General features: G+C 66.7%; 53 protein-coding genes and 1 pseudogene. 25 read left to right on the plus strand and 29 right to left on the minus strand.

Annotation, left to right across the window (positions count from 1 at the left end; translation table 11 throughout):
• Positions 1 to 4: 4 nt before the first annotated feature.
• Positions 5 to 385 carry a nuclear transport factor 2 family protein gene (locus ACFXNW_RS05100; protein WP_379415965.1) on the minus strand — a complete coding sequence of 127 codons (381 nt, stop codon included), beginning with the start codon at positions 383 to 385 and terminating at the stop codon, positions 5 to 7.
• Positions 386 to 520: 135 nt separating this feature from the next.
• On the opposite strand from ACFXNW_RS05100, the gene ACFXNW_RS05105 reads away from it, so the two are divergent.
• Positions 521 to 1537, plus strand: coding sequence for an RNA polymerase subunit sigma-70 (locus ACFXNW_RS05105; protein ID WP_379415966.1), 1017 nt, complete (start codon positions 521 to 523; stop codon positions 1535 to 1537).
• Positions 1538 to 1559: 22 nt separating this feature from the next.
• Positions 1560 to 1967, plus strand: coding sequence for an alpha/beta hydrolase (locus ACFXNW_RS05110; protein ID WP_379415967.1), 408 nt, complete (start codon positions 1560 to 1562; stop codon positions 1965 to 1967).
• A 22-nt stretch (positions 1968 to 1989) separates the two neighbouring features.
• On the opposite strand, the gene ACFXNW_RS05115 is transcribed toward ACFXNW_RS05110, so the two are convergent.
• The 5 genes from ACFXNW_RS05115 to ACFXNW_RS05135 form a co-directional block, all read right to left on the minus strand.
• Positions 1990 to 3156 (minus strand): hypothetical protein, encoded by a 1167-nt coding sequence (locus tag ACFXNW_RS05115; protein WP_379415969.1) that lies wholly within the window; start codon positions 3154 to 3156, stop codon positions 1990 to 1992.
• A gap of 128 nt (positions 3157 to 3284) precedes the next feature.
• On the minus strand, positions 3285 to 4541 hold the full coding sequence (locus ACFXNW_RS05120) for a sensor histidine kinase (protein WP_379415971.1): 1257 nt from the start codon (positions 4539 to 4541) through the stop codon (positions 3285 to 3287).
• Positions 4542 to 4758: 217 nt separating this feature from the next.
• Positions 4759 to 5481, minus strand: coding sequence for a response regulator transcription factor (locus ACFXNW_RS05125; RefSeq protein WP_379415972.1), 723 nt, complete (start codon positions 5479 to 5481; stop codon positions 4759 to 4761).
• A 118-nt stretch (positions 5482 to 5599) separates the two neighbouring features.
• Positions 5600 to 5986, minus strand: a complete 387-nt coding sequence (locus ACFXNW_RS05130) for a hemophore-related protein (protein ID WP_379415974.1) — start codon at positions 5984 to 5986, stop codon at positions 5600 to 5602.
• A 120-nt stretch (positions 5987 to 6106) separates the two neighbouring features.
• Positions 6107 to 8182: an AMP-binding protein gene (locus ACFXNW_RS05135; protein ID WP_379415975.1), complete on the minus strand. Its 2076-nt coding sequence runs from the start codon at positions 8180 to 8182 to the stop codon at positions 6107 to 6109.
• Between the two features lie 317 nt (positions 8183 to 8499).
• Between ACFXNW_RS05135 and ACFXNW_RS05140 the strand changes: the two genes are divergently transcribed.
• The 6 genes from ACFXNW_RS05140 (at position 8500) to ACFXNW_RS05165 (ending at position 16277) form a co-directional block, all read left to right on the plus strand.
• Positions 8500 to 12216 (plus strand): ATP-binding protein, encoded by a 3717-nt coding sequence (locus ACFXNW_RS05140; RefSeq protein ID WP_379415977.1) that lies wholly within the window; start codon positions 8500 to 8502, stop codon positions 12214 to 12216.
• A complete protein-coding gene (locus ACFXNW_RS05145; RefSeq protein ID WP_036533017.1) occupies positions 12213 to 12632 on the plus strand; it encodes a roadblock/LC7 domain-containing protein in 420 nt (139 codons plus the stop codon). The genes ACFXNW_RS05140 and ACFXNW_RS05145 overlap by 4 nt, the downstream gene beginning before the upstream one ends.
• Before the next feature lie 7 nt (positions 12633 to 12639).
• A complete protein-coding gene (locus ACFXNW_RS05150; RefSeq protein ID WP_379415978.1) occupies positions 12640 to 13014 on the plus strand; it encodes a DUF742 domain-containing protein in 375 nt (124 codons plus the stop codon).
• The gene (locus tag ACFXNW_RS05155; protein ID WP_379415980.1) at positions 12995 to 13597 is read left to right on the plus strand and encodes an ATP/GTP-binding protein; all 603 of its coding nucleotides are present in this window, start codon (positions 12995 to 12997) and stop codon (positions 13595 to 13597) included. The genes ACFXNW_RS05150 and ACFXNW_RS05155 overlap by 20 nt, the downstream gene beginning before the upstream one ends.
• Positions 13597 to 15288 (plus strand): carboxyl transferase domain-containing protein, encoded by a 1692-nt coding sequence (locus ACFXNW_RS05160; RefSeq protein WP_379416307.1) that lies wholly within the window; start codon positions 13597 to 13599, stop codon positions 15286 to 15288. The genes ACFXNW_RS05155 and ACFXNW_RS05160 overlap by 1 nt, the downstream gene beginning before the upstream one ends.
• 134 nt (positions 15289 to 15422) lie before the next feature.
• A complete protein-coding gene (locus ACFXNW_RS05165) occupies positions 15423 to 16277 on the plus strand; it encodes an aldo/keto reductase (protein WP_379415982.1) in 855 nt (284 codons plus the stop codon).
• 21 nt (positions 16278 to 16298) lie between these two features.
• On the opposite strand, the gene ACFXNW_RS05170 is transcribed toward ACFXNW_RS05165, so the two are convergent.
• Complete coding sequence (locus ACFXNW_RS05170) at positions 16299 to 17504, minus strand: NAD(P)-binding domain-containing protein (protein ID WP_379415983.1); 1206 nt, start codon at positions 17502 to 17504, stop codon at positions 16299 to 16301.
• Between the two features lie 273 nt (positions 17505 to 17777).
• Here ACFXNW_RS05170 and ACFXNW_RS05175 point away from each other — a divergent pair, with 273 nt between their 5' ends.
• The 5 genes from ACFXNW_RS05175 to ACFXNW_RS05195 all read left to right on the plus strand — a co-directional run bounded on the left by ACFXNW_RS05175 (position 17778) and on the right by ACFXNW_RS05195 (position 22672).
• Entirely contained in the window at positions 17778 to 18503 is a 726-nt protein-coding gene (locus tag ACFXNW_RS05175) for an enoyl-CoA hydratase (RefSeq protein ID WP_379415985.1), read from the plus strand.
• Positions 18503 to 19645, plus strand: coding sequence for an MBL fold metallo-hydrolase (locus tag ACFXNW_RS05180; RefSeq protein WP_379416309.1), 1143 nt, complete (start codon positions 18503 to 18505; stop codon positions 19643 to 19645). The genes ACFXNW_RS05175 and ACFXNW_RS05180 overlap by 1 nt, the downstream gene beginning before the upstream one ends.
• 37 nt (positions 19646 to 19682) lie before the next feature.
• A complete protein-coding gene (locus tag ACFXNW_RS05185) occupies positions 19683 to 19916 on the plus strand; it encodes an antitoxin (protein ID WP_379415987.1) in 234 nt (77 codons plus the stop codon).
• A gap of 67 nt (positions 19917 to 19983) precedes the next feature.
• Positions 19984 to 22290 carry an ATP-dependent DNA ligase gene (locus ACFXNW_RS05190; protein ID WP_379415988.1) on the plus strand — a complete coding sequence of 769 codons (2307 nt, stop codon included), beginning with the start codon at positions 19984 to 19986 and terminating at the stop codon, positions 22288 to 22290.
• A 202-nt stretch (positions 22291 to 22492) separates the two neighbouring features.
• Positions 22493 to 22672, plus strand: a complete 180-nt coding sequence (locus ACFXNW_RS05195) for an antitoxin (protein ID WP_280234876.1) — start codon at positions 22493 to 22495, stop codon at positions 22670 to 22672.
• Positions 22673 to 22803: 131 nt separating this feature from the next.
• Here ACFXNW_RS05195 and ACFXNW_RS05200 read toward each other — a convergent pair whose 3' ends face one another.
• The 5 genes from ACFXNW_RS05200 to ACFXNW_RS05220 all read right to left on the minus strand — a co-directional run bounded on the left by ACFXNW_RS05200 (position 22804) and on the right by ACFXNW_RS05220 (position 27590).
• A complete protein-coding gene (locus ACFXNW_RS05200) occupies positions 22804 to 23454 on the minus strand; it encodes an ammonium transporter (protein WP_379415989.1) in 651 nt (216 codons plus the stop codon).
• A gap of 232 nt (positions 23455 to 23686) precedes the next feature.
• Positions 23687 to 23998, minus strand: coding sequence for a WXG100 family type VII secretion target (locus ACFXNW_RS05205; RefSeq protein WP_379415991.1), 312 nt, complete (start codon positions 23996 to 23998; stop codon positions 23687 to 23689).
• Positions 23999 to 24077: 79 nt separating this feature from the next.
• Entirely contained in the window at positions 24078 to 24605 is a 528-nt protein-coding gene (locus ACFXNW_RS05210) for a YbaB/EbfC family nucleoid-associated protein (protein ID WP_379415992.1), read from the minus strand.
• A 115-nt stretch (positions 24606 to 24720) separates the two neighbouring features.
• Entirely contained in the window at positions 24721 to 25461 is a 741-nt protein-coding gene (locus ACFXNW_RS05215) for an energy-coupling factor transporter transmembrane component T family protein (protein WP_379415993.1), read from the minus strand.
• On the minus strand, positions 25458 to 27590 hold the full coding sequence (locus ACFXNW_RS05220) for an ATP-binding cassette domain-containing protein (protein ID WP_379415994.1): 2133 nt from the start codon (positions 27588 to 27590) through the stop codon (positions 25458 to 25460). Before ACFXNW_RS05220 ends, ACFXNW_RS05215 begins: the two co-directional genes overlap by 4 nt.
• Positions 27591 to 27657: 67 nt before the next feature.
• Here ACFXNW_RS05220 and ACFXNW_RS05225 point away from each other — a divergent pair, with 67 nt between their 5' ends.
• The 3 genes from ACFXNW_RS05225 to ACFXNW_RS05235 all read left to right on the plus strand — a co-directional run bounded on the left by ACFXNW_RS05225 (position 27658) and on the right by ACFXNW_RS05235 (position 30360).
• Entirely contained in the window at positions 27658 to 28572 is a 915-nt protein-coding gene (locus ACFXNW_RS05225) for a cation diffusion facilitator family transporter (protein ID WP_379415996.1), read from the plus strand.
• 26 nt (positions 28573 to 28598) lie between these two features.
• A complete protein-coding gene (locus ACFXNW_RS05230) occupies positions 28599 to 29654 on the plus strand; it encodes an AraC family transcriptional regulator (protein ID WP_379415997.1) in 1056 nt (351 codons plus the stop codon).
• A gap of 277 nt (positions 29655 to 29931) precedes the next feature.
• The gene (locus tag ACFXNW_RS05235; protein ID WP_379415998.1) at positions 29932 to 30360 is read left to right on the plus strand and encodes an SgcJ/EcaC family oxidoreductase; all 429 of its coding nucleotides are present in this window, start codon (positions 29932 to 29934) and stop codon (positions 30358 to 30360) included.
• 249 nt (positions 30361 to 30609) lie between these two features.
• Here the strand turns inward: ACFXNW_RS05235 and ACFXNW_RS05240 are convergent, their stop codons facing one another.
• Positions 30610 to 30978, minus strand: a complete 369-nt coding sequence (locus ACFXNW_RS05240; protein WP_379416000.1) for a DUF397 domain-containing protein — start codon at positions 30976 to 30978, stop codon at positions 30610 to 30612.
• A gap of 5 nt (positions 30979 to 30983) precedes the next feature.
• Complete coding sequence (locus ACFXNW_RS05245; protein WP_379416001.1) at positions 30984 to 31844, minus strand: helix-turn-helix domain-containing protein; 861 nt, start codon at positions 31842 to 31844, stop codon at positions 30984 to 30986.
• A gap of 291 nt (positions 31845 to 32135) precedes the next feature.
• Here ACFXNW_RS05245 and ACFXNW_RS05250 point away from each other — a divergent pair, with 291 nt between their 5' ends.
• The 3 genes from ACFXNW_RS05250 to ACFXNW_RS05260 all read left to right on the plus strand — a co-directional run bounded on the left by ACFXNW_RS05250 (position 32136) and on the right by ACFXNW_RS05260 (position 33398).
• Positions 32136 to 32333 carry a hypothetical protein gene (locus ACFXNW_RS05250; RefSeq protein WP_379416003.1) on the plus strand — a complete coding sequence of 66 codons (198 nt, stop codon included), beginning with the start codon at positions 32136 to 32138 and terminating at the stop codon, positions 32331 to 32333.
• A gap of 32 nt (positions 32334 to 32365) precedes the next feature.
• On the plus strand, positions 32366 to 32638 hold the full coding sequence (locus ACFXNW_RS05255) for a hypothetical protein (protein ID WP_379416005.1): 273 nt from the start codon (positions 32366 to 32368) through the stop codon (positions 32636 to 32638).
• A gap of 259 nt (positions 32639 to 32897) precedes the next feature.
• Positions 32898 to 33398: a hypothetical protein gene (locus tag ACFXNW_RS05260; RefSeq protein WP_379416006.1), complete on the plus strand. Its 501-nt coding sequence runs from the start codon at positions 32898 to 32900 to the stop codon at positions 33396 to 33398.
• A gap of 14 nt (positions 33399 to 33412) precedes the next feature.
• Here ACFXNW_RS05260 and ACFXNW_RS05265 read toward each other — a convergent pair whose 3' ends face one another.
• The 10 genes from ACFXNW_RS05265 to ACFXNW_RS05310 form a co-directional block, all read right to left on the minus strand.
• Positions 33413 to 33721, minus strand: a complete 309-nt coding sequence (locus ACFXNW_RS05265; RefSeq protein ID WP_379416008.1) for a hypothetical protein — start codon at positions 33719 to 33721, stop codon at positions 33413 to 33415.
• A gap of 196 nt (positions 33722 to 33917) precedes the next feature.
• On the minus strand, positions 33918 to 35390 hold the full coding sequence (locus tag ACFXNW_RS05270; RefSeq protein ID WP_379416009.1) for an ATP-binding protein: 1473 nt from the start codon (positions 35388 to 35390) through the stop codon (positions 33918 to 33920).
• A 179-nt stretch (positions 35391 to 35569) separates the two neighbouring features.
• Positions 35570 to 36031, minus strand: a complete 462-nt coding sequence (locus ACFXNW_RS05275) for an SRPBCC family protein (protein WP_379416011.1) — start codon at positions 36029 to 36031, stop codon at positions 35570 to 35572.
• Positions 36032 to 36035: 4 nt separating this feature from the next.
• Positions 36036 to 37433 carry a cytochrome P450 gene (locus tag ACFXNW_RS05280; protein WP_379416012.1) on the minus strand — a complete coding sequence of 466 codons (1398 nt, stop codon included), beginning with the start codon at positions 37431 to 37433 and terminating at the stop codon, positions 36036 to 36038.
• The gene (locus ACFXNW_RS05285) at positions 37430 to 38422 is read right to left on the minus strand and encodes a Rieske 2Fe-2S domain-containing protein (protein ID WP_379416014.1); all 993 of its coding nucleotides are present in this window, start codon (positions 38420 to 38422) and stop codon (positions 37430 to 37432) included. The genes ACFXNW_RS05280 and ACFXNW_RS05285 overlap by 4 nt, the downstream gene beginning before the upstream one ends.
• Before the next feature lie 288 nt (positions 38423 to 38710).
• Entirely contained in the window at positions 38711 to 39496 is a 786-nt protein-coding gene (locus ACFXNW_RS05290; RefSeq protein ID WP_379416015.1) for a metallophosphoesterase, read from the minus strand.
• Between the two features lie 277 nt (positions 39497 to 39773).
• The gene (locus ACFXNW_RS05295; protein WP_379416016.1) at positions 39774 to 40550 is read right to left on the minus strand and encodes an RluA family pseudouridine synthase; all 777 of its coding nucleotides are present in this window, start codon (positions 40548 to 40550) and stop codon (positions 39774 to 39776) included.
• A gap of 105 nt (positions 40551 to 40655) precedes the next feature.
• Positions 40656 to 41663 (minus strand): adenylate/guanylate cyclase domain-containing protein, encoded by a 1008-nt coding sequence (locus ACFXNW_RS05300; protein WP_379416018.1) that lies wholly within the window; start codon positions 41661 to 41663, stop codon positions 40656 to 40658.
• Positions 41664 to 41733: 70 nt separating this feature from the next.
• Complete coding sequence (locus ACFXNW_RS05305) at positions 41734 to 43803, minus strand: CocE/NonD family hydrolase (protein ID WP_379416019.1); 2070 nt, start codon at positions 43801 to 43803, stop codon at positions 41734 to 41736.
• Positions 43804 to 44050: 247 nt separating this feature from the next.
• Positions 44051 to 44647: a class I SAM-dependent methyltransferase gene (locus ACFXNW_RS05310; protein WP_379416020.1), complete on the minus strand. Its 597-nt coding sequence runs from the start codon at positions 44645 to 44647 to the stop codon at positions 44051 to 44053.
• 91 nt (positions 44648 to 44738) lie between these two features.
• Between ACFXNW_RS05310 and ACFXNW_RS05315 the strand changes: the two genes are divergently transcribed.
• Positions 44739 to 45323, plus strand: a complete 585-nt coding sequence (locus ACFXNW_RS05315) for a helix-turn-helix domain-containing protein (protein WP_379416021.1) — start codon at positions 44739 to 44741, stop codon at positions 45321 to 45323.
• Here ACFXNW_RS05315 and ACFXNW_RS05320 read toward each other — a convergent pair whose 3' ends face one another.
• The 3 genes and pseudogenes from ACFXNW_RS05320 to ACFXNW_RS05330 all read right to left on the minus strand — a co-directional run bounded on the left by ACFXNW_RS05320 (position 45324) and on the right by ACFXNW_RS05330 (position 48400).
• Positions 45324 to 46490: a thiolase family protein gene (locus ACFXNW_RS05320; protein ID WP_379416022.1), complete on the minus strand. Its 1167-nt coding sequence runs from the start codon at positions 46488 to 46490 to the stop codon at positions 45324 to 45326. It abuts the gene before it with no gap.
• 100 nt (positions 46491 to 46590) lie between these two features.
• Positions 46591 to 47468 (minus strand): annotated as a pseudogene (locus ACFXNW_RS05325) (universal stress protein).
• A complete protein-coding gene (locus ACFXNW_RS05330; protein ID WP_379416023.1) occupies positions 47465 to 48400 on the minus strand; it encodes a universal stress protein in 936 nt (311 codons plus the stop codon). The pseudogene ACFXNW_RS05325 and the gene ACFXNW_RS05330 overlap by 4 nt, the downstream one beginning before the upstream one ends.
• Positions 48401 to 48661: 261 nt before the next feature.
• On the opposite strand from ACFXNW_RS05330, the gene ACFXNW_RS05335 reads away from it, so the two are divergent.
• The 3 genes from ACFXNW_RS05335 to ACFXNW_RS05345 all read left to right on the plus strand — a co-directional run bounded on the left by ACFXNW_RS05335 (position 48662) and on the right by ACFXNW_RS05345 (position 51490).
• The gene (locus tag ACFXNW_RS05335; RefSeq protein WP_379416024.1) at positions 48662 to 50041 is read left to right on the plus strand and encodes a glutamate decarboxylase; all 1380 of its coding nucleotides are present in this window, start codon (positions 48662 to 48664) and stop codon (positions 50039 to 50041) included.
• A gap of 322 nt (positions 50042 to 50363) precedes the next feature.
• Positions 50364 to 51101: an HD domain-containing protein gene (locus ACFXNW_RS05340; RefSeq protein ID WP_379416025.1), complete on the plus strand. Its 738-nt coding sequence runs from the start codon at positions 50364 to 50366 to the stop codon at positions 51099 to 51101.
• A gap of 77 nt (positions 51102 to 51178) precedes the next feature.
• Positions 51179 to 51490, plus strand: coding sequence for a pyrimidine/purine nucleoside phosphorylase (locus ACFXNW_RS05345; protein WP_379416026.1), 312 nt, complete (start codon positions 51179 to 51181; stop codon positions 51488 to 51490).
• 63 nt (positions 51491 to 51553) lie between these two features.
• Here ACFXNW_RS05345 and ACFXNW_RS05350 read toward each other — a convergent pair whose 3' ends face one another.
• Positions 51554 to 52765 (minus strand): PucR family transcriptional regulator, encoded by a 1212-nt coding sequence (locus ACFXNW_RS05350; RefSeq protein WP_379416027.1) that lies wholly within the window; start codon positions 52763 to 52765, stop codon positions 51554 to 51556.
• A 482-nt stretch (positions 52766 to 53247) separates the two neighbouring features.
• Between ACFXNW_RS05350 and ACFXNW_RS05355 the strand changes: the two genes are divergently transcribed.
• Both ACFXNW_RS05355 and ACFXNW_RS05360 read left to right on the plus strand, forming a co-directional pair.
• Positions 53248 to 54963, plus strand: coding sequence for an aldehyde dehydrogenase family protein (locus ACFXNW_RS05355; RefSeq protein WP_379416028.1), 1716 nt, complete (start codon positions 53248 to 53250; stop codon positions 54961 to 54963).
• 29 nt (positions 54964 to 54992) lie between these two features.
• Entirely contained in the window at positions 54993 to 56582 is a 1590-nt protein-coding gene (locus ACFXNW_RS05360) for a GMC family oxidoreductase (protein ID WP_379416029.1), read from the plus strand.
• A gap of 88 nt (positions 56583 to 56670) precedes the next feature.
• Here the strand turns inward: ACFXNW_RS05360 and ACFXNW_RS05365 are convergent, their stop codons facing one another.
• A complete protein-coding gene (locus ACFXNW_RS05365; RefSeq protein ID WP_379416030.1) occupies positions 56671 to 57330 on the minus strand; it encodes a Uma2 family endonuclease in 660 nt (219 codons plus the stop codon).
• Positions 57331 to 57378: the final 48 nt, after the last annotated feature.

Genomic DNA, 57378 nt, shown 5'->3' on the forward strand with positions numbered 1-57378 from the left:
GGGTTCAGGATGCCGGATGATCCGCGGCGGCCGCGCGCGCGGCGTCGAACGGTGCCCGGTCGAAAATGATCCGGACGTGGGTGATCTGTCCGTCGACGACGGTGTACAGCTCCGCCGCCGGTGCATGCGGCACCGGGATCGTGGTGGTGTCGTACATCAGCAGCGCGGTGTCGTCGTCGCCGAACGCGGCGAGCAGTTGCGAACTCGTCATGATCTGGCTGAACGGTTCCATGAAGGCGCGGAAATCTGCCAGGCCGGTGATCTGTCCGGATGGCGCTGCGCAGACGAGGTCAGCGGCGAGGAAGGAGCTCGCGCGTTCGAAGTCGTGGCTGGTCCAGGCGCGGTGGTAGGCCAGCGCGGTCTGCAGGGCACTGCTGGTGGTCATGATGTCCTCCCGGGGTCGATGGGCCGCCCGATGCCGCCCTCAGTGGTTGTGACACCGCGGCGGGCACGAACGGAACGCGGCGGACGGTCCCGCTCGTATCGCGCCGCGGCCCCTCCCCGATGGCACGATGGCGGGGTGGAACCGACCGTCCTCGAACGGGCCCGCGCAGGCGACGAGCGAGCCTTCGGTGAACTGACCGACCCGTACCGCCGGGAACTGCTGGTGCACTGCTATCGCATGCTCGGATCGTTGACCGACGCCGAGGACACACTCCAGGAGACATTGTTCGCGGCCTGGCGCGGTCTGCCGGAGTTCGAACAGCGGTCCTCGCTGCGAACCTGGCTGTACCGGATCGCGACCAACCGTTGCCTCAACGTCCTGCGCTCGGCGCGACGCCGTCCGCCGGAGCCGGTGCCGCCGTTCCGTCCACCCGAGCCGACTCGTCGGGATTCGATCACCTGGCTACAGCCGGCACCCGACGATGTGCTGGCCGGCGTCGCGGATCCGGCGGCGGGTCCGGAGGCCGATCATCAGGCGCGGGCCACGGTCGAACTAACCTTCGTCGCCGCGCTGCAACGACTTCCGCCGCTGCACACCGCGACCGTCGTACTGCGCGATGTCCTCGATTTCCCGACCGCACAGGTCGCGGACCTGCTCGACAGCACACCGACAGTGGTCAAGGGCACTTTGCAACGTGCGCGGGCGACCCTGCACCGGGAGCATGGCAGCATCGACGTGACCCGCCCGGGCTCCGCCACGGAACAGGCACTTGCACAACGTTTCGCGGCCGCGTACCTCGCAGGCGACGTCGACGGGGTCGTCGCGTTGCTCACCGATGACTCTTGGCTGACGATGCCGCCCGCGCCGCACGAGTACCACGGCCCGGACGCCATCGCCGCTTTCCTACACGCCTCGTTCGGCTACCGCGGCACCCGGCGAGCGCACCTTACGGCGACAAGCGCCAACACCCAGCCCGCGTTCGCGAGCTACCTAGATGATCAGGAGGAACCGTCCGCGTCCCCGGCCGGGTTGATCGTGCTGACCTGTGCGGGCGAGCGGATCGCCGCGATCACCAGGTTCCATCTGGACACCCTCTACGCGCGCTTCGGTATGCCCGATCGGCTACCGGTGCCGGCGGAGAATGGCCGGTGACCTGACACGTTACGACCGGCCGGTGAGATCGGCCGGCGACCTGCGCTTGCGCTCGAGCGCGGTGGTTGTCGCGCACAGCCTCGGCTGTTTGGCGGTGCTGCGCCGGCTCGCTGCCCGCATCGGTTCCTGGCGGCTCGGGCATCTGGTGCTGGTGAGCGGCTTCCTCGAGCGGTTGCCGGTCCTGCCGGAGCTCGATGCTTTCATCGGGGACGGCTGCGCGGTCGACGGTCTCCGGTCGTCGATCGATCAGGTCAGCGTCATCCGCTCCGACGACGACCCGATCGTGCCCGCCGGTCACACTGATCGGCTGGCAGCGCAATTCGGTGTTCGGCCGACGATCGTCCCGGGAGCCGGGCATTTCCTCGCCGCCGATGGCGTCACCACCCTTGCCGCGGCACGGGATGCGGTGCTGGCGCCTGCGTTCGACTGAACGGCCGGTTGCTCGGTCCGGGTCACTCCCGCACGATCTCCACCGGATCGGTGAGCGCGAGCGCCACCGCCGACTGCTGCGCCTTGCCGCGTTGCGGAAGGGCTTCCAGGGCCTTACCGGTCTGGGTGTTCAGATTGGTGACGATGCCCTGAAGCTGCCCGATGCCGGTCTCGATCATGCCGATGGCGGCCAGCAGTTGCGCACCGCCCTCTTCGGCGAGCTTGGGCAGGGATTCGGCGAGTTGGGCGCCCTGGGCCAATTGATCGCTCGCGCTGGTCAGTCGGGCCACTACGGTGCGCAGCAGGGTGCCGAGGTCGGTGTTCGGGTCCACGGCGGCGCCGGTCAGCGTGCCGAGGCCGGTGAGTTGGGAACCGGCTTGACCGGAAACGTCACGCAACGCTTGTAGTTTGCCGATGACGTCGGCCACCTGCGGATCCCCGGCGAACGGCAGCCCACGCAGCAGCGGCAGGATCTGGTCGAGCCCCGAACTCATCGTATTCGCCGACTGCTGCACCTGGGCGATGGTCAGATTGGTCGAATCCAAAGCGGTGGCCAGCTGTTCGGCCTGCGCAGCCGCGCCGTCGACGGTGTTGTTCAGCAACTCGATCGCCGAAGTCAACTGCGCGGACCCGTTTTTGGCCATATCCAGAAACCCGAGCAGCTGATCGGCGCCCGCGGTGAACTGATCGGCACCGGCGACCGCTACGTTCACCCCCGCGTTCAACAGCTGAGCAGTGAACTGCACACTCGTCATCTCCGACCTGGCGGCGGCCGTGGCCGACAACGCCGCATCCACACCCACCGCGCCGATGTGCTGAGTCACCGTAGCGACCGCCCCGTTCACCAGACCGGCGTCCGCCCCCGAATTCGTCACCACCGTAACCTTCGCCCGGCGCGGGTCCGGCTCCGCCAACGTGCCCATGGACTCCGTCAAGTCGGCGGGAAGCGTGATCACGGCCGCATAGTCGTCGCTATCAGCCTCACCTGGCGCGACGGCTGCCCATTCATAACCACCGGCCTGCTGAACTGCCTCCACCACGCGCTCCCCGGTCGGCCCGGAATCAGCGTTGACCAAGGCGATCCCGCTCGGCGCCGCCGCCGACCGCCCACATGCAGCAAACCCACCCACCGCCCCGACCCCGACGACAACAGCAGCGAGAAGTGCCCAGCGGGCGCGTATTCCGATCACAGCGCCGAGGCTAGATCCGCCTTATGCTGCGATTGTTGGTGATTCTCTGAGGTTTCGGTAAGGACCGGCACGGCGCTGAATGTGCGAGTGCGTACCGGTGCGGCGGTCACGCATGGAACTTGCGTCGGTCAGGTCACCTGTGCAGGGCGTGCGGGGAGATCGAGGACCAGTCGAATTCCGCCGAGCGTCCCGTCGTCGAAAAATGCTTGACCACCATGCAATTGCGCCTGCTGGGCGACCAAGGCGAGCCCGAGCCCGGAACCGCCCTTGGTGGCCTGACTCCCGCGGTAGAACCTGTCGAAGACGGCTTGGCGTTCCTCGGCCGGAATCCCGCGCCCGTTGTCGTCGATCGAGACGACGATGTGCCCGCCCGGTGCTCGGTGGGCCGAGACCAGAGCTTCGGTGGCGCCGCCGTGTTTGACCGAGTTGGCCAGGGCGTTGTCGACGGCTAGGCGTAGGCCGGCAGGTAGGCCGCGGGTGACGAGTTCGGCGTCGGTGTCGATGCGGACGGTGAAGCCGGGGAAGTGGCGCATGGCGTCGTGGGCGGCCTGGTCGCACAGGTCGCCGACGTCGGTGTCGACGTGGTCGCGTTCGTGGGTGAGGTCGCCGGAGGCGAGGCGTTCGAGCGCGGACAGCGTCGCTTCCACGCGGCCCTGGCTGCGGTGCAGGTCGTCGAGGATTTCGGCGCGCTGGGCGTCGTCCAGGTCGAGGGTGCGCAGGACCTCCAGGTCGGTGCGCATGGCGGTGAGCGGGGTGCGTAGTTCGTGCGCGGAGACAGCGGCGAAATCGCGGGCGGTTTCCAGCGCGGCCGCGGTGTCGCCCTGGGCTTGATCGACCCGCGACAGCATGGTGTTCACCGCATCGGCGAGCTTTTCGGCCTCGAGCACACCGGAGCCGTCGACCGGTTGTGGTGGCTGGTCCGGATCGCGATAGCCGCTGCGCGCCCCTACTTGACGGGTGAGGTCGACGATCGGCCGCACCGCGCGTCCACCGAAAAGCCAGCCGAGCCCCGCCGAGGCGGCGATGGCCAGCAGGCCACCACCGAGCACCCAGCGCTGCTGTTCGGCGGTGGCGCGGGCGGAATCCGCGTTCGGAATGCCCATCGAGACGGTCCGGCCGGGTTGCTGATTTTCGGTCGTGGTGAGGACGCGATACGACGCGCCGTCCACCGTGACAGTCCGCGAACCTGGTGGCAGATCGGGAAGTTCGATCGCGGTGGTCGCGGACAGTGCGCCGTTGTCGCGCACGGTGAGCGCCATGTCCTCGTTCGGACCGATGATGTTGACCAGGCCGACCGCGATCACCGGATCGATCAGTACCAGCCTGGACGCGAGAGTGAGTTGCTGATCGGTCTGTTCGACGTTGACCCGCTCGATCGCCTGCAAGGTGATGACGCTCAGGATCGTGATGATGAGAATTGCGCCCGCCGCTGCCGCGCCTGCGACCCTGGTGCGCAGCGAGTAGGCCCGTCTACGAGGGCGATTCGCAGTGCCGGATGGAGATGTCCGGCCCGGCGTGCCGGTTTCTCGCGGTCGCGAGATTTCGGCTCCGCGCGGTGGGCGGGGCCGATCCGGCGCCGAGCCGGCGCTCACCTCTGCCCGATCATTTCGGCGCCCGCAAAACGAAACCCACCCCGCGGATCGTGTGCAGTAGCCGCGGCGTGGCCTCGACTTCCAGCTTGCGCCGCAAGTAGCCGACGAATACGTCCACCACATTGGTGTCGGCGACGAAGTCGTAGCCCCACACCAACTCCAGTAACCGTTCCCGGCTCAACACCACCCCGGCATTGCGGGCCAGCGTGGACAGCAATTCGAATTCCCGTTTGGTCAGGTCGACTTCGCGGCCGTTGAGCAGCGCCCGATATCCGGCGACGTCCACTTCGAGCGGCCCGACGGTGACCGCCCCCGGCGTGGCAGGCGCCGGCGTATCGGAACGACGACGCAGCAGCGCCTTGATGCGCGCCACCAACTCGGCGAGCACGAACGGTTTCACCAGGTAATCATCGGCACCGGACTCCAGCCCGGCGATCCGGTCGTCGACCGAGCTGCGGGCGCTGAGCACACAGATCGGCACCTCGTTGCCCATTGCCCGCAGCGCCGTCACCACACCGGCGCCGTCGAGCACCGGCATATTCATATCGAGCACGATGGCGTCGGGGGAGTGCTCGTTGACGGCGCGCAGGGCCGCGCCACCGTCGCGGGCCACCAGAACCTGGAAGCCGGACAGGCGCAGCCCCCGCTCCACCGAGGCGAGCACGTCCTCGTCGTCGTCGACGACGAGGACGGTCGGGTTCGTAGTTGTGCGATCGGCGCTCACGTCGTTCATTCTGCCGTCGCTTCCCGGCGCGGCCCCGGCACGACCCGGGCCGGATCACCTCGGCGGCGGCAGGCCCGCGACCGAAAAACGGATCGGCCGCGGCCCGTGGCGGCGAACACCGGCTCGGTCAGTAGTTGTGGCAGGTGTCGGCCACGCCCTGGATGGTCTGGCTCAGCCCCGAGGCGCGGGGATCGTTTTCGGCCTGCTGCGCGGCTTCGGGGTTCTCGTCGATGTAGCGCTGGAGTTCGGCACGGCGCTGCTCGACCGGCTGTTCGAACTTGGCCTGCAGTTCCGCCTTGACCTCTGGATTCGCGTCCAGCATCGCCGCCAGTTGCGGGGCCTGGTCGTGCAGCGCGGCATCGACCTGGGCGAACGAACAATCGGATTCGAGCAGCGGTGTGGCCAGCTCCATCGGACCAGCGGACGCGACCGCGGGGCTGAGGAAGGCGGTCACGGTGGCGGCCCCGGCCACGGTGAGTGCCGCGAGGGTGGCCCTGCCACGAAAACGGTTCATATTGCTGCCTCCTACAAGATCGGTGACGGACGCCTCGACGCTATTGCCCGGGGCTGGCACGAGTGTGAACCGTTCCTGTGAAAACTCTGTGGACGGGCGCCGCCTGCGGTGCGGATGCCTCTACTGCGCAATCGGATCCGAATCCGCCACGACCTCGCCGGAGTTCCCATTCGCCTCACCATCGGCCGGACGGCTGGTGAACAACTCCGGTTGCGCGGCAAGAATCTGATCTTCCAGCGCGACCAGCACCGAGGAGTCCTCGATAGTGGACGGCACCTCGTATTCCTCACCCGCGGTGATCTGGCGGATGGTCTTGCGCAGGATCTTGCCCGAACGGGTCTTGGGCAATCCAGCGACGACGACCGCATCGTGCAGGGTGGCGATGGCCCCGATCTGGGTGCGCACGCGCTGGATCAGCTCCTCGCGCAACTGCTCCTTGTCCACCTCGACCCCGGTCTTGAGAACGACATACGCGATCGGACGTTGCCCCTTGAGCTCATCGGGCAGGCCGATGACCGCGCATTCGGCGACCGCCTCATGGCCCGCGATGGCGGCCTCGATACTGCCCGCCGACAGCCGGTGCCCGGCCATATTGATCACGTCGTCGCTGCGACCGAGGACGAACAGGTAACCGTCGTCGTCGAAATAGCCGGAGTCACCGGTCAGATAATGGCCGGGATAAGCAGATAGGTAGGAACGTTTGTACCGCTCGTCGTCGTGCCACAGTCCGCTGAGCGCACCCGGCGGCAACGGCAGCCCGATGACGATATTGCCCTCGACATTCGCCGCGACCGGATTGCCCGACGAATCCAGCACTCGCAGCCGATACCCGGGCACCGGCACCGATGCCGACCCGGGCTTGATCGGCAGCTGTTGCAACCCCAGCGGATTGGCGCAGATCGGCCAACCGGTCTCGGTCTGCCACCAGTGGTCGACCACCGGGCAGTCCGGCCGTTCGGCGAGCAGGGTGTCCACTGCCCAGGCGTAAGTCGTCGGATCGAGTCGCTCACCCGCGCAGAACAACGCCCGCAGCGAGGACAGGTCGTAGGTGTGGGCCAGGGTGGCGTTCGGATCGGCACGCCGGATGGCGCGCATCGCGGTCGGCGCGGTGAACAGCACGTGCACCCCGTATTCGGCGACCACGCGCCAGAATGCGCCCGCATCAGGGGTGCCGATCGGCTTGCCCTCGTACAGCAGCGTGGTGGCACCGACCAGCAATGGCGCGTAGACGATGTAGGAGTGGCCGACGACCCAGCCCACATCGGAGGCCGCCCACATCACCTGGCCCGGACCCACGTCGTAGATATTGCGCATCGACCAGCTCAAAGCGACCGCGTGCCCGCCGTTGTCGCGGACCACGCCCTTGGGCCTGCCGGTGGTGCCGGAGGTGTAGAGGATGTAGAGCGGATCGGTCGCGGCGACCGAAACCGGATCGGCGAGTGGGGCATCGCGGACGGCGTCCTCCCAATCCAGCCAGCGGGCGGCGACCGTCTCGGCCGAACTCGGCATCGATTCGGTGGCGGGTAGCTGCTCGGGGAAGGGGATCGTCGGAAACGCGGTCCGCTGCTTGACGATGACGTTGCGTGGCGCGGTGGTCTGCGCCAGGTCGAGCGCCTCCATCACGATCGGCGGGTACTCGATCCGGCGCCCCGGCTCCAGCCCGCCGGAGGCGGTGATGATCAGCACCGGCTCGGCGTCATCGATGCGGGCGGCGAGTTCCGGCGCGGCGAACCCACCGAAGACCACCGAATGCACCGCGCCGATGCGCGCGCAGGCCAGCATCGCGATAACGGCCTCCGGGATCATCGGCAGATAGATCACGACCCGATCACCCTTGGCGACACCGAGCCGTGACATCGCGCCGGCGAACCGTGACACTTCGGTCAGCAGTTCCGCGTAGCTGTAAACCCCCCTGGCACCTGTCATAGCCGAGTCATATATAAGGGCGGGCTGGTCGGCTCGGCCGCCCGTGCCCTCGGCGCCTTCGGGCAGTTCGCGCACGTGCCGGTCGAGCGTGTTGAACGAGGTGTTGAGTCGCGCGTCGGGGAACCAGCGCGCGGCGGGCCTGGCCGTGGTATCGATCACCTGGTCCGGGGGTATCTCCCAGTCGATGGCAGTGGCAGCATGGGCCCAGAACTCGGCGGGATCGACGAGGCTGGTCTGGTAGACCGGTCGGTACTCGTTCCTCGCGTTCAACCCGTGCTCCCTAGCCTCGCTTCGATGCCCGCCTCGATAGATCAGCACGATTGTGGCAGACTTCACGCGACGCCCGGGTGGGTGCCGCGACCTTTGGTTTTGCCTGGAACGGGCTGGTCACTGGCGGTGTGCCGATGCGGGGTCTACCAAGAAGTTATTGATCCGTTAGAATCTGATGTCACTTATTCGGTCCGTCGTAGACGCAATTTCTCGGCCAGCCGCAGTTCTCGGCCAGCACTGTCTGTCGAGCCAGCATGCGATTGTGGAGGTTCCGCTGATGGCGCGTGGCTGGGGCCAGTTTGGAAAGTGAGTGGGAGATGCGTGACGCCGCTAGGTCCGGCAGAAAGCGCTGGGCGCTCAGCAACTGGGACCTGCGCTGGAAGGTTACGGCGGTGCTCGCCGTGCCGCTGGCGGTCGCGGTCGGACTCGGCGTGTCCAAGATTTCGTCCGAGTGGAGCGAGGCCAACAGGCTGGCTTCGGCCGCCGACAACGTCGAGGTCATTCCGGTCGTTACCGGTCTGAGTGCCGCGACCTCGACGGTCGCGGGTTCCCAGGTCATCAACATCGGTGGCCGGTCGCTGGTGACCGAGGAAAACCTGGTCGACCTCGACAAGGCCATTGCCGAGACCGAGCAGGCGATCGGCGCACTCGCCGACCTGCCGAGTGCGCAGCAGCCGCTGCAGGAGATGCTCGACCAGGCCAAGCAAGTGCGCACGCTGGGCCTGTCCCCGACGTCGCTGCCGCCGCTCGAGGCGCGTGATCAGATCGACCGCTACCGCAGCAACGGTGTCGAGGCCGTCGAGCAGATCGTGGCGCAGGTCAGTGATCCGCAGATCGATGCGGCGAAGCTGCGCCTGGTCGACGCGCTGAACATGCGCTCCACCATGCTCGGTGAGGTCGTCGGTCTTGCGGTGTACCTGCAGGACCGCGAAGTGGGCACCCAGACCTATCTCGTCGCCACCAATACCGAACGTGCGCTGCTCGCCCTGCTCGCCGAGCGCTTCCCCGCCGACGACCGCAACATCAACGACCTGCGCCAAGGCATCGAAGCCCGTGAAGGCATGCTCACCGGGCCTGCGGCCGAATCCGGGCAGCTGCCGCTCGGCGAGGCTCGCCAGTCGATCCTGTCCAGCCTCGATACCACCGAGGCGCTGGTCGCGTTCTCGACCGACGACATCGTCGGCGGTGTGCGCGACCTCGCCGATACGGCCCGGTCCGACGCCATCATGTACAGCATCGTGGTGCTGCTGACCATCCTCGCCGCACTGCTGCTCGCGGTGTTCGTCGCACGGTCGATGATCGTGCCGCTGCACCGCCTGCGCCTGGCCGCGCTGCGCGTCGCCGAGAGCGACCTGCCGCACGAGGTGGCCCAGCTGCGTAACGGCGCTTCGCCCGAGCAGGTGCCGCTGGAGCCGATGCCGATCCGCTCCGAGGAGGAGATCGGTCAGCTGGCCCGCGCCGTCGACGACATCCACGGTCAGGCGCTGCGCCTGGCCAGTGATCAGGCGCAGATGCGTACCCAGGTCAACGACATGTTCGAGACCCTGGCTCGCCGCTCCAAGTCGCTGGTCGATCATCAGCTCACGCTGATCGAGGCGATGGAGTACGACGAGAAGGACCCGCGTCTGCTGGAGAACCTCTTCCGGCTGGACCATCTCGCCGCCCGTATGCGCCGAAACGGCGACAACCTGCTGATTCTGGCCGGTACCAAACAGCGCCGCTCCAAGTCAGCGCCGGTCGAGATCGCCGACGTGCTGCGTGCCGCGATCTCCGAGGTCGAGGACTACGAGCGGGTCAAGCTGGGTGCCACCCCGCGTGGTTCGCTGAAGGAACCGTCCGCCTCCGACCTCGCGCATCTGTTCGCCGAGCTGCTCGACAACGCGCTGCGTGCCTCGCCGCCAGAAACAGATGTGAAGTTCACCTTCGCCCAGGCGCACGACCAGGGCCTGCTGATCGAGGTCGCCGACCGCGGTATCGGCATGCCGCCGACCGAGATGGCCGAGATCAACCGCAGGCTCGAGACCACCGCCGAGCCCGGTCCGGATACCGCCCGCCACATGGGTCTGTTCGTGGTCGGCCGGTTGGCCGAGCGGCACGGACTCACCGTGCGGCTGCGCCCCACCTTCGATACCGCGCGCGACCCGGGCGTCACCGTCACGGTGCACGTGCCGGTCGGCCTGATCGTCCCCGACAAGAACGGTTCCGGTCCCCTGGTACCGCAGCCGTCTCCGGCTCCGGCCGCCGAGCCGCAGCGGCCGTCGGCTCCGTCGTCGATGCAGATGCGCTCGGTCAGCCGCACCCCCGGCGGCAACATGATGGTCACCGTCGATCCCGGCGTGAGTGGTCCGATTCCGGCCGGTGCCGAGGATCGTGCTGCGGCGGCGAACGCGGCGGCAGGCCCGGCCACCCCGGGGGGTGGACTGCCGCAGCGGCAGCCCGGCTCGGCGATGGCCTCGGGTCTGCGCGGTGAAGCCGAGCAGTCCGGTGCCACACTTCGACCCGCACCGGGTCAGCAGGGCACCGGCCCGCAGCGCGGCAAGCTCGCGGCGGCGAGCATGCCCAAGCGCAATGTCGTCCCCGGCGGTCCCGTACCGCCGCGTCCGGGTGGCCCGCAGGCCGAGCGGCCCGTCGCTGCTCCGCCGTCGCGCGATCCGAACGGCGGTCTTCCGCAGCGTCAGCCCGGCACGAACGGTGTGTCGCAGCCGACCGGTGGTCTCCCGCAGCGGGAGCCCGGCGCCGGTGGCGTACCCCAGCGTGAGGCGAACGGCGGCCTGCCGCAGCGCGGCCCGAGTGGGCTGCCGCAGCGTGAGTCTGCCGCGGGTGGTCTGCCGCAGCGTCAGCCGGGTCAGGCCGGACCGGGTGGATTGCCGCAGCGTGAGCCCGGCCAGAGCGGTCTGGCACCACGTGACGCGGGTCCGAGTGGTCTGCCGCAGCGTGAGCCGTCCACGGGTGGTTTGCCGCAGCGTGACGCGGGTCCGAGTGGGCTGCCGCAGCGTGAGCCGTCCACGGGTGGTTTGCCCCAGCGTGACGCGGGTCCGAGTGGCCTACCGCAGCGTGAGCCCACCGCCGGTGGTCTGCCGCAGCGTGAAGCAGGCCCGAACGGCTTGCCGCAGCGTGAGCCGTCGGCCGGTGGTCTGCCCCAGCGTGAGCCAGGCCAGAATGGTCCGGCGCCGCGTGAGGCGGGTCCGAGTGGTCTGCCGCAGCGTGAGCCCGGTCAGTCCGGCCTACCGCAGCGTCAGCCCGCGGCGGATCGGTCCGGCGAGATCGAAGCCGTCGGTGGCCTGGCCAACGGCAGCGCGCAGCCGGGGCTACCGCCCCGTCGCCCGGATGTCACCCAGCGTCACACGGAGCTACCCCAGCGTCAGATGGATCTACCCCAGCGTTCGACCGAACTACCGCAGCGCCAGACCGACCTGCCCCAGCGCGCGAGCGGCCCAGGCGGGCTGCCGCAGCGTCAGCCGGGTGGCAACGGCCTGCCGCAACGGGTCGAGAACGCACCGGGCGTCGCACTGCCGCAGCGGGACAACGATGTGGCCCAGCCCGTCGCGAGTGGCGAGCACGCGGAGTCGAACGGCCTCGGTGACGCCGGACGCGATCGGGGCAGGCACAGCTACCGTGCCAACCCGGAGCGGACCGCCTCGTTCTTCCAGACCCGGTTGCAGCCGGCCGAGGAGAGCGGCGACCCGATAATGGGCGGAACGCCGATCTTCGCCGAAATGATGTCGGCCTGGCTGTCGGATCCGAATGCGGACCGATCCCAAGCGGCCGCCTCCTTCGAATCACCGGGTGACGAAGGCTGGCAGGCTGCCCAGCGGGCCAGCGAAGCCAAGCCCACTGCAACAACGGCAGCCGGTCTGCCGCAGCGTAATCCGGGCGGACGACTCGTGCCCGGCGCCGTCAGCGGCGCCGTGGATCGGGCACCGAGTCGCGATCCCGAAACGATCCGGTCCAGCTTGAGTCGTCACCAGCAGGGCGTCCGGGATGGCCGCGCAATGAAGGCAATGAACCTAACCGGAGACAAAGGAGACCGATGAACCCCGATCTAGGTGGTAGTGGTACGAACCGTCAGCTGGATTGGCTGGTTTCGAACTTCGCCAACGAGGTTCCTGGCGTAGCCCATGCCGTGCTGGTCTCGGCGGACGGTCTGCTGATGGCCGCGAGCGCGCAGCTCCCGGTCGATCGTGCCGAACAGCTATCGGCCGTCACCGCGGGGCTCGCCAGCCTCTCGGTGGGTGTGTCGAATCTGTTCGAGGGCGGCACCGTGCTGCAGTCGGTAGTCGAGATGGAACACGGCTACCTACTGCTCATGGCTGTCGGCGACGGCTCGTATCTGGCGGTCCTGACCAACACCTCGTGTGATATCGGTCAGGTCGGCTACGAGATGGCGTTGTTGGTCGAGCGTGTTGGCCAGACAGTTCAGGCCACTCCACGCGTCACGATGGGTTCCTGATGGTGGGATGGACATAGAAGATCATCGTGTGGGGAGCACCGAGCCGAGCCTGGTTCGCCCGTATTCGCTGACCGCGGGTCGTACGCGGCCCGCGGTCGAGCTCGCGCTGGAGGCCCTCGTCGCATCGCATCCGGTCGCCCCTGAGCGGCAGTTCGAACTGACCAACATCGAAACGTCCATCGTGGAGTTGTGCAGAGAATCGCCGTCCGTGGCTGAACTTGCGGCTCGATTGGGTATACCCATCGGGGTGGCGCGCGTGCTCGTGGCAGATCTCATCGAAGCGGGGCACGTGCGCGTTTCCGCCACATTGAAAGACGACTCCAGCGACGATGAACGTCGCGAGCTGATCGAAAGGGTTCTCAGTGGACTCCGGCGTATTTGATTCGACGGCGCAGGTCGATACCCGTACTGCCAAGCCGACTTCGGCCAAGATCGTGGTCGCGGGTGGTTTCGGTGTGGGCAAAACGACATTGGTCGGCGCCGTCTCGGAGATCGTTCCGCTGCGCACCGAAGCGTTGGTCACCAACGCGAGTGCCGGAATCGATAACCTGACCGGCATTCCGATGAAGTCCACCACCACGGTGGCCATGGACTTCGGCCGAATCAGTCTCGCGGACGACCTGGTGCTGTACCTGTTCGGTACGCCGGGCCAGTACCGGTTCTGGTTCATGTGGGACGACCTGATCAAAGGCGCTATCGGCGCCGTCGTGCTGGTCGATACCCGCAGGCTCGAGGACAGCTTCGCGGCCGTCGACTATTTCGAAGCGCGCAACCTACCCTTCCTGGTGGCGCTCAACGAATTCGACGACGCGCCGCGGTACCCGATCGAGGACATCCGGCAGGCGCTTGCCGTCTCCGGTGATGTGCCGATCATGTCCATCGACGCCCGTCGCCGTGAGCCGGCCAAGCAGGCGCTGGTCGCGCTCACCGAGTACGCCTTGCGCAAGGTGATGCAGGGCTATTGATCGGCCCCGGCGGGCAGCAAGCCAGCGGTTCGGCGGTAGGCGTCGGCGCGGGATCGGGGAGGATCTGCGCCGCCGATCTACTCGAGGCGTTGCTCGATCCGGGCTCGTTCCATAGCTGGGACCGACCGCCACTGGCGGTGAGCATGTCCTCGCGATACCGCGATGAGTTGCGCGTTGCGGCCGAGCGGGCGGGTACGGATGAATCGGTGTGCACCGGCGAAGGACTGTTGCGCGGCCGCCGTGTGGCTGTGATCGCCTGCGAATTCGGTTTTCTCGCGGGGTCCGTCGGCGTGGCGGCGGCCGAACGGATCGTGACCGCAGTCGAGCGGGCCACCGAACTCGGTCTACCGCTGATCGCTTCGCCGACCTCCGGCGGTACCCGGATGCAAGAGGGCACCGTCGCCTTCGTGCAGATGGTCAAGATCGCCGGGGCGGTCGCCGCACACAAGGCAGCAGGCCACCCCTACCTGGTGTATCTGCGCGACCCCACTATGGGCGGGGTGTTCGCGTCCTGGGGTTCGCTTGGCCATATGACCTTCGCTCAGCCCGGCGCCATGATCGGCTTCCTCGGGCCCCGGGTGTACCAGGCCCTCTACGACCGCCCGTTTCCCAGCGGTGTGCAGACCGCCGAGAATCTGTACCGGCACGGCGTCATCGACGGTGTGGTCGGTCTCTCCGTATTCCGTCGCATCGCTCACCGGGCCTTGAGCGTGCTCAGTGGGGTACCGGATGAGGATGCGGCCTCACCGGCGGCAGCGGACATCCGCGCAGTGTCGGCCCAGGTCCGGTTCACCTCGGGCGCCGGAGCGAACTCGCCCGATCGCACGGCAGCTGAGGGACGAGCCGAGCCGACTTCGGGCGATGCCGAGGTGCCCTCAGGTGGTGAGGCGCACGATGTCGAGGACGCCCCCAGAAATCCTGCGTGGCAGTCGGTTCTGAGCTCGCGCCGCACAGACCGTCCCGGATTACGTGAGCTGTTACGTCATGTGACCCAACGGGTTCCGCTCAGCGGCACCGGTCAGGGCGAAACCGACCGGACCGTGGTGCTTGCATTGGCGCGTTTCCGCGGCCACCCGTGCGTGGTGTTCGGTCACGACCGGGCGGGTCAGGTGGGGGAGAACACCATGGGCCCGGCCGCATTGCGGGAGGCTCGGCGCAGTATGCAGCTCGCTCAGGAGTTGCGGCTGCCGCTGGTGCTGGTGATCGACACGGTCGGTGCGGCCCTGTCGAAGGAGGCCGAGGAACGCGGTCTCGCTCCCGAAATCGCCCACTGTATCTCCGATCTCGTCACTCTGGATACCCCGACAATCTCTGTTCTGCTCGGCCAGGGCACCGGCGGTGGTGCACTCGCCCTGCTACCGGCGGACCGGGTCCTTGCCGCAACGCACGGCTGGCTCGCCCCGCTGCCGCCCGAAGGCGCCAGCGCGATCGTCCACCGCGATACCGCGCACGCTCCAGAACTGGCGCAGTCCCAGGGAATTCGCGCCGCAGACCTGCACGCATCCGGCATCGTCGACCGCATCGTCGACGAAAACCCGGACGCGGCAGACGAACCCATCGAATTCGCCCGCCGCATGGTCGTGGCCATCGCCACCGAACTGGCCGGGCTGCGCGCCACACCGGTCACCGAGCTGTTTGCCACCCGACACCTCCGCTACCGCCGGCTCGGCCTCCCGCGCACGGCGGGCTGAGCGTCTGACGCCCGGCGCCTCGGCTCGGGGGAGTGTCCTGCCGATGCCCGCCGTCCGTCGCGAGAGCCCCGCACACCGAGACACGTACCGCCTGCTCGTTGACCATGCGGCTCGGCGCTTCTACCTTCGAAACGGTGACCTTCAGAAGCGAGACCAGCGCAGTTCCCTCGATCGTGCTGAACGACGGGAACGTGATCCCGCAGCTCGGGTTCGGGGTGTTCCAAGTTCCGGCCGATGATGTCTTTCCCGTGGTCACGGCCGCTTTGGAGGCCGGATACCGCAGTATCGACACCGCGGCGATCTACGGCAACGAGGAGGGAACCGGCCGGGCCATCCGCCAGTTCGGCCTCCCGCGTGACGAGGTTTACGTCACGACGAAGCTGTGGAACTCCGAACAGGGCTACGACTCCACGCTGCGCGCCTTCGACGCCAGCATGGAACGCCTCGGCCTGGACTATCTCGACCTGTATCTGATCCACTGGCCCGCGCCGTCGGCAGATCGCTTCGTCGACACCTACAAGGCCTTCAAGGCGCTCGAGGCCGACGGCCGGGTGCGCTCGATCGGAGTGTCGAATTTCCGGGTCCCGGATCTGGAGCGGCTGATCGGGGAGACCGGCCAGATCCCCGCGGTCAACCAGATCGAACTCCACCCCCGGCTCACCCAGCGTGAGCTACGCGAATACCACGCCGAGCATGCGATCGCGACCGAAGCGTGGAGCCCGCTCGGCCAGGGCACCCTGCTCGACCACCCGGTGATCACCGAGATCGCCGCCGCGGTGGAGCACACACCCGCTCAGGTGATCATCCGCTGGCACCTGCAGCTGGGCAATATCGTCATCCCGAAGTCGGTGACGCCATCGCGGATCGTGTCGAACTTCGACGTCTTCGGGCTCGAACTGTCCGGCGAGCAGATGGCCGCGATCAGCGCACTCGACGACGGCGGTCGCATCGGCCCTGATCCGTCGACGTTCGCCGCTGGTCTGGACTAGCGGTCCGGCAGCCCACCCGCGTCAGCGGCCGCCCACACCCAGGTGCTCGGTGAGTTCGACCGCGGCCGCCCGCCCGGCCCGATTCGCGCCGATGGTGCTCGCCGACGGTCCGTACCCGATGAGGTGGATGCGCGGGTCGACGGCGACCTGGGTGGCCAGCCGTCCGGTCATGGTGATGCCGCCGCCCGGCCCGCGCAGCCGCAGCGGCGCGAGGTGGTCGAGTGCGCTGCGGAAGCCGGTTGCCCACAGGATGACCTGCGCGGGCTGGAAGGTGCCGTCGGCCCAGCGCACTCCCTCGGGTTCGATGTGATCGAACATCGGCAGGCGGTTCAGCGCGCCGCGATCGCGTGCGGCGCGCAGCCGGTCATCGAGTGGGAGGCCGGTCACCGAGACCACCGAACCCGGCGGCAGACCTCGCCGTACCCGCTCTTCCACGATGGCGACCGCGCGCCTGCCCTCGTCCTCGACGAAAGGGGTCTCTCGAAACCGCGGTTCCGTTCGAGTCACCCACGTGGTCGTCGTGACCTGGGAGATCTCGTCCAGCAACTGCACCGCTGAGATGCCCCCACCCACAACGACCACGTGCTTGCCCGCGAACTCCGCGGCCGAGTGATAGTCGCGGGTGTGCAGCTGACGCCCGGCGAAGGTCTCCGAGCCCCGATAGCGCGGGATGAACGGGCGCTCCCAGGTGCCGGTGCCGTTGATCAGACCGCGGACCCGAATGGTGCCTGCGGAATCGGTCTCGACGTGCAGCAGCCCGTCGCGCTCGGCACCATCGGCCGGGTTCGAAGCTTCGCTGTGGTGATCCGAACCGTCGCCCGCCGGCCCGTGCTCTCGGCGGTCGCAGACCACAGTGACCCGCACTTGCCGCTGCACCCGCAGGTCGAACCGCTTTTCATAGAGCTCGTAATAGTGCGGGACCGCAGTGGCCGCAGGCGCCGATTCCGATCCGGGCGGCAGTTTCTCGGCGAATGACATCCCTGGCAGATCGTGCACCCGATTCACCGTGGTCAGCGTGAGCGACGGCCAACGGAACTGCCAGGCGCCTCCGGGGCCGGGCGCATGATCGACGATCAGGAAGTCTTTTTCCGGGACCAGCCCGCGCCTGCGCAGGTGATAACCCGCCGACAATCCGGCTTGGCCGGCACCGATGACGAGGATCGGGTAGTCCGCGGTGATCGGGTCGGAGTCGGCGTCGCCGGGTGTTGTCGTGTGGTCGGGCAGCACAGCTCTCGATGCTATGCGCACCTGCATTGGCGGTCGGCCCTGCGCGATCGCCGGGCGGGCTGCGGGGTGTGCTCGCAGACACCTTCGCGCCGGCTGCGGCGGCTGCGGACGGGATGTTCCTCGGGAATGCGCCGGGCCTGCGATCCGCCGGCAGCGCCGGCACCTACCGCTCGCACCACTGTGACCACGCACGTTCGCGCCGTCGCGGGTCTGTGTCAGCTCCTGTGGCAGCATGAACTCAACAGTCGGATTTCGTTCAGCTGGGGAGGAAGAATGCTCGGTGTCAGCCGCGATGGTGATGTCGTCACCATCGAACTACAGCGCGAGGACCGTCGGAATGCTCTGAACTTCGAGCTGGTCACCCAGCTGCGTGATGCGGTGCTCGATGCCGCCGAGCAGGCGCGGGTCATCGTGCTCACCGGACGCGGGCCGATCTTCAGCGCGGGCGCCGATCTGGGCGGGGTGTACGCCGAGGATTTCCTCGGTGCTCTGCTGGAGATGCTGCACACCATCGAGTCGGCGCCGATTCCGGTGATCTCGGCGATCAACGGCGCCGCGATCGGCGCGGGCGTGCAGCTGTCACTGGCCTCAGACCTGCGGGTTCTCGCCCCGGACTCCTACATCGCCATTCCGGCGGCCAAGCTCGGCATTACCGTCGATCGGTGGACCACGCGGCGGCTGGTATCGCTGATCGGCGGCGGACCGGCCCGCACCATGCTGCTCGGCGCGGAGCCGATTTCGGCGGCCGACGCCTACGGCTTCGGTTTCGCCAACCGGCTCGGCACCCTCGCCGACGCGCAGGCCTGGGCCAAGTCCATCGCGGAACTGGCGCCGCTGTCGCTACGGCATCTGAAACTGGTGCTCAACGACGACGGCACCCGTGAGCCGGATAACGCCCAGCAGCGCGAGGCGTTGGAAGCTGCCTGGACCAGCGCCGACGCCCAGGAGGGCCGCCTGGCCAGGCAAGAGAAGCGCGCAGCGAAGTTCACGGGGCGATGATGCGCATGCGACGGATCGCGACAGGAGCGGCGGGCGCACTCGGCATCACCTGGGTGGCGCGGGCGCTGTGGGGCCTGCCCTCGGCGATGGGCGCCTCGATCTCGGCGATCCAGCCGTACGCGACCGGGGCCACCAGCTACCGCAACCGTCAGTTCCACAACACCGAGCCCAGTAGCCAGATCACGCCGGGTGCGGCGCCGTCGCTGCTGCGCTCATTTCTCACCCAGCGCAATGCCGGTCGCCCGGGCAAGCCGGTGCCGCTGGTGGAGCCGCAGCTTCCCGCGGAGGCGGCCGATCTCGCCGTCACCTGGTTCGGGCACGCGACCGCATTGATCGAGGTCGACGGCTACCGCATCCTCACCGATCCGGTGTGGAGCGAGCGGGTGTCGCCGTCACCGCTGGTGGGTCCCGCACGGTTGCATCCGGTGCCCGCGCCGCTATCGGAGCTGCCGCCGGTGGACGCGGTGATCATCTCCCACGACCACTACGACCATCTCGACGCCGCCACCGTGCGCGCGCTGGTGGCCGGGCAGAGTGCCCCGTTCGTGGTGCCCGTCGGTATCGGCGCGCATCTGCGGCACTGGGGTGTGCCCGATCATCGGATCGTCGAATTGGACTGGGGCGGTTCGATTTCCCTGTCCGCGCTAGGACGTGATCGCCACGGTACGGATCTGACGATCACCTGTGTGGAAGCCCGGCACTTCTCCGGCCGTGGTCTGGTCCGCAACACAACGCTGTGGGCGTCGTGGTCGCTGGCAGGCCCCACCCGGCGCGCCTACTTCGGTGGCGACACCGGGTATACCAAGGCCTTCGCCGAAGCGGGCGCGAAACTCGGTCCGTTCGATCTGACGCTGTTGCCGATCGGCGCCTACGACGAGCGCTGGACCGATGTGCATATGAACCCGGAAGAGGCGGTGCGCGCCCACGCCGATCTGTGCGTCGGCGATCCGGGCCACGGCCTGCTGGTGCCGATCCACTGGGCGACGTTCAACCTGGCCTTCCACGGGTGGTCGGAGCCGGTGCAACGGATGGTGACAGCGGCTCGTGCGGCGGGCACCATCGTCGCGGTTCCCAAGCCGGGCGAGCGTCTGGATCCCGATGACCTGCCGTCCGGGCAGTTGTGGTGGAAAGATATCGGGTGAACACCTCATCGAAGGCACAGGGAAGGACGTAGGGCATATGAGCTTGATGGACACCTTGAAGGGCCTGGTCGGCAAGGGTCAGGACGCCGCTGCCAAGAATGCGGACAAGATCAATCAAGCCATCGACAAGGGTGGCGACTTCATTGATCAGAAGACGAAGGGCAAGTACTCCGACAAGATCGAGAAGGGCAAGGAAGCGGCCAAGAAGGCCGTTCCCCCGGAGCAGCCCGGTCAGCCGGGTCAGCAGCCGGGCCCCGGCCCGCAGGCCTGAGTAGCCTTCCCAGCCGAGACCGCCCGCAGGGCATGATCGTCCGCAGGCCGCCCGCGGCGGGGACCAGTTGAACGCCGGTCCCCGCCGCAGGGTCGCGGACAACGGGTTGCGCCGCAGCTTCCGAGACGCGGCGGGACGACCTGATATCGAGATAGAACTGAGCAACCTCGACAAGGTGCTGTACCCGGACTCCGGGACCACCAAAGGCGAGGTCATCGCCTATTACACGGCGATCGCACCCGCGATGCTGCCGCACGTCGCCGGACGTCCGGTCACCAGGAAACGCTGGCCCAACGGTGTCACCGAATCCTCGTTCTTCGAGAAGAATCTCGCCGCGCACGCACCCGACTGGCTGGCGCGGCGGTCGATGCGTCATTCCGACCGCACCGTCACCTATCCGCTGATTGATTCCGAGGCCGGTCTGGCCTGGCTGGGGCAGCAGGCCTCCTTGGAAGTCCATGTGCCGCAATGGCGTTTCGACGGTGACGAGATGGGTCCGGCGACCAGATTGGTCTTCGACCTCGATCCTGGCCCCGGCGCCGGGCTGGCCGAATGCGCGACGGTGGCTCTCGAAGTGCGGGATATGGTCGCGGGCATCGGCTTGCGAGCGTTTCCGGTCACCAGCGGTAGCAAGGGAATTCACCTGTATGTGCCGCTGGATCGGGTGCTCAGCCCCGGCGGTGCTTCCACGGTTGCCAAACAGGTCGCCACCAATCTGGAGAAGATGCATCCGGAACTGGTCACCGCGACGATGGCGAAGAAGGTGCGCGCGGGCAAGGTTTTCCTGGACTGGAGCCAGAACAATCCGGCCAAGACCACCATCGCGCCGTACTCCATGCGCGGGCGCGTCGAACCGAATGTGGCCGCGCCGCGTAGTTGGGCCGAGATCGAGGACCGGGAATCGCTGCGTCATCTGCGATTCGACGAAGTCCTGGCCCGATACCAAGCCGACGGCGATCTGCTGGCCGAACTCGATCCGCCGCTCACCCATCAGGATTCATCGCGTCCGGATGCGCTGACCGTCTACCGATCGATGCGTGACCCCTCCCGCACACCGGAGCCCGTTCCCGCGCAACCGCCGACCCCGGGGCCGGGGAATCGGTATGTCATCCAGGAACATCACGCGCGCAGACTGCATTGGGATGTGCGGCTCGAACGTGACGGTGTGCTGGTGTCCTGGGCGGTGCCGAAGGGGCCGCCGACGAATACCAAGGACAACCGCCTCGCCGTGCACACCGAGGACCATCCGATGGAGTACCTGGATTTCCACGGTTCCATCCCCAAGGGCGAGTACGGCGGCGGGGAGATGACGATCTGGGACTCGGGTACCTACGAGGCCGAGAAGTGGCGCGACGACGAGGTGATCGTTGTGCTGCGGGGTGAGCGGTTGCAGGGCCGGTACGCGCTGATCCGCACCGGTGGCAAGAACTGGTTGATGCATCTGATGAAGGAGCAGGTGGGAGAGGGTGACGGGGCGACTACCGGCGGCGCAGACCTGCCCCGTGGACTGTCGCCCATGCTCGCGACCTCCGGCGAAGTCACCGGCTTGGACCCGAAGGAATGGGTCTTCGAGACGAAATGGGACGGCTACCGGCTGATCGTCGAATTCGACCACGGCACACCGACACTGCGCAGCCGCGCGGGCAATATCGTCACCGACCGCTATCCGAAGGTTGCCGCCCTAGCCGAAGAATTGTCCGAGCATCGGGTGGTGCTCGACGGCGAGGCGGTGGTATTCGATCCGAACGGCGTCGCCAATCTCGCCTTACTGCAAGCCAATACCCGCCGTGCGGAGTTGGTCGCCTTCGATCTGCTCTACCTCGACGGCACCTCGCTGCTGCGCAAACGCTACAGCGATCGACGGCAGGTCCTGGAGGCGCTGGCCGCGGCCGTGCCCGCACTGTCTGTTCCGGCGCAGATGGCGGGTACCGGCGCCGAAGCGCTGGAACTCAGCCGCGAGGAAGGCACCGAAGGCGTCGTGGCGAAGCGCAGGGACTCGGTCTATCTGCCGGGCAAACGCGGCCATTCCTGGGTCAAACAACGCAATTGGCGTACCCAGGAGGTGCTGGTCGGTGGCTGGCGGGGCAGCGAAGCGAGGCCTTTCTCGTCGCTGCTGGTCGGCATTCCCGACGGCGGCAAACTGGTGTACGTCGGCCGGGTCGGCACCGGTTTCAGCGATGAAGAACTGCGCGCGCTGTCGGCAAGACTGCACCGGCACCGCCGCAAAACCACCCCCTTCGTCAACGAGATGTCGCGTGAGGAAACCAGGAACGCCACCTGGGTGACCCCGGAACTGACCGGCACCGTGCGCTTCATGAACTGGACCGACAGTGGACGGCTCTGGCATCCGGCGTGGTTGGGCCGGACCAACTGAGTTCTTCCGGCATGGTGGTCAGCAGCCGGAGGGGCAGCCTGCGTCACCTCGCAGGGCGTCCGATCATGCCGAACTAGCACGGCAACAATTGAGCAAACCGGCGCCGAATATGGTGCAATCGCTTCTGTCGTATCCGGGCGAGCGCCGTGAGCGCGGGTACGGTGATCGCGATTCGAACGCGGCTCGACACCGAGGAGTGCACGTGGATTTCAAGAACCTGGCCGGTAAGGCGATGGACCTGGCGGCGAAGAACGCCGACAAGGTCGACACCGTCATCGACAAGGCCGGAGACATCGTCGACCAGAAGACCGGCGGCAAGTTCGCCGACAAGGTCGACACCGCGCAGGAAGCCGCGAAGAACGCGGTGCGCAAGCAGGGCTGAATCAGTCGGCGCATCGCCGGAATCCTGTGTGCCGAGGGCGAATTCTTCGGCCGGGATTCCGTGTCTGTGAACGGAACTGGGCCGATCGCGTCGACTGCGATCGGCCCAGTGTCGTATTCCGTTCCGGTAGGTCAGTTCCTGCCGGTCTGGTCCATCCACTTGGTGGAACCCGGTGGGGCGTTCAGTGTGTTGATGAGGTCGATACCCGCGATGAGCAGGGCGGGACCACCCACAACCAGGGTGCCGATGATGCTTCCGACGCCCGCGGCCAGCGGAACCGTTGCGAAGCCGAACGCTCCGCCAAGGAAACCGATGAGTCCGACTGCTGCGCCGATTGCCAGACCGACGAAACCGCCGATCGCCGTGGCGATCCCGAACTGAGCCAAGAACGCATCCTGTGCCCGCTGGTTCTCCTCGAGCGAGGCAACAGGAGTCACCTGAACCGGACGAGCCCGCGTGAAGTCCTTGACCGCCGTCAATTCGAGCACTCGTCCGTCATCGCGCACCATGTGCGGCATCGGGAACTCCAGCCCGTCCTGCCGGAAGGCCAACGGCATGCTGATCGCCGTATTGCCCGCGGAGTCCTTGACATTCACCGTATTGCCGGCGACTTCGAACGTACCCCCGGTCAGTGTGGTGATAATTCGGTCGCCGACCAGCTTCGCCTCGTACCCGATATCGGGTACGAGGGCCGCGGCCGGCTGCGCATGTGTTGTGCCTGCGCCGACCACGATGGCAGCCGCTACCGGCACCACCAGCGCGGCGATTTTACGGAAGATCATTCTGTTGTTCCCATCTTCATCAGGTTCCCTACCGAACGCTCCGCGCGCTGTGGAACTTCCCCGCCCCGCGCACGAAGCTTGTGATCAAGTGGACAGCTCTCCTGCACGCCACGTTACAACCGGAGGCTGGTTTGATACGACGGATTGCGGGTAAACCGAAAGGTTTGGGTCAGTACCAAACCTGCCGCCCGTTATAGCGCAAAGCTATTGGGAACCTGATGAAGCGGGAAGCCTACGAGTCCTTGCCGAGCGCGTCGGCGATCGCCTGGTCCTGACCCTCCAGCGAACTGGCTGTAGTGGTCGCACCCGAACCCATGGCCGACAGCGTGGTGCTGAGGATCTCGACCGCTTTGAGTGCCTTTTCGGCGCCGGGGGTGTAGTTGCCTGCGAAGCTTTCGCCGATCTCGTCGGCGCCCCAGCATTCGCCCTCGGCGTCCAGCGCGGCCTTCAGGGTGCTCAGGGCATCGGCCACCTGGGTGGACAGGCTCTGGAACCCCGGCTCGGTGGCCTTGATCGCTTCCGGATCAGCCTTCAAGGTACTCATGCCTCCACCTCGCCAGCGCTCGGCTCCAGCATGAGTACTTGGGTAGCTGTGTTCATCGTTCGCTCGCTTCGCTCACTCATCAACGACCCTCGAGGTAGCTGCGGTTGCGGTAGTACTCGTCCTCGTCGTCATCGTCGAGCGGAGCTTGCGACGCCGATGGCGGCGGCGGCGTCGTGTCCTGCATGGCGGGCGGTTCCGGGATCAGCTTGTCGACCAGATCGCGGATGCTCGGCGCACCGGGCACCAGATCCGGCAGATCGGGCATACCGTCGGCGGCGGCCTCTATCGGCGCGAACGCCTGCTGCGATACCTGCACGCCCTCACGGGCGGCGGCCTGCACTGCCTCGGTGATCGAGCGGCCGAGCCGTTCGGGGTTGGAGCGTTTGAATGCCTCGGGTTCGATATGCACATCGAGCGGAATGCCTGCGGCATTGCTCGTCACCCGGACGAGATTATCCGACGACCACGCGGTGACCTGCGCGGTGGCGATCCGCTGCTGCGCGGCGGCCAGATCCTGGCGCTGCCGTTCGAAGGTCTCCAGCATGTCGCCGACCTGCGCGCGCAACGCGTCGTTGCGGGAGCGCATGGCTTCCCGGTCGTCATTCATCGCCTACCCCTGTTCCGAGACTCGGTCCGTATACCCATTTCGACGCGGCGGGCCTGCGTTCGGTTCCATCGATTTCGCGGGTGCCGTGATCCGGGCCGATCCGACCACCAGTGTGTCACAACAACAGCAAGTCGATCATGACGGAACCGACGCCCACCGCGACGACGACGAGCAGCGCGACCGCGTCCCAGCGGCCGGGCGAGGCCGGGTTGGCGGTGAGCTGTCCGGTGCCACCGCGTGCCGTGATCGCCTCACCCAATTCGCCTGCGCGCCGGGTGGATACCGCCATCGCGGCGGTCAGGATGTCGATGAGCCCGTTGTCGGCGGCCCGGTGCAGCAGATCGTCCTTGGGGCGCAGCCGTCGCGCGGCGTGCAGGACCCGGATCTCCTCGATCAGCAACGGCAGACCGCGCAATGTCAATGCGACGACCACGGCCCACTCGTCCACCGGAACGCGCAGTTTGCGCAGGGGCGCGCCGAGCTTTGCCAGTGCGGGTGCGATCTCGCTCATCGGGGTGGTCCAGGCGATGAGGAACGATGCGGCCACCAGGATCAGGCTGAACACCAGGACTTGAGCGAATCGTAGGACCGCCGCCCCGCCGACCGGCAGATTGACCAGCGCGCCGACAGCGGCCAGCCCCCAGAACCACCACGGCAGGCGCGGCAGCGTGCCGAGTGGCAGCCGGGCGATGATGCCGACAAATACCAGGAACACGGTCATGATGCCGAGGACCGGCCAGGTCGGCCAGAACATCAGCAGCACGCTGATCAGGAAGACACCGATCATCTTGGTTCCGGCCCACAGTCGATGGATCGGGCTCGCCACCGGGACCTGTCGCAACAGCACGATGCTCATGGCCGGCCTCCCTGCTCGATCCGCCACGCGGCGCCGGGTAGCGGCGATGTGCCGGGCTGCGCGGTTCTGGCGTGCTGTGCGGCCGGCTCGGAGGCCGCGCCCGGTTCGTTCGCGTGCACCGATTCGGCGATCCGGCCGTCGCGCAGGTGCACCGTCCGGTCGCAGATGGCGGCGACGTCGTCGACATCGTGCGAGATGACGATGAGCGTGAGCCCCGAATCGCGCAGGCGGGCGAGCAGGTCGACGATATCGGCGCGGCCCTCCGGGTCCAGTCCGGCCAGCGGCTCGTCCAGCACCACCACCTGTGGTCTGCTGGCCACGATCGCCGCAAGCACGACCCGTTTTGCCTGCCCGCCGCTGAGTTCCTCGATCGACCGTGCTGCCAGCGAGCGGTCGAGCCCCACGGCGTCCAGGGCGCGCCCGACCGCGCCGGACCCGGTGGCCCGCCCACCCCAGTCGGCGATCTCTTCGCCGACGGTCTGGCGCTGCAGCTGCAACCGGGAGTGCTGGAATGCCAGCGCCACCCGGCCGATCTGGGAGCTGACCGGTTTCCCGGAGAGCTCGCAGTGCCCTTTGCTCGGCTTGATCAACCCGGCCATGATCCAGGCCAGGGTGGATTTACCAGAGCCATTGCCACCGACGACGAGCAGCGCCTCACCGCGGCGGACCGACAGGTCCACACCGTGCAGCGCCGGTGCCTGCCACGGCGTACCCCGGTTGTAGGTGTGGCGGATATCGCGCAAGTTCATGATCGGCTCACCCATCGGGCGGCGGCGCGGATCGTGGCCCGGTTTCGGCCAGGCGGGCAGTCGATCCACCGCGCGTCCCCCGGACAGGTGCACAACCCGGTCGGCGGCGGCCGCGTCGGCTTCGTGGTGGGTGACCAGGACGACGGCCATCCGGTGCCGTTTGGGCAGCTCGGCCAGCAACGCGACCAGCTCCCGGCGGCCGTCGGGGTCGATCATCGAGGTGGCCTCGTCGGCGATCAGCAGCGCGGGTCGGCGGGCCAATGCGGCCGCGACAGCGAGGCGCTGCTGCTGACCACCGGACAGGGCGGCGGTTTCACGCTCGCCCATGCCGTCGAGGCCGACCTCGCTCAGCAGGCCGTCGACGTCGACCTGCTCGGCGAGGATGGCAGGCAGGCCCCAGACGACGTCATCGGCGACCAGCACGCCGAGGGTCTGGCTCTCCGGTCGTTGCAGCACCAGTGCGGTGCCGCCGAGGTGCCCGAGTCCAGCGGAGCCGGGCCGCTCCACGCTGCCGGTGGACGGTGGCAGTCCGGCGAGCAGGCGGGTCAGGGTGGATTTGCCGGAGCCGTTGTGGCCGACGACGGCGACGAATTCGCCGACATCGACGGTGAGATCGATCCCGGTCAGCGCCTCGGTGCCCGCGCCCGGATACCGATATCCCGCCGCGCGCATGCTCACCGGCAGCGGTGCCACCGGCCGGTTGTCGACGGGAGCGTCGAGCCGATCGCTACCCGGCAGCCAGTCCAGCCGATCCAGGACCGAGCCCAGAACGAACCAGGAGATGAGGGCGGTGAGCATCGTGCCGAACAGCACGCCGCCGGCGATATAGATCCACCAGAAGCGCAGCACCACATCGGTCAGCTCGGCGACGCCGTTGCCGAGCGGTTCCAGTTGCGGCGCCCGCCCGGCGAGATCCTTCACACCTTCGGAGGTATTGCGGATAGTGTCGAACAGCAGGTTGCGTGAGGTGGAGAACAGCAGCAGGAAGCCGACCGAGAAGGCGCCCCACGCCAGACCGGCGATCAGCGATAACCCGAAGACGGCGACGATGCCGCCACGTCTGCGTTTGACCCCGCCGATGATCCCGCCGATGGTGGCCGAGGCCGCCATGCCCATGGCAGGAAGCAACCCGGCCGCGACGAAGGTGACCAGCGCCGCCGCGACGGTCGTGGTGGCCACGGTCCGGAAGCGGTAGCGATGTGCCAGCAGACCCATCGGCACCGCGGCGACCAGCTGCAAGGCGGCCGCGAGTGGCACGACCGAACCGATCGTCACCAGCCCGACGGTGACGCCGCCGAGGACCGCGCCGGTGGCCAGCTCGATCGGCCGTAGCGGGCCGCGGTCGGCGCGCTCGGCCGATTCGGTGGACACATCACTCACGGCACAAGTCTGCCAGCCCGACACGAAGGTGTTGCATCCATGCGCATGTACGCATATGTTGTCAGGTGTGGGACATGATCATTCGCATGGGATAGCGCCGGAGAGCGCGTCCGGGAAATATCTGGGCCGGCTGGGGCTGGCGCTGGCCATCGGCATCGGGTTCATGCTGGTCGAGTTCACCTTCGCATTCGCGACCGGTTCGCTCGCACTGCTGTCGGACGCCGCGCACATGCTCACCGACGTCGTCGGCATAGGCATGGCCCTCTCTGCGATCCTGCTGGCCCGACGCAGCCGCCCCACCTATACCCGCACCTTCGGCTATTACCGGGCCGAGGTGATCGCGGCCCTGGCCAATGCGGTGCTGTTGTTCCTGGTGGCGGGCTATGTGCTCTACGAGGCGCTCATGCGCATCGGTGAACCGCCGGAGGTGCCGGGGTGGCCGGTGCTGATCGTCGGCGTGGTCGGTCTGCTGGCAAATATCGCGTCGTTCCTGCTGCTGCGCAGCGGCGCCAAGGAGAGCCTGAACGTGCGCGGCGCCTACCTAGAGGTGTTCGCCGACATGATCGGATCCGTCGGCGTGCTGCTGTCGGCGGCGATCACCCTCACCACCGGCTGGCGCTATGCGGACATGATCATCGGTGTCGCGATCGGCCTGTGGGTGCTGCCGCGGACGTACGTGCTGGCCAAGCGCTCGCTGCGGATCCTGTTCCAGCACAGCCCGGAGGAACTCGACGTCGAGCAGGTCGCCGCCGAGCTGGGCGCGGTCGACGGGGTGGCGGACGTGCATGATCTGCACGTGTGGACGCTCACCTCCGGTATGGAGGTCGCCTCCGCACACATCACCACCGCCGAGGGTGCCAGTGGGGATCACGTGCTGCTGGCCGCCCAGCATCTGCTGGCGGAGCGCTTCCACATCAGCCACGCCACACTTCAGGTGGAAACATCCGATTCCGCGCGCCGTTGCGCAGAGCTGTCCTGGTAATCGACACTTTCGGCCATACTGACTGCATGGTGGACAGTCCGGTACGTGATTGGGACTTCCCGCGCGGTGTGGCCAGCGTGGCGCTGCTCGCCGGTTACGCCGGCGAGCACGGTGTTCCGGTGGAACGGATGCTCGACGGCACCGCGCTCACCGAGCGGCTACTACGTGACCCCGACGCCCAGATCGACGCGCGCACCGAACTGACGGTGGTCCGCAATCTGGTCCGTGCGCTGCCGGACCGGCCCGCCCTCGGGGTGGAGGTCGGTCGGCGCTACCGGATCACCACCTTCGGCATCTTCGGCTTCGCCTGCATCAGCAGTCCGACGCTGGGGGAGGCCATCGCGTTCGCACTGCGCTACCTGGATCTGAGTTTCACCTTCTGCCTGCCGGTGGCCGAGATGCTCGACGACGAGTTCGTGGGCTGGATCCACGCCGAATCGGTGCCCGCCGATGTGCGCCAGTTCCTCATCGAACGTGATGTGACGGCGATGCATCAGGTGATGAGCGATCTGGTCGGCAGGCATATGCCGTTGACCAGAGCCGAATTCACCTTCCCCGAACCGCCCTACGCCGACCGCATCGCCGAGGTGACGGTGGTCCGCCCACGCTTCGACCGCCCGCACAACCTCTTCGCGCTCGACCCCCTCACCCTCGACCAACCGCTACCGCAGGCCAACGAGCACACCCTCGCCATCTGCCTGGCCCAATGCCGAGACCTGGTGCACCGCCGCCGCGCCCGCACCGGTATCGCCGCCGAGGTCAGATCCCGACTGGTCCCACACGGCGGCGCCGACGGTTTGGCCGGCCCACCCGGAATCGACTCAGTGGCACGGGATCTGAACATGAGCACCCGCACACTGCGCCGCCACCTCGACGCCGCGGGTACCAGCTACCGCGCCCTCCTCGACGAAATGCGCCGAGCGCTTGCTGAGGAAATGCTCAGCACCACACCGCTTTCAGTGAGTGATGTGGCGATTCGGTTGGGATACGCGGAAGCGTCGACGTTCATTTATGCGTTCAAGAGGTGGACGGGGACAACGCCTGCCGCTTACCGCAGGTCGCGGGATCGGGTGCTGAGTTAGCGAAACTGCGGCTCAACGTAGGTGCCATGGAGTGAACCATCTCGAAATCTCTATCGACTGTGTAGGGTCTTGAAAGTCGTGGCGGACCGCCCGCTGACTGACCTGGCCGTTTCCGGCTTGTCTCACGCCGTGGCGGACGTTGCCAGTCTCGATTCGATGGCATTTCCTCATGCTTCGTCCGTGGTCACGACGTTCCGCCGCGAACCGCGCCACACCGCTGGCGGCCCCCAGCCGTCATCTTGACCTTAACCATGGTTGATGTTTCAGAATTCGCTGTATGAATGGTGACAGCGACGCGATCCGAGAGCTGCTCGATCGCTATACCGAGCTCTGGATAGCGCATGAGATGCAGGAGTGGGGGCGATTGTTCACCGAGGATTGCGACTTCATTACGCACCGGGGCCTGTGGTGGCGATCACGGGAGGACAACGTGCGTGGGCACGAAGATGTGCCGGAATCTGTTCTTGCGCAGAAGAAAAACTATCGCCAGATAATCCTCGATATCCAGTGGATCGGTACCGGAGTGGTGCTCGTGCACACCGAGTGGGTATGGCCTGATCACGTCTTGCCTGGCGCTGCCGCCGGAGAGGACCGCCGCGGTGTCATCACTCTGGTACTCGTCGAGCGCGCGGGTTACTGGTTGATCCGGGCAGCGCACAATACGCGACTCAACGGCCTCGATGACTTCACCTCCGCTGCTTCGTGAAGCTGTCGATCCGGCTCGGTCCCGATGCTCTACCGCGGGCCGACTACGAACACGGAAGCCGTCCGAACCAACGCCATTCGGCTACAGGGCAGTCGGCGGAGGTTGCTTCGATCGCCGCACTGGCCACGTATGCCGATCTGCCAGAGAAGTGCGGAATTTCAGAACGACGGCGGATCCGCCACATCACCGCCAAATGTTCTGAGATTCCGCCCCGAGTTTCGAGACCCTACACATCTGCGTCGAAGGCGCTCAGGCGGCGGCAAACTCGCCGATGACGACGCCCTCTGTGAATGCGTTCCATTCGGCCGGGGTGAAAGCGAGTGTGATGTCGGCGGAGTGCAGTAGGACGGCGGTCGCTGTCCGCTCGATCCGGGGTTGTGCCCGTCGATGCCCGGGAATCTGTCCGGCAGCAGCACTCAGGAATGCCATCCAATCATCGGCGCGCACTGGGATGACTGGCTGATCGGCCGGGTTGTTGGCGGGGTCGCGGAGGTATTTGCTGTCGCGGATCAGCACCCAGTCTCCGCTGAACTTGACCTCGACACAGCTCGTGGACTCCTTCGAGAACGAAGACTTGAACCATCCAGATCGGGGAGTGCTGTGCGCGGTCGTGCTCATGCTGGTCAGGGTAGCTCAGTAGCAAGTCTCTTGATCAAGTCGAGCGAATCGGTCCGGCTCAGCGCTTCGGCTTGGACGAGGGAGAGGGTGACGTTGAGGGCCTGCACTTTCTTCTCGTCTTCAATGAACCCTGGCATGACGGGGAACTCGTGCCATGCGATCGTCGGCAGGGCAGGACTGTCGAAGTCGATCAGGTGGAAGGTGGCGCCGCCGAGTACGAATCCGCCGGTGGCGACGAAGGGCATGAGGCGGATATCGATCGTAGGGTGCGATTCCATCTGTTCGATCAGGTGCTCGAGCTGACCGCGGAGGACGTCGGGTCCGCCTATCTGCTGCATCAGGGCGGCCTGGCTGAGGACGACAGTCAGTTCGAGTGGGTCAGGGCCGTGGAGTCGTTCCTGACGCTTCAGGCGAACCTCCACGCGTTGGTCGACCTCGGCCTGCCGGATGAATGTGGTGTCGGTGGCCATCAAGGCGCGGGAATAGTCGGCGGTCTGAAGTAGTCCGGGAATCAGCAAGCTTTCGTAGCTGCGAATGCTCTGCGCCCCATACTCCATCGACCACAAGCGCATTGTTTCGTCCGAGAACAGTGCTCCGTACCGTGTCCACCAGCCGCGTTCCTTGCCGGCCGCGCGCAGGGCGATGAGCTCGCGCTGTTCGTCCTCGTCGAACTCCAATATGGCGCACAGGGCCTTCAGCTTGTCGTCGGTGATGAGTCGTCGATCGTTCTCGAAGTGGGACCAGTACGCCCTGGCAATACCGAGCGACTTGATGACAGTCGCGGTATCGATGCCCAGTTGTTCGCGCCGACGACGGATGCGCAATACGAGTTCCCAGCGTGCAACAGCAGGTGAGATCGGTGCCATTGTCTTGAGCCCCTCTGTCGGTGACCAGTGGCCAAAAGCTATCTGTACCGTTGCGTTGTAGCGTATACAAGTTTAGTCTACAGCGCATAGCCACCGCAGGGTGGAACTCCAGTCAGATCTTCCGGCGCAAAGCGAGGGGCGAGGTCGATGCAGGTAGTTCGTGTGATCGGTGGGGCAGCGAGGTGGGCACGGTGATCCCACTCCCGTCGAAAGACATGGTGCTGGAAGCGTGCGATGGCGGTCGCGCCTGCACGCGGTGCGGCATACCAGCACACTGAAACCGTTGGAGCAGTGGTCGATCGGATGGCGCAGCTGTCGGTTGCGGCGCGCGGGAGCATCGCGGCAGGTGCTCCGGACAACGAGATGCGGCGGGCGTGGCAGCGGCTGGCGGAATTGACGGTCGGATACACCGATTTGTCCTTCGAGATCTCGGCCGGTGTCCGCCGCCTGCCCGACCTCACCGTGCCTGCCCTCGGAACAAGCGAGTGAGTTTCCAGTATTCAACTAATGCAGGGGGTTCGATGTCCGATTACATTGCCGCGCTTGCCGTCGCGGGACCCATCGCGGTGCTATTGCTCGGCTTGATCTATGCACTGCCCTACACCTTCGGCGAGGATGAGCCGCCGATCCAGGCTCGAGAGCCCCGGATGTCGGTACGGACGGCGCATGGCATCATGCGCTCGCACCGCCGGTGCAGTATCGACAGCTGCCCGCACAAACGGGATGCGTACCAGACCCTCGTCGCGTTCGGCGTCATCACGCCGGATACCAGGGTAGAGCGGTACTTGCGGTGAACGAGTCCGACGACGAGCCCCGTGCTTGGGTGCAGTGGGACGATGGCACGTGGTCGACGCTCGACGCCTACGGGATGCCCAGTGAGCGGAAGACTCTCGATCAGCTGTTGAACACGTTCCAGAGACGCCTGCCAGATGACCCCGTACGTGCGCCCGATCCTGATCGACGTCGTGATCCGCGCCCATGAGCCATAGGATCTGCATCAGCGGCGTATGGCGAGGAGTGGGTGTGGGACGGTCCAAGCGGTTGGTCGGGCCGATGCATCTGGCGTGGGTTCTGGGTGTCCCGGTTGCGGCGTTCTTCTTCATGGCTGGTGCGCTGAACCTGGGCGCCGTCGTGGCCGAGTGGTCCGGTTCGGGGGTCGCCAAAGCGCTGTTTCTTCCGGTGAGCGCTGTGTTGGGCATCGGTGCGTGGATGCTGGTGCTCGCCGCTGCGTGGCGGCTGCGCCGGGATTATCTGCGGCGGGCAGGGAGCGCCGTGGATGCGGTCGTGGTCGAGTCGGACCTGCGGTGCAGGAACGGTCGGGCTTTCTTCAAGTTCGATTTGTGGCGGGTGCGGGTCGAAGCTCAGTTCCTGCATCCGGACACGGGTAACGAAGTTCGCGTGCGGAAGGAGTACTTCTACCATCAGTTCCGCGAAGCAAGAGCGCGAGCGCTGGCCGAACAGTTGAGCGTCCGCGCCGCGGTTCCGACCGTGGTCCGCAAGAACTACGCCATGTTCGACGTTCCCAAACGACCTTTCTGGACCGACATCTGGTGATCGGAATGAGCGACCTACGACTGTAGCCCTCCGAGTGCGTTCCGAGCCTGGTCGACTTCGGCCCGCAACGGATCTTCGGAGGGATCGTCGGCCTCGGGCGGCGGCGGCTCCACCGCGTAGTCCTCGACCTCGGATGACACGCTGTCGAGCAATCTCTCGAGCTGCTCGTGAACTCGTTCACCGTTGTCCGCCGACAGCCGGCGCGCGGCCAGCCACTCCTGCACGAAATCCGCACGGGTCATCTCGCCGTCGGCGTAGGTCTCCATCAACGTCACCTGTTGCGCGATCCCGCTGTCGTCGGGGACTTCGGAAAGCTTCCACACCGTTATCGGATACCTCTCGTTTGTTCGGGCCGCGCGGCGCCACCCTCGATGTCGCCCGTTGAACATGGGCCAAGGATGACCGACCATCACGTCGCGCCCATGTCCTCGTCGGCCATACGTGCTGGCCGACAGCCTGCCACGTCAGCAGGCCACGCGAAAGCCGTCCCAGCGAGCCCGTTACGCACGGACGAATAGTTCAACTGCCGCTGTACAGGCGCTCCAAGTCGATGAGCTCGACGTCTTCTCGGGTTCGGTTTGTCTGCCGTAATTCCGGGGTGAAGTCGTTGCCCGTAAACAGCAAGAGTTTCGTGGATGAAGACGCCCTGCGGTCGCGCTGGAGTAGCAACTCGCGGATCCGGTCCAGCCGGTTCAGCTCGTGGTCTCCGATGACAGAGTTGCTCTTGGCTTCGCCGATAGCGAGGATCTGGTCCTCACCGCCAGGGCCGCGGCCGAATACGACGACGTCGAGCTGATGGCCGGTTTTCCCGGCCGGATCGGGCAGGACTCCGGACAGTACTCGTGTTCGGTGGCCGCCGAGGGTCTCGCGGGTGGCATACCACCGGCTCCAGGTTCGGGCGATGTTCTCGAAATGCGGTCCGAGGACTTGGCACTGAAAGGTGGTCTGTGAGCGAGCCCAGACCTCATCGGCGTGCCCGGGGCGTTCGAGATCGGTCCATTCGGGACGCATGATCGCGTGGTAGAAGGCCAGCAGTGGCTCGGTGATTCGGTAGGTGGACCGCTTGCCGTGGAACGCATCCTGCTCGCGAGCGATCATGCCGACATCCTCGAGGACGGTCAGCGCGTGACCGAGATCGGTCGACTTGCGCCCCAGAAAATTCGCGATGCCGCCGCGGGTGTTGTTTCCGTCGGCGATCGCGGACAGAACACCGTGGTACGTCGCGGTATCCCGCAGTTCGGGTTCCTCGGCGAGCAGGAAACGAGCCTCGCGGAACAGCGGTCTTGCGGAGTTGAGAAGGTTTCGAACCACCCACGGACCGAAGTCGTTTCTGTCGGCCGGTGCGTCGTTGAGCGTGTATTCACGACGGTAGGCGGGAGTGCCGCCGACGACGGCATTCACCGACAACGCCAGGTACGGATCCGTGATCTCCCAGAAATCGCGCGCGAGCCGGAAGTCCAGTGTCGGAACGATCAGCTCGAGGCTGGCGCGGCCGCGCAGCGGGGCGCTTCCGACGAGCAGTTTTCCCATGAATGTCTGCGCCGAACCACAAAGCAGGAGTCGGATCGGGGAGGCATTGCGGCGGCCGGCCGGGTCGAATGCCCGCTGGATGAGCGAGGGCAGCTCCGGCGATGCCTTTGCCAAATAAGGGAATTCGTCCAACACCACCGGAACCGGTCGGCCATCCGTTGCCAGCTGCATGATCGTCTCGATCACCTCGGGCCAGCCGGTGAATCGTCTAGGCGCCGGTTCGCCCAGATAGTGGGCAAGGGCAGTGCCGAACTGGTGCAATGACTCGGCCTCGGTCGCTTCGGTGGCTGCGAAATAGAAGCCGTGCATGGCCTCGCAGACGGCGTCCAGCAGGAAGGTCTTGCCCTGGCGTCGACGGCCTGAGACCACGCCTAGTGCAGGGCGTGGGTCTTGGAAGGATGCGAAGCGGGTCAGCTCGGACCACTCGTGGTCACGGTCGAACATCCCCTGCGGCTTCTTCACGAATCTATGATAACACGACCTATAATAAACGTAGTTATCATAGATTGCGATACGGCTCAGTACGGTGCGACGCTGCCGAGCAAACGGAGCACGTTCGACCAGCTGCTGGATGCGCTCCCAGCACGACCAGGAACATGGGTCGGGCGGCGATGAGCGGCGATGTACTGACAGGCGGTTGCCTACCGCAGGTCCCGCCGCCTCTGATCGTCGCCGAGTACCGCTGCCAGGTTGTCCAGCATCGTGCGGTGCGCGAGAGCGCCTTCGCGGCGGACCGTTGTGACGAGCAACCGCGGCGCCGTGATGGTGACCTGCTCATGGACGAGGGTTCCGCCGTCGACCGGCGTGCAGGAGGTGACATTGTGTAGGTGGATGCGGGGGAATTGGTAGGCGTCGGAGACGATGTCGCCTTCCGGGGTGCGGGATGTCTCGACCAGATAACTGAACGCGATGGTCATCGGGCCCATCCGCATCCGGTCCCGTATCCGGTACCTGTCGATGCCGGGTAATCGCTCGTTGAGCCGGTCCACCCGAACAATCAGCGGATGGATCCGGATGGATTCGCGCAGATCGGCCAGGAAGTCGCGGACCGTATCAGGTGCCGCAGGCACAACGACCGAGACCTCGAAACCTGTGCGGCGCATTCGATCACGCTCCGATCGGCATACGTGCCACTGGGATCGGCCGGTCCGGATAGGCGAGGTGGACCCGGCACTGCCGGTTCGGTAGTCCGTCGAGCAACCTGATCTCCGCGCTCCGCAGAATCCGCACGCACACCTCGGCCACCAGCAGACGCGAGAATTCGCCCGCGACACAGCCGAACGGGCCCGATCCGAACAGTGCCCGCCGCGGATTGTTCAGCTCGGCGAACCGTTCCGGGCGGTAGTGGCCTGGGTGCTTCCATACGTCCGGATCCTGATTGAGCAGTGACGGCGCGACTCCGACGATGGTGCCTGCCGGAAGATGGTAGGCCACGCCGTCCTTCTCATAGGTGAATGGTTTGCTCAGTGCGCGCACCAGCGACGACACCGGATTCAGCCGGATCGTCTCCCAGAGACACCAGCTCAGATAGGTCACCGGATCGTCGGACGACATTGCCGTCCGGTACACCTGTGGACGAGACACCACATCAAGCAACGTCCACAGTCCGTAGCTGCCCGGATAGGTGACGGCATTCCACAGCACGTACATCGCCATCCAGGCGACGTCCTCGGCGGCGACGCCCGCGGCTCGAATCGACTGGAACAGTAGGCATGCCGGCATCACCTCGGCGGCTTCTTGAAGGATCGCGGCGAGCCGTTTGGTGGCACGGTATTCGCGCATGAACCACCGCGCCGGGGTGACCGCCAGTGTCGCGCGTGGTACTTCTATGCCATCGGCTATCGCGCGCAGCAGTGGGGTGATCCGGGCGCCGTAAGAGTCCCAGAACTCGTCTCCGGCGAAGTACCGTCCGGAGATCTCGTAGATCGCGCGAGGGAACGCCTCGGCCAGGTCGACGGTTTGTCCCCAGCCGGCGATATGGGCGGTTATCACCGTTTCGGTGAGTGGCGGGAGGTCGGCGACGCGATGCGGTGCCAGTAGTCCCGCCATGATCCGCTTACCGGTCAGCGCGAGGTCCTGGAGCGAATCGTGATCGCTGTGCCGGCGGGGGAACCAGAAACCGACCGTCGGCACATTGCCGAAGACCGGGCCCATCATGGCGTGCTCGGCGGGCAGGGCGAGCACTTGATCGTAGGCCGCGCGGTCGGTCAGGTACGTCAGGTCGAATCGGGTCGGAACGCGCAGGGTGAAGACGCTGCCGTGCACTCGGGCGGCATCGTGCACCATCTCCACCGGCCGGGTCACCACATTGTGCAACCGCGACACGACACCGAGGACCGGGATGGCATCCGCCCCGATCCGGACCAGCGGCGCGGCGCGAAATCCGTGTGGCACCTGCGGCGGACGGCAGTGCGCGCGCCAGCCACGCCACATGAGGAGTCCGGCGCCTGCTCCGGCGGCGAGGGCGGCCCGCCGCAGCGGGCCACGGTTGTGCCGATTGTTCACTGTGCTCCATCCACCGAGTAGAACTGCCGGACCCACTGGCGGTATCGGCCGACCTGGCCGTCACCGTCGGCGATTGCGGGCCGGGCGAGATAGGTTTTGTGCCGCCAGATGTCGATATCCCGGCGTACTTCCTGGGAGAAGGCTGCCAACGTGACACGGGCGAGAACCGCCGAAATCACTGTGCTCAATACCTTCCGGCTGCGACGCGCGCTGACGGCGAGCCGCAGCACGACCTTCCCATCGGATACGAGGGTGGGGAGGACGAGCAGACGCAACCGAACCCGGAAGGCGGGCAGCGTCAATTCGACGATCGATACACCGAGGCCCGCGGCCATCAGATCGAATGTCGCATCCATTCCGAACTGGCCGATCAGTCGGCGGCGGATGCCGTAACCGGCTCGAAGCAGCGGGCCGTCGATGGTCAGCGGCTGTGTCGCGCGGACCTCGCCGAATGCGTGCAGGATACGTAGATGGCCGAGGTCGACACTGTTTTCGGTGACTTCCTGTGGATGTCCCTGGAAATGATGGCTGCGCATCAGCAGCCCACGCCATTGCGAGCTGTCGTCGTCGGGTGGTTCCCATGCGGGTGTCGTCTCCGGGCCGGAGTAGACCAGGATCGCGCCGTAGCGTTCGAGAACCGGAATCGTGCCGAGCCGCGCGGCCGGCGGTGGTGTGCCGTACGGGTTGTGCGTGCAGGCGCCGGTGGTCGAGAAGCGGAAACCATGGAACGGACAGCGGATTTCTTCCCGCACTACCGTGCCGCCATGCCCGAGATGTGCGCCGAGGTGTGGGCAATAGGCGTCCGCGGCAACGAGTTTCCCCGATGCGGTACGGAATACGACGATCTCGCGGGAATTCAGCTGGGTGGTCAGTATTGATCCGGGGCGGCATTCGCGGCTCCAGCCGACGGCGAACCATCCGTATGGTGATTCCAGTCTGGCTATCGGTTTTCGGGCGTGCAGAGCCGACGACGGCGGAAAGGGTGGCATGCGAACTTCCTGGACAACCGCGTGTGAATCTTGCCTAGAGCAGCGAGGGTAGCGGTTCTATGAGAAGGAATATTCTTGTGCCAATTCCCAATTTTGGGAATATTTCGCCGGGGTGATCTGCTGGTAGCCAGAAGGTATCGTTTATATTTCCGAAGCGTTTACGGACCTTGTTTCCGGGTTATATATGCGGTTTTTGAATTACCGCCGGTGGCGATGCTCGGTGCGTTGAGGTGCCGATAATGCTTCCCGCGTCTTCGATGACGAGCCCCGGCAGGCGGTGTCGCCCGTTCAGTTCGGTGCGACGCCTATCCATCCGCCCATCGGCACGCTGCGGAAATGTGTTGTCAGACGGTGGTTCTCGTCGATCACATGCAATGCGACCGCCGGGTCCGGCGCATAGTCCATCACATGATCGGGCAGCGCGAGCTCCCACTCACCGCCGAGTACCGATGCGGTGCTCGGTGCGATCAGCAGCGGTTTGCCTGCGAAGGTGGTGGTCGCGGCGGAATGGGCGTGGCCGGTGAGCACGCCGAGAACGCGATCATCGCCTGCGACGATCGCGGCCAGACGTTCCGGTTCGGCTAGCGCGATCTCGTCGACCACCGGGCTGTAGAGATGCGCGGGCGGATGGTGGAGTGCCAGCAGGATCGGCCCATCGGCGGGGGCGTCGGCCAGGACGCCGCGCAGCCAGTCGTAGGTGTCGTCGGTGAGTTGTCCGCTGGGCTCGCCGGGGACACTGGAATCGAGCAGTGCCAGCGTCAACGCGCCGACTCGGTGGGTGCGATTGATCGGCTCCACCGACGACTGTTCTCCGAGCAGAACCTCGCGGAACGCGCCGCGATCGTCGTGGTTGCCGGGGATGGCGTACACCGGGATATCGGCCTGGAGGGCGATACGCGCCTCGGCGTACTGATCGGGTTTACCGGAATCGGTGACGTCGCCGGTGACCAGGATCGCGTCCGGTCGCCGCCGTAGGTCGGCAAGGTAGGCCATGACCCGCTCCGCGCGTTCGGCGTTTCGGGGTCCGAGATCGAAATGTGTGTCGCTGACCTGAGCCACCAGGATCATGCCCATCCGCTTTCTCTGGGGGATCGCTCCATTGCGAAACAGAGTGCGCCGCACCTCGAGCGGCGCCGGGTATCAGGCTAGTTGACCAGCGGAATCGTTGTCGTCATGAGGCTTACCACCTCGATTTCCGGTACCGGAAGAGTGTGGTATGAGTCATGTTGAACTTTCCAGCGGTGGACGCAGGCTCCTGGTATCGGGCGAGTTTCCGAGCCCCTTGCGAGGTCGGTCGTCGTTACCCCGCCGATCCGGGTTCGGGCGAGTTCGAGCGATCCGGATGATCGACTCAGTCGCCCAGACGGTCCGCTGCCCGATTCAGCAGCTCGGCCGGATCATCCAACGCCGAGGCCACCGGCACCCAGAATGCATCACCCGGCGCCGCCTCGAGGTTCAACTCGGGTGGTGTCCGCCAATCCGCGGCCATGTGAAGCCGCCAGGAGTGCAGGTAGGTGCGGTCGTGGGTAGCGGATTTGTCGAACAGCGGGTCGCCGGCGATGGCGTGGCCGATCCAGGCCAGGTGGACGCGGATCTGGTGGCGGCGGCCGGTGATGGGGCGCAGCGCCAGGACGGTGTAGCCGCCGTGGCGCAGGACTGTCGCGAAGCGGGTGGTGGATGGGTAGTTCTTGGTGTCGAGCAGATCGGCCGGGTCGACGTACCAGCGGTCATTGGAGACTCGGATGCTCTCCCGTGGTGCCGCGATCCGCACTCGGTTCTTCCTGCCGACACTCAGTGGCAGGTCGATGGTGCCGGTGTCCGGTAGCTGCTCGCTCTCGGGCGTCGAAACGATCGCGAGATACGTCTTCGTCGCGGTCTGCTTGTTGAACTGCCTGGTCAACGGACCGTGCGCGGCCAGATCCTTGGCCAGCAGCACCACACCCGAGGTCACCTTGTCGATGCGGTGCACCGGATACAGCGTCTCGCCGACGGCCGCGGCGGCCTGCACGATGTCGGTGTCGTGGCGTTCCCCGGTCACCGAAATGCCCGCGGGCTTGTTCAACGCCACGATCGCGTCGTCCTCGTCGAGGCGGCAACGTTGACGCAGGTCGGGCCAGTCGATATCCACCGGCCGAGCCTAGATGAGCGCGCGAGGTACCTCCCGAGCCTGGGCAGCGCCAACCTGCTCAGCGGGAAGCCCACCATTGTGGGGCGGCGGGCAGCGGCAGCGTCGTCACCGGTTCTTACCGTTGCGACGCAGCAGATGCGGCCGCAACCGGTTGAACCCGCGCACCCGCACACTGCGCAGATGCCGGATGGCGAATTCGGTCTCGCCGGCCAGCTCGGCCGCGGCGGCGTCATCGACGAGCACGGTGCCCGGCCGCGCCACACCGGTGAGCCGGGCGGCGATGTTCACCACGGAGCCGTACAGGTCACCGAACCGCTGCAAGACCGGACCGTAGGCGACCGCGACCCGCAACTCCGGTGTGGTGCCGACGGTCATGGTGCTCTCCTGGATGGTGAGCGCGATCCGGGCGGCCGCGAGCGCGGTCTCGGCGGCGTACATCACCTCATCGCCGACGTTCTTGATCACCCAGCCGCCGTTCTCGGTGATGGCGGCGGTGGTGGTGGATTCGAACGCCTCCAGCAGCGTCGACAGCTCGTCCGGGTGTAGATGCCTGGTCAGCCGGGTGTAGCCGACCATATCGGCGAATCCGACGGCCAGCTCCCGGGTCGAATCGGCGGCCGTGCCCGCGCCATCGAGTGAACGAGCCATGGCGGCGGCGAGGTGCCTGCGCCAGGCGTAGGCCTGTAGTTCTTCCAGGATCGGCACGGTCGCCTCGGTGGCCTGCCTGGCGACCTCGGCCGGATCGGCATCCGGATCGGCGGCGGCGACTCGGCGGGTGATCTCGTCGAGCACCAGATCGACCTGCCATTCCGCCAGCCGCGCCATCGCCTGGCCCATGGTGCGGGCGGTCGCGGCCTGCTGCCGCATATCGGCCGAGGCCAGCACGCCCAACTCACGAAAATCGCGCACGGCGCGCACATCGGCGTCGGTGTAGTCGAGGGCGGTCTCGTCGACTCCGGCCGGGAAACCGAGCGCGACCCACAACCGCTTCGATACCTCGCGCGGAACACCGGACTGAGCCGCTACGTCGTCGCGGTTGTAGCGCCGCGTGCCGTCCAGCAGGTATGTCTCGACGACCGACTGCACCAGTTGCGACATTTCGGGCGACACCATGCCCGAAACCCTACGGCTCCCGGCTCTGCTGAACGAGGGTGTCGCAACGACATTGTGGCGTCACACGAAATCACCCGAACCTGATCGGTCGATCGCTCGGCAGGTTGACGAAACTCGGCGTGTTCGGATCGAGCACCAGATGCTGCGGTTTGAGTTCGCTGGCATTGAGCATCGGCCGGAAGGCCAGCGCCTTGGGCGAGTTCCCGGCGAAGACGTCCACCCGCAGGCGGTGTCCCGGCTGAAGCACCGCCTGGGTCGGGATTACCGCGATATCCAGCGCGATCGCTTCACCCGGCGGCACCGGCAGCACACTGTCCAAGGTGATCGGATTGTGCGGTGCGGTGAGGTCGCCGTTGGCCGAGCGGGTGCTCTTCGCCTCGTCGATCGCGCGCAGCGACGAGGTGAGCTGCCCGGTCGAGAGCACCGTGGAGGTTCCGTCGGGCGCGACATCATTGACGGTGACGTTCCAGTACCCGTCGGCGGCATCGTGCACGGTAGTGAGGTGAACGTTGATCGGCCCGGAAATCACTGTCGGCTCGGTGATCTCGGCGCTGGTGAAGGTCAGCCCGTTGCGTTCGGCGATCCGGGAATCCTTGGCGCAGGCGTCGATCACCGCCGTCATCCCGGCCGAGCCCTGGGCGGCGTCGCGGGAACACGCGGTAGTAAGGCCGGGGGCGACGGTGAGCCGACTGACCTCGGCGGCCGGTGCCGCGGCCAGCGAACCGTCGTGCAGGCTGTCGCCGGTGGTGCCACTGGGCGCGCCGGACAGGTAGACCCGGCGATGCGTCATGCCGGGCTGCGGGAATTCACCGAGGGTGACCCAGCCGCCGCCCTGCTGCCACACCGTCACGGGCCCGAATCCGGTGATGCCGTTATCGATGTCCTTGAGCCAGTAGTCGAACCACGCCCGCTGCAGCACGTCGAGCCGGGCGGGAGCTCCTGGAACACCGGTGCCCGCACCGGGATTGGCGTGATAGGTATCGCCGACGACCAGCTTCTTCTGGTCCGCGGGCAGCGGGATGGCGTTGTAGAGGGAGGTGGCGCTGTTGGCGAAGATGTCGTGCCAGCCGCCGTAGACGAAGGTGGGCACGCCGACCTGGTCAGGGTGGCCCATGATGCCTTCCCGGAAGGCGCTGTTCTCATCGAGTGCGGCGCCGAGCGCCGGTGGGACATTGTGCAGTGACGGCGTGAGCAGGGCCTGGGCGAGCAGGTCGACATTGGTGAGCGGATCGCGGCGGCGATCGTTGAACCAGCGCCAGTCGAAGGTCCCGTCGAGCATGGAACCGATATCGGGCATCAGTTTCGCGTTGTTCACCGAGTTCAGCCACATCGGCAGGAAGGTGGTGCCGATACCACCGCCCGGAGCGACGACATCGCGCATGAGGTCGCTGCCCGGTTCCACGGGGAAGATCGCGCGTAGCGACTGCGGCGGATCCTCGGCCGCGCGCAGCTGGTTGATGCCGGAGTAGGAGCCACCGCTCATCGCGATCCGGCCGTTGGACCAGGGCTGGGCGGCCGCCCAGTCGATCACCTCGCGGGTGTCGAGTTGTTCGCGTGCGCCGAGGGTGTTCCAGGTGCCCTGGGAGAATCCGGTGCCGCGCACATCGGCGACGACCTGGGTGTAGCCGCTACGAATCAGCTTGCGGTCCAGCCCGAGTACGGTCTGGATGGTGCCGCCGTCGAGGGCGTGCAGCAGGTCCTCGAAGCCGCTCACCGGGGTGCCGGACAGGTTGATCCGGCCGATCAGGTCCATGGTGAGCTGCTGCAACCCCGGCATGGAGATGGCCGAGTCGATCAGGTTGGTCATGAGTTTCGTGTACGGCGTGAGGTTGACGATGGTCGGCAGCTGCTTGGTTTCGACCTGCCCGTCGGCGCCGATCGGCCGATAGACATTGGCCTTGAGCACCACACCGTCGCTCATCACGATCGGCACATCCCAGTCGATGTGCACGTCGGGGTAGGGCTGCGGTCCGTCGTGGGTCTGGGTCCACTGCCGCGCCAGTTCGTCCGGTGCGACGGCAGGTGCGAGCGCCTCGCGGGAGAGCCCGCGGTCGGTCACGGTCGTCACCGCGGCCGCCCCACCGGTCAACAGGATCACCAACGCTGCCGCCACACCCTGTACCCGCCGGGTCAACCGCATCGACACCCCTCCGCCTCATGGTTTTCGCATCCGGCGCACATGTGACCCAGACCATAGCAATCTGCTCTGGAAACCTGTGGAGGACGCGCCAGGGGCTGACGGTATGTCGGCGAAGGCCGTGCGAGAGGCGCGGCGGAGCGGGCTGCGGGGGCACTGCAGCCCGCTCCGCGTTCCCGGTGTCCCCGGGGCCTGTCGAGCGTAAGCCCAGGTAAGGACCGCTCGGGTGGTTTTGGGTAATCGCCGCCGGTCAGCTCGCGGGCTTGCGCTGGGCGCGCAACACGATATCGGTGGTGTGGTGGGTACCCGGCGGGCCGGGGCGGGTGCGGGCGCGGGCGGTGTGCACCAGGACCGTCCAGTCCTGGCCGAGCAGGTCGGCGATCTGGCCGGGCTGGTAGTAGTCGCGCGGATCGAAGCCGTTGTCGTGATCATGCGGGAGGTCGGCCGGATCATGGCCGACGACGAGCAGGGTGCCTCCCGGTGCGACCGCGGCGATGAGCCCGCGAATGGTGGTGTGCTCGGGTTCCAGTTCGATCGGGAAGTAGTGCGCGGAGACCAGGTCGAACGAATCCGGCGGCGGCGGGGTGGCGGTGAGGTCGGCATGGGACCAGGCCACGTGGGGGTCGGTCGCGGCGGCGCGTTCCAGCGCCACCTGCGAGACGTCCACCGCGGTCACCTTCCAGCCGTGTTCGGCCAGCCAGCGCGCGTCGGCGCCTTCACCGCAACCGACGTCGAGCGCCTGTCCCGGCGTGAGTTCGCCCGCCTCGGCGACCAGCACATCGTTGGGTAGCCCACTGAACAACTGCTCGCGGCTGCCGTACATCTCATCCCAGAACTGCTGGTCCATCGCGTTTCTCCGTCCATCGGTTGTGGCAGGACCAGGATGCGGCCGACCATGCGGACTTGACAAAGAAATTTGCCAGAACTGCAATATCGGTATGGATCGGGATTTCGACGAGGTGATCGATGCGGTCGGGCCGCGGCTGCGCGAACTGCGCCGCCGCAACGGCACCACGCTGGCCGCCCTCTCCGAACTGACCGGCATTCCGGTCAGCACGCTGTCGCGGCTCGAGTCGGGGCAGCGCAAACCCAGCCTGGAGCTGCTGCTGCCGCTGGCCAAGGCTCATCAGGTGCCGCTGGACGAGCTGGTCAACGCACCCGAGACCGGCGACCCCCGCGTGTACGCGCGCCCGTTCGTCCGCAACGGCCAGACCGTCGTCCCGTTGACCCGCAAGCCGGGCGGGCTGCAGGCCTGGAAGCAGATCCTGGCCGGCCGCCCCGCCGACCGGGAACCGGATCCGCGCACGCATGAGGGCTACCACTGGCTCTACGTGCTCAACGGCAAACTGCGTCTCATCCTCGGTGACCGGGACATGGTTCTCACCGCGGGCGAAGTCGCCGAATTCGACACCCATCTGCCGCACTGGTTCGGCAATGCCGACGAGCACCCCGTCGAGTACCTGAGTATCTACGGCCCGCAGGGTGAACGCTTCCACATCAGGGCCCGCTACCGGCCTGAGTGATCAGAGCCGCTCGATGACGGTGGCGTTGGCCAAACCGCCTGCCTCGCACATGGTTTGCAGGCCCCAGCGTCCACCGGTCTGCTCCAGGTGATTGACCATGGTGGCCAGGATGCGGGTGCCGGAGGCGCCGAGCGGGTGACCGAGGGCGATGGCACCGCCGCGCGGGTTCAGCTTGGCCGGGTCGGCGCCGAGTTCGTGCTGCCACACCAGCGGCACCGGGGCAAAGGCCTCGTTGACCTCGTAGGCATCCACATCGTCGATGCTCAAACCGGCCCGATCCAGCGCCTTGCGGGTGGCCGGGACGACCGCGGTGAGCATCAGCAGGGGATCGTCACCGACGACGGCGAACGAGTGGAACCGTGCTCTCGGCTGGAGGCCGAGCTTGTTCGCCATCTGCTCGCTCATGATGAGTGCGGCCGAGGCGCCGTCGGTGAGCGGGGACGAGTTGCCCGCGGTGATCGACCATTCGATCTCCGGGAACCGCTGCAGGTAGGCCTCGTCGGTGAAGGCGGGCTTCAGGCCGGCGAGCTTGTCGACGGTCGACCCCGTGCGGATGGTTTCGTCGGCATCCAGGCGTCCGGCGGTGACGAGTTCGCGATCGAATCCACCGGCCGCGGCGGTCTCGGCGGCCAATTGATGTGAGCGAGCAGCGAACTCGTCGAGCCGGGCGCGGTCCAGCTTCCATCGCGCGGCCAGCAGTTCGGCGGAAATACCCTGCTGCACCAGGCCTTCCGGATAGCGGTTCGCGATGGGTCCGCGGTTGGCGTCCTGGCCCGCGGCGTTGGAGAACATCGGCACGCGGCTCATCGATTCGACACCGCACGCGATGGCGATGTCGTAGGCGCCGGAGATGACGCCCTGTGCGGCGAAGTGCGCGGCCTGCTGGCTGGAGCCACACTGCCGGTCGACGGTGGTGGCGGGCACCGACTCCGGGAATCCGGCCGCGAGCACCGCGGTGCGGCTGATATTGAACGCCTGCTCGCCGCTCTGGGTGACGCAGCCGCCGATCACATCGTCGACCAGGGCCGGATCGAGATCGTTGCGGCCGAGTAGGTCCGAGAGCACGCCTGCCAGCAGCGTGGCGGGGTGCACGTCGGAGAGTCCGCCACCGGCCTTTCCCTTGCCCGAGGGGGTGCGCACGACGTCGACGATGACCGCGGTCTCCATGACCAACTCCTGACTTCCGGCCGACCGGTCAAGTTAATGACCATTCCGCACTAAGTTAACACGGATTCGCGGCCGTTCACCAGTAAAGGCGATCAGACTCTCACGCACGCACGACGATTACCGGGCATTCCACCGAATGCAGCACCGATTCCGAGGTGGAGCCGAGCAGCATGCCGGTGAATCCGCCGCGGCCGTGACTGCCGACCACCACCAGCTGGGCATTGTCGGCCTCGCGGGCCAGGGAACGGGCGGGCCGGTCGCGTTCAAGCACGCGCTGCACCTCGACGTCGGGATATCGCTCTGCGTATCCGGCCAAGGACTCGGCCAGCGTCGCCGCCTCGATGTCTTCGCTGTCCACCCAATCGAGCATGGGCACTTCCATGCCCGTCACGTCGGTCCAGGAGTGCAGGGCGGTCAGCCCGACCTTGCGCCGCGACGCCTCGTCGAAGGCCTCTCGATGGCGGGCTCGCTGTTGCGGGTGCCGTCGACGCCGACCAGTACGGGTTTGGCCGCCGACACCACGTCGGTGGCCGACACCTCGCGGATCACCGCGACCGGACAGTTCGCATGCCTGGTCACAGCGGTGCTGACCGAGCCGAGCAGGCTGCGCCGATACGCACCGAGTCCGCGACTGCCGACCACCAGCATCACCGCATCCGCCGACCGGTCGAGCAGATACGGGACGATGCGGCCGTCGATCAGTTCGGTCGAGATCTCGGGCACCGCACTCGAGGCCGCGACCTCCGCGGCCCTGGCCAGCGTCTGCTCGGACCGGCGGCGGGATTCGGCGATGTCCTGCGCGGAGAACAGCACACTCGGCCGCATATCCGAGGGCAGCTCCGGCGAGGAGACGATGCTGAGTGCCCGAGCCCTCGACGCGGCGTCGGCCGCAGCCCAAGCCACCGCGTGCATCGACTGCGGTGAACCGTCGACCGCTACGACGATGGGCGCATCGGCAGGCTTGATCGGTGTGGTCATCGGTCGCGTCCTTCCGTGGAATTGTCCGGCCGGACGACCATGACCGGGCATCCGGCGTGCTGGACCAGCGAGTTCGAGGTGGAGCCGAGCAGGAGTCCGGTGAATCCGCCGCGGCCGCGGCTGCCGACCACCACCAACTGGGCGGTGTCCGACCACTCGCGCAAACGTGCGGTCGGATGGTCGCTGTAGGTCTTGCGGATGACGGTGACGTCGGGGAACTTCTCCTGCCAACCGGCCAGACGCTCACTGAGCACTTCCTGACCCGCGGATTCGACCTCGGCCTCGGGCAGCAGTTTTCGTAGCCGCTCGGACTCGAGCCGTCGGTCGTTGTGGACGTGGATGGCGACCAGATCGGTGCGGCGGACCGCGGCTTCGGTGAACGCGGCGGCGACAGCGGCCTCACTGACCGGGCTGCCGTCCACGCCGACGACAACCGGACCCGTCGACCGGATCGCGCCCTCGGCATCCGCGCGCACCACGATCACCGGGCCGTGCGCTCGGGACACCACTGCGAGCAGGGTCGACCCGAGGTGCCCGAGAATGCCGACGTTTCCGGTGGCGCCGATGATCACCGCGAACGCTTCGGCACTTTCCTCGATCAGCAGCGCGGCGGCACTGCCCACCGAAACACGCGCTGAGACGGGCAGGTCGGGCGCCTCCTCGGAAACGGCCTGTTCAGCTCGGTCGAGCAGGTGGCGAGAGTTCTCCTTCATCGCCTCCAGCAGAGACGCCGTCACGCCGCCCGCGGTGCTGACCAGCTTCGCCGTGCCGACCAGTTCCATACCGTGGGCGAGGCGAAGGGCGCGTCCGCGTTCTGCGGCGAACCTGGCCGCCCAGCGCGCGGCCGCCAACGATCCCTGCGACCCGTCGATACCGACGACCACGTCCGTGGGGGAGTGCTCGCGAAGATTCTCGGCGGGCTGTTCCGACATGTCGGCCTCCGGAGGGTCGAGGCCGGACCGTGCTGAGCATCCGACCGAGAGGTGCGGTGATCTGATCTGGTGTCGCAGCGCCAAGCCTGTCCCGGCGCATGAGCTCGGGCAAGGGTCGAACGTCTCATTCCGGCGATCGTTTTCGGAAGGTTATCCGCCGAGGCTGCGCGAATCCGGCCGGAGTCGTGACGGACGGCGTGGCGTCCATGTCATGCTGGGACGGTCATGCGGTTCAAGCATCACACGAGGTGTGGAGGTCCGATGGCGACATCACGCGACGCCGACGATCTGTTCGCTCTACCCGCGTTCGGCCGGGCCGCGCCCAAGGCCGGCTTCCCCGAACCCGAACTGCTACCCCAGGTCGCCTACGAGATCGTGCACGACGAACTCGCCCTCGACGGCGTTTCCCGGATGAACCTGGCCACCTTCTGTACGACCTGGATCGACGATCAGGCCCGGCGGTTGATGTTCGAGTCGCTCGACAAGAACATCGTGGACAAGGACGAGTATCCGCAGACCGCCGAACTCGAGCATCGCGCCGTGCGGATGGTGGCCGACCTGTGGCACGCACCCGACCCTGTCGCGACGCTCGGCACTTCGACCATCGGTTCGAGTGAGGCGGCCATGCTCGGCGGGCTCGCGGCCAAGTTCCGCTGGCGCGGACGTGGCGGTGGGACCGGTATGCCGAATCTCGTCTGCGGTCCGGTGCAGGTGTGCTGGGAGAAGTTCGCGCGCTATTTCGACGTGGAGATCCGTCAGATCCCGTTGCGCGGCGACCGATACACCATGCATCCGGACGATATCGCCGCCCACTGCGACGAGAACACGATCATGGTGGTGCCCACATTCGGGCAGACGTTCACCGGTCTGTTCGAGGATGTCGCGGGAATCAGCAAGGCGCTCGACGATATTCAGGCCTCCACCGGTCTGGATATTCCGATCCATGTCGACGCGGCCAGCGGCGGTTTCCTCGCCCCGTTCACCGCGCCGGAGCTGGTGTGGGACTTCCGGTTACCGCGAGTGAGATCGATCAACGCCTCCGGCCACAAGACCGGTCTCGCGCCGCTGGGCGTCGGCTGGGCGATCTGGCGTGAAGCCGCCGATCTGCCCGCCGAACTGATCTTCGACGTCACCTACCTCGGCGGCAGCATGGCCACGTTCAACCTGAACTTTTCCCGGCCGGGCGGCCAAGCCATCACCCAGTACTACGAGTTCATCCGGCTCGGGCGCCTCGGCTACACCCGGCTACAGTCCGCGATCTACCACGTCGCGCGCCATCTCGCCGAAGGTCTGGCCGAACTGGGCCCGTTCGAACTCATCCACGCCGGCGATCCGAGCCGCGGCATCACCGCCGTGTCCTGGCGGCTCACCGGCGACCCCGGATTCAACCTCTACGAGTTGTCGGACCGGCTGCGGGCGCGAGGTTGGCTCATCGCGGCTTATCCATTGCCGAACAACCGCGACGACGAGGTGATCATGCGGGCGGTGCTGCGCCACGGGTTCACTCACGACATGGTCGATCTGCTGCTCGACGATGTGCGCCGCGGCATCGATCACCTGACGGTGCACCCGCCGTCGGTGCCGCTGACCCGCCACGATGCGGGCGGGTTCACCCACGACGCGACACCTCTGGTGCCCTGAGTCGGTGCGTTCGGCCCGGCAGTGAAGTGCGCGGGGCTGCCTGTCGGAAGCGAGTCCGGTTACGGGAGAAGCAGTTCGGATACACGCCGGGCTTTGATTGATGGACCGCCGTTGGCCGGTCACGCGGTGATTCTGGCAGCTTTCACAACAAGTCAGCGGCGAATAGTGACGTCGCTGCGTCTTCGATCACATCCTTCAACTTAATTGAAGCTCCGCGCTATGCTTCAATGTGCCTGAAGGTTGCTGAAGTGCGAGCCCCTCAACCCTTCGGGCCGGATTCGCGTGCATGCGGACCGCCAGGACCTTCGCGATCGGAGTATTCATGGATATTTTTCGTCGCACCACGTCCGATGCCGCCGCGCCGGCCGGAGTTGGCGCCGGGTCGCTCGACGCCACGGCATCCGCCGGACCGGATGCGCTCGAGCTGCCGTCATCTCCGATAGCCGCAGCGACGCAGCAGTTGATCGACACGGCCCTGATGCCCGCGGTGCGCAACCACAGCGTCCGCGGCTTCCTCTTCGGCCGAGCCATTGCCGAAAAGCAAGGCCTACGACCTGGTGTCGACTACGACGAGGAACTCATGTACCTCATCTGCGCATTGCACGACATCGGGCTCGGCGATATCGCCAACGGCCATCAGCGATTCGAGGTCGACGGCGCCGACTACGCAGCAGAATTTCTCGAACGCAACGGCATCACCGACGCCAGGGTCGACACCGTATGGGACGCAATCGCGGGCCACACCTCGGGCTTCAGCGATTCCCCGGTCTATCGCCGCCGCCGACCCGCCGAAATCTGGATCGCCGTGGAAGGCATCGGCATCGACGTCGGCGGCAGCCCCGACGACCTCCCACCCGGCTACGCCGACCTCGTCCACGCCACCTACCCCCGCCTCGGCGGCACTCGAGCCCTCACCGACGTCATCGAAACCCAAGCCCTCGCCGACCGCCGCAAAGCCTTCCCGGGCACCCTCCCCGGCGAACTCGTCCACCAACGCCACCCTGAACTGCCCTACCTGACTTGGGACGAGATCATCGATGCGAGTGGGTGGGGCGACTGATCGGGCCGAGGTCCTCCACTACGGCGCGGATTGCTGAAGTAGGCTGACGCCCTCCAGCTCACCACGGGAAAGAGACCATGTCGAAGTTCGAGAATGTCAGCGTCGCGAAGCAGGCCAACGTCTACTTCGACGGAAAGTGCGTCAGCTACAGCCTCGAGCTGTCCGATGGCACCCGCAAGTCGGTCGGCGTCATCCAGCCCGCCACCCTGACGTTCGGCACGGCAGCGCCCGAGGTCATGGAGCTGATCGAGGGCGAATGCGCGGTCACCTTCGCCGGTGCCGACGAGGCCGTGGTCTACCGCGCAGGCGAGTCGTTCTCGGTCCCCGGCGACAGCTCCTTCGAGATCGAGGTCCGCGAGACCATGCACTACGTCTGCCACTACGGATAGGCCTCACGCACACGGCACGGCGATCTCGGTCGCCGATGCAACGATGCGCCGCCGGGTGATCGGCTATGCCGAAGTGTCGGCCGGCGCGGGGCCGGGCCCGAGCAGGGTGACGGCCTGTAGCGCGAGATGGAGCTCGGCCGACTGGACGGGATCGGCGGTGTCGCGGCCGGTGAGGTCGCGGATCTTGCGCAGCCGGTAGCGCACGGTATTGCGATGGCAATGCAGCTGCTCGGCGGCCGCGGCGGTCGAGCCGTGGCATTCGTACCACGCCCGCAGCGCCACGATCAGGTCGTCGCGCTCGGGTGCGGGTAGCCCCAGTACCGGGCCGAGGATCTGGGTCGCTGCCTGCTTGCTCGCCTCCGGCAGCATGACCAGCAGGTGGGCGACGGGGTCGTCACCGAAGCGGACTGCCCGGCCCGAACCCGCCCGTGCGCTCCGGGCGGCGAGGCGAGCTTCGGCCAGTGCGCCGGGAATGCCGTGCGGACTCGCGAAACTCGTGCTCACGCCGACCCGTCCCGCCACCAGGTCGGCCAGCTTCGCCACAGCCCGGTCGACCGCTGCGGTCGATCCGGTGCACAGCAACCCCGCATGGGTATCGATCTGTGAATCCCAGACCGAACGAGCCCCGGCATCCTTCATCGCGGTGACGAGGTTGCCGGGCAATGCCGCGCCGGGATCGTCGGTCTCGATCGACACCACCGCGTAGGTTCCGTGCTCCGGCAGACCGAGCGTCCGCAGCGCCGTCAGCGCGCGGGCAGGGTTGCCCGAGTTGTCGTCGAAGAGCGTTCGGATCAATCGGCTCTGGGCCTGCGCGTCAGCGTGGGCGAGCAGGATCTCGGTCTCGCGGTAGGCCTCGACGGCGGTGTCGGAGTAGGTATCGATGAGTTCCCACAGCGAGGTGGCGAGATCGCGGACCTGCGGGTCGCCGGGCTCGGGGGAGCGCATGGTCAGCTGTTCCCAGATCAAGCGGCCGCCGAGCCGGAAGGCGTGCAGCAGTGCGGCGATCGGGACGCCGCGCTCGGCCTTGAGCCGCCCCACCGCGCGCGCCGGCTGCAAACGGGCGGGCTCGCCTGCGAGTGCAGAGATGATCGCGGTCAGGTTGGTCAGGCACGCGTCACGGAGTTCCTCGACGGTGAGTAGTCCGGACTCACCGTAGGAGCGGTCGGCGGCGGAGATCCGGGCGACCAGCTCGTCGGCCAATTCCCCGACGCGCTCGAGCAGCTCCAGTGCAGGTCGAGCCGCGCGCGTGGAAATCGTTTGCGATGGTGCGGTCACCTGGTCAGCGTACGCGGCCGGGGGTGAGCTGCGCCACCACTTGGTTGTTGCTGTGCACAATGGGGTGTGTTGACGGTCGGCGTCGAGCTGGGCTGAGCGTCAGGAATTTGCTCTACGCATCGTCCTGTGTGTTCGTCGAGCCCGGCCGGTCGAGGCAGGTGTTCACGACGCTTCGTGTGTCTGTTGTTGATCGCTTTAGGCGACGTAGATGCCGGTTGCGCTTGGTCGCTGCCCTGCGGGTGCAAGGTCGGGTGACCGCGTTTGGGCTGTTGATCGGCCGGGGGATCTGGGCGCTATCGGCCCTTGCCGAGGCGGTTCTTGCGGCCATGAGTCCATCGTGACGGTTGTGCGTGAGCACAAATGAGGCATGGTGGGTCCGCAACGGCGGCACATGGCCTCGATAGTGGTGCAGGACACACAATTGGTCGATCCCGTCCGCGGCGGAAGCCCGCGCGGACCGCCGACGTCTTGGAGGATCGAACGTGGTTACCAATGTGGCGCCCTCGACACACGCCGCTGTCGACGCTGCCCTCACCGAGCTCGTCGATGGCGAGAAGAAGTGGGCGGCCCTCCCGTTGCGCGGCAGGCGTGAGCTGCTCGACCGGGTTCGCGAACTCACCCATAGGCACGCTCAGGACTGGGTGGACGCTGCCGTCGCGATCAAGGGCCTCGAACCTTCGTCGCCATTGGTGGGTGAGGAGTGGATCTCGGGCCCGTATGTGCTGGCCGCAAGCCTTGGCGCGCTGTCGGAAACACTCGATGCGCTGGAACAGGGAAAGTCCCCGCTCGACAAGGCCTCGTTCGGCGCGACCGGCGACAACGTCACTATCAATGTCCTGCCGGCAAGCCTGTTCGACGCCCTGCTGCTCAATGGGTTCAGCGCACAGGTCTGGCTGCAACGGGGTGTCAGTAATGCCGCGGCGAAGGCGAATGCCGGTCTGGCACAGCGGGATCCGCGTCGAACCAATGGGATCGGCGCGGTGCTGGGCGCAGGCAACATCACCTCGATCGCGCCGTTGGACACGCTGTATGAGCTGATCGCCCACAACCGGGTCGTCGCGCTCAAGCTGAATCCGATCACCGACCCGTTGCTGCCGGTGTTCACCGCGATCCTCGCGCCGCTGATCGAGCTGGGTGCGGTGCGGCTGCTGACGGGCGGTGCGGAGGTCGGCGGCTATCTCGTCGAGCACGATCTCGTCGCACATGTGCACATGACCGGAAGCGCCAAGACGCACGACGCGATCGTGTGGGGGACCGGCGCCGAGGCTGCCGAACGCAAGCAGGCAGGCACGCCGAAGCTGACCAAACCGGTCTCCAGCGAACTCGGCGGTGTGTCGCCGACGATCGTGTTGCCGGGGCAGTGGAGTTCGGCCGATATCGCGTTTCAGGCCGAGCACGTGGCGACGCAGCGGCTGCACAACGGCGGCTACAACTGTGTCGCCGCGCAGACGGTGATCATTTCCTCCGACTGGGCGCAGAAGGATCAGTTCCTCACCGCAGTGCGCGAGGCCATCGCGAAGGCGCCCGCTCGCCGCGCGTACTACCCCGGCAGCGATGATCGAGTCGCCCAGGCGCGCAAGTCGTACCCGCGCGCCGAACGCCTCGGAACATCCGGCGAGCGCCTGCTGATCACCGGGCTGGCGCCGTCACCGGAGGAGCCGCTGCTGGCCGGTGAGTACTTCGCACCGGTGTTCGGCGTGGTCGAGCTGCCCGGAACCGGGGCCGAGTTCACCCGTGCGGCGGCCCGTACCGCGAACGAGGCATGCACCGGAACGCTCGGGGTGAACATCATCGCCCAGCCGGCCACCGTCTCCGAGCTCGGCGCTGCCTTCGACGAGCTGATCGAGGACCTGCGTTACGGCACGGTCGCGATCAACGCCTGGACCGGCGTCGGCTATCTGACGCCGACCGCGTCCTGGGGAGCCTTCCCCGGGCACACCCTGGAGGATGTGCAGAGCGGCATCGGAGTGGTGCACAACGCGTGGTTGATCGACCGCGTGGAACGCACCGTGGTGCGCGGCCCGTTCCGCCCCGCGCCGCGGTCGCTGCTGCACGGCGAGATCGCCATCTCGCCCAAGCCGCCGTGGTTCGTCGGCAACAAGACCGCCGCGGGCACCGGCAAGCTGCTCACCGGATTCGCCGCGGACCCCGGTTGGGGCCGCCTGCCCATGATCTTCGCCTCCGCGCTGCGCGGTTGAGCCCGACCACTTTCCGACTGGAGAAACTCATGAGCACCAATACGATGGCCGACTACGTCGTGGTCGGCACCGGTTCCTCCGGCGCCGTGGTCGCCGCTCGGCTCAGCGAGCGCGGGGCCGACAACATCATCGCCCTGGAGGCCGGGCCTGAGGACAAGAATCAGGCCGTCCATATTCCGGCCGCGTTCTCCAAGTTGTTCCAGACCGACCTGGACTGGAACTACCTGACCACCCCGCAGGCCGAGCTCGGTGATCGCCAAGTCTTCTGGCCGCGCGGCAAGATGCTCGGCGGATCGTCATCGATGAACGCGATGATGTGGGTGCGCGGCTATGCCGCTGATTACGACGAGTGGGCGCGGGCCGCCGGCGAGGGTTGGTCGTTCGCGAACGTCGTCGAGTACTTCAAGCGCATCGAGGCGGTCGAGGGCGCGCAAGGGGTCGACGAGGGCCGCGACGGACCACTGCACGTCTCACAGCAGCGCAGCCCCAGCCACTGGACCACCGACTTCCTCGCCGCAGCCGAGCACGCCGGTTTCAAGCGCGAACGGGCCAATCTGGCTCAGCCGGAAGGGTTTACGCAGACCATGGTGTGCCAGCACCGCGGCGCGCGGTGGAGCACCGCGGACGCGTACCTGAAGCCCGCGCGCAAACGCCCGAACCTGACCGTGCTCACCGGCGCCCATGCGACCAGGGTGTTGTTCGACGGCACCCGCGCCGTCGGTGTCGAGTACCGCAAGGACGGGAGAAAACACACGGTCCGTGCCCGCAAGGAAGTAGTGCTGTGTGGCGGTGCCATCAACAGCCCGCAGCTGCTGCAACTGTCCGGCATCGGTGACCAGGCGCAACTCCGCGCGCAAGGCATTCCGGTGGTCCACAACGTGCCCGAGGTGGGCCGCAATCTCACCGACCACTTGATCACGTTGCTCGGTTTCGCTGTCGACTCCGGCACCCTGTTCGATGCGGAGAAGCCGCTCGAATTGATCAACTACCTCGCTCGCCGGCGCGGCATGCTCACCTCCAATGTGGGTGAGGCCTATGGGTTCGTGCGCAGTAGGCCCGAGCTCGAGCTGCCCGATCTGGAGATCATCTTCGGGCCTGCCCCGTTCTATGACGAAGGTATCGGCGTTGCGCCCGGCCACGGCATCGCGCTCGGCCCGATCCTGCTCCAGCCCCGCAGCCGCGGCACCGTGACCCTCGCGTCCGCCGACCCCATCGCCAAGCCGGTCGTCGACCCGAAATACCTGTCCGACAGCGACGGCATCGACCGCGCGGCAATGCTCGCCGGGCTCCACCTTGCGCATCGCATCGTCACCGCGGATCCACTGCGATCCCGGATCGGGCGGTTCTTACAGCCGAAGCGGGAGCAGCCGACGGTTGCGGAGACCCTCGAAGATGCCCTCACTTGGCATTCGCACACCCTGTACCACCCGACCAGCACCTGCCGGATGGGCACCGACCGAACCAGCGTCGTCACCCCCGAGCTGAAGGTTCGCGGTGTCGAGGGGCTACGGGTGGCCGACGCCTCCGTGATGCCGACGATCATTCGCGGCCACACCCACGCCCCGGCCGTCGTGATCGGTGAGAAGGCCGCCGACCTGATCAGGGCTGCGAATCGCTGAGGTTCGGGTTACGCACCGCGTCTGAATGTTCGGTCGGCTTCGCCGCACCGGACATTCGAGCCGGGTCCGCTGGCGCGCTGCATAACTATCAGTATTCGAGCTCAGCCCACGGGATGAGAATCGGGAAGGGATGGTCGAAGTCGATGCCGTCGGTCTCGCCTGGAAACCATTCCGCGGCAACGATGTAGTTGGCGCGCCGAAGAGGCAGGACGCCGTCCGGAAGCGGGCCGTGGCTGGTTGCCAGGCCATACGCTCGGACGCCGACGATCCGTCGCGGATCACGGGCGAGCTGCACCTCCCAGAACCACGGGATGCCGCTGGCGGCGTATCGGGCTTTCTTGGCCTCGATGTCGGTCTGGATATCGAAGGGCGATAGGACTTCACCGGCAAGGACGACGTCGCTGGCGCGGATGTCCTGGAAGTCCGGCTCGAGGCATCGATGGATCAGGAAGTTCGGTGTGAGGAAGTCGGACTTGCCGTTGGTCTGGAGGAACACATTGGTCCCCATACCCACTTGCCAGCACTGATCAGAATCGGCATTGTCGGAGTTCTCGCGGCCTGTGGTCCGTCGCAGTGCAGTCCACAACAGTCCCGCGTACTGCTGGTGCTCTAACGGACCTCGCGGAATCCACACCGGACGCCCATCCCATAGCTCGATCTGGCCTGCCAGTTCTTCCGGAAGTCGCCCGAGCTCCTCCCAGGTCATGTGTTCGGGCAGCTCGGGACGCTCGATCCGCGGCGTGGACATGCCGCCAACGTTAGTCGTGGCGTGGAGGTGGTCGGGTCGTCGATCTTG

This window comes from Nocardia sp. NPDC059180 (assembly GCF_042754945.1).
GTDB lineage: Bacteria > Actinomycetota > Actinomycetes > Mycobacteriales > Mycobacteriaceae > Nocardia.

Coding starts and splice junctions, on each gene's coding strand:
- ACFXNW_RS05100 (WP_379415965.1), bottom strand. CDS start 385: ATGACCACCAGCAGTGCCCTGCAGACCGCGCTGGCCTACCACCGCGCC.
- ACFXNW_RS05125 (WP_379415972.1), bottom strand. CDS start 5,481: ATGAACGACGTGAGCGCCGATCGCACAACTACGAACCCGACCGTCCTC.
- ACFXNW_RS05130 (WP_379415974.1), bottom strand. CDS start 5,986: ATGAACCGTTTTCGTGGCAGGGCCACCCTCGCGGCACTCACCGTGGCC.
- ACFXNW_RS05140 (WP_379415977.1), top strand. CDS start 8,500: ATGCGTGACGCCGCTAGGTCCGGCAGAAAGCGCTGGGCGCTCAGCAAC.
- ACFXNW_RS05145 (WP_036533017.1), top strand. CDS start 12,213: ATGAACCCCGATCTAGGTGGTAGTGGTACGAACCGTCAGCTGGATTGG.
- ACFXNW_RS05150 (WP_379415978.1), top strand. CDS start 12,640: ATGGACATAGAAGATCATCGTGTGGGGAGCACCGAGCCGAGCCTGGTT.
- ACFXNW_RS05175 (WP_379415985.1), top strand. CDS start 17,778: ATGCTCGGTGTCAGCCGCGATGGTGATGTCGTCACCATCGAACTACAG.
- ACFXNW_RS05180 (WP_379416309.1), top strand. CDS start 18,503: ATGCGCATGCGACGGATCGCGACAGGAGCGGCGGGCGCACTCGGCATC.
- ACFXNW_RS05185 (WP_379415987.1), top strand. CDS start 19,683: ATGAGCTTGATGGACACCTTGAAGGGCCTGGTCGGCAAGGGTCAGGAC.
- ACFXNW_RS05200 (WP_379415989.1), bottom strand. CDS start 23,454: ATGATCTTCCGTAAAATCGCCGCGCTGGTGGTGCCGGTAGCGGCTGCC.
- ACFXNW_RS05205 (WP_379415991.1), bottom strand. CDS start 23,998: ATGAGTACCTTGAAGGCTGATCCGGAAGCGATCAAGGCCACCGAGCCG.
- ACFXNW_RS05210 (WP_379415992.1), bottom strand. CDS start 24,605: ATGAATGACGACCGGGAAGCCATGCGCTCCCGCAACGACGCGTTGCGC.
- ACFXNW_RS05215 (WP_379415993.1), bottom strand. CDS start 25,461: ATGAGCATCGTGCTGTTGCGACAGGTCCCGGTGGCGAGCCCGATCCAT.
- ACFXNW_RS05230 (WP_379415997.1), top strand. CDS start 28,599: ATGGTGGACAGTCCGGTACGTGATTGGGACTTCCCGCGCGGTGTGGCC.
- ACFXNW_RS05235 (WP_379415998.1), top strand. CDS start 29,932: ATGAATGGTGACAGCGACGCGATCCGAGAGCTGCTCGATCGCTATACC.
- ACFXNW_RS05240 (WP_379416000.1), bottom strand. CDS start 30,978: ATGAGCACGACCGCGCACAGCACTCCCCGATCTGGATGGTTCAAGTCT.
- ACFXNW_RS05245 (WP_379416001.1), bottom strand. CDS start 31,844: ATGGCACCGATCTCACCTGCTGTTGCACGCTGGGAACTCGTATTGCGC.
- ACFXNW_RS05255 (WP_379416005.1), top strand. CDS start 32,366: ATGTCCGATTACATTGCCGCGCTTGCCGTCGCGGGACCCATCGCGGTG.
- ACFXNW_RS05260 (WP_379416006.1), top strand. CDS start 32,898: ATGCATCTGGCGTGGGTTCTGGGTGTCCCGGTTGCGGCGTTCTTCTTC.
- ACFXNW_RS05275 (WP_379416011.1), bottom strand. CDS start 36,031: ATGCGCCGCACAGGTTTCGAGGTCTCGGTCGTTGTGCCTGCGGCACCT.
- ACFXNW_RS05285 (WP_379416014.1), bottom strand. CDS start 38,422: ATGCCACCCTTTCCGCCGTCGTCGGCTCTGCACGCCCGAAAACCGATA.
- ACFXNW_RS05290 (WP_379416015.1), bottom strand. CDS start 39,496: ATGGGCATGATCCTGGTGGCTCAGGTCAGCGACACACATTTCGATCTC.
- ACFXNW_RS05300 (WP_379416018.1), bottom strand. CDS start 41,663: ATGGTGTCGCCCGAAATGTCGCAACTGGTGCAGTCGGTCGTCGAGACA.
- ACFXNW_RS05305 (WP_379416019.1), bottom strand. CDS start 43,803: ATGCGGTTGACCCGGCGGGTACAGGGTGTGGCGGCAGCGTTGGTGATC.
- ACFXNW_RS05310 (WP_379416020.1), bottom strand. CDS start 44,647: ATGGACCAGCAGTTCTGGGATGAGATGTACGGCAGCCGCGAGCAGTTG.
- ACFXNW_RS05315 (WP_379416021.1), top strand. CDS start 44,739: ATGGATCGGGATTTCGACGAGGTGATCGATGCGGTCGGGCCGCGGCTG.
- ACFXNW_RS05320 (WP_379416022.1), bottom strand. CDS start 46,490: ATGGAGACCGCGGTCATCGTCGACGTCGTGCGCACCCCCTCGGGCAAG.
- ACFXNW_RS05330 (WP_379416023.1), bottom strand. CDS start 48,400: ATGTCGGAACAGCCCGCCGAGAATCTTCGCGAGCACTCCCCCACGGAC.
- ACFXNW_RS05335 (WP_379416024.1), top strand. CDS start 48,662: ATGGCGACATCACGCGACGCCGACGATCTGTTCGCTCTACCCGCGTTC.
- ACFXNW_RS05340 (WP_379416025.1), top strand. CDS start 50,364: ATGGATATTTTTCGTCGCACCACGTCCGATGCCGCCGCGCCGGCCGGA.
- ACFXNW_RS05345 (WP_379416026.1), top strand. CDS start 51,179: ATGTCGAAGTTCGAGAATGTCAGCGTCGCGAAGCAGGCCAACGTCTAC.
- ACFXNW_RS05360 (WP_379416029.1), top strand. CDS start 54,993: ATGAGCACCAATACGATGGCCGACTACGTCGTGGTCGGCACCGGTTCC.
- ACFXNW_RS05365 (WP_379416030.1), bottom strand. CDS start 57,330: ATGTCCACGCCGCGGATCGAGCGTCCCGAGCTGCCCGAACACATGACC.